This is a genomic window from Bacteroidota bacterium (genome assembly GCA_020161395.1).
GTDB lineage: Bacteria > Bacteroidota > Ignavibacteria > Ignavibacteriales > Ignavibacteriaceae > UTCHB3.
In genome coordinates this window covers 288,358-346,028 of sequence record JAIUOE010000003.1, presented here as the reverse complement: position 1 = coordinate 346,028, position 57,671 = coordinate 288,358, and the positions used below count along the sequence as shown (strand labels likewise).

At 42.1% G+C, this 57,671-nt stretch carries 44 protein-coding genes, 1 tRNA gene and 1 riboswitch (2 of these 46 only partly in view); of the genes, 31 read left to right on the top strand and 14 right to left on the bottom strand.

The annotated features are described in order from the left end of the window. Together LCH52_06765 and LCH52_06760 are read left to right on the top strand one after the other, a co-directional pair. Positions 1 to 2,803: the 3' portion of a choice-of-anchor D domain-containing protein gene (locus tag LCH52_06765; GenBank protein MCA0388180.1), read on the top strand. The gene continues 146 nt to the left of window position 1, outside the view; only the last 2,803 of its 2,949 coding nucleotides appear in the window; its start codon lies off the left edge, out of view; the stop codon is at positions 2,801 to 2,803. A gap of 51 nt (positions 2,804 to 2,854) precedes the next feature. Then, the gene (locus tag LCH52_06760; GenBank protein ID MCA0388179.1) at positions 2,855 to 4,954 is read left to right on the top strand and encodes a glycoside hydrolase family 97 protein; all 2,100 of its coding nucleotides are present in this window, start codon (positions 2,855 to 2,857) and stop codon (positions 4,952 to 4,954) included. A 73-nt stretch (positions 4,955 to 5,027) separates the two neighbouring features. Here LCH52_06760 and LCH52_06755 read toward each other — a convergent pair whose 3' ends face one another. Then, positions 5,028 to 5,729 (bottom strand): prolyl oligopeptidase family serine peptidase, encoded by a 702-nt coding sequence (locus LCH52_06755; protein MCA0388178.1) that lies wholly within the window; start codon positions 5,727 to 5,729, stop codon positions 5,028 to 5,030. Between the two features lie 162 nt (positions 5,730 to 5,891). After that, the gene (locus LCH52_06750) at positions 5,892 to 6,407 is read right to left on the bottom strand and encodes a Spy/CpxP family protein refolding chaperone (protein ID MCA0388177.1); all 516 of its coding nucleotides are present in this window, start codon (positions 6,405 to 6,407) and stop codon (positions 5,892 to 5,894) included. A 196-nt stretch (positions 6,408 to 6,603) separates the two neighbouring features. On the opposite strand from LCH52_06750, the gene LCH52_06745 reads away from it, so the two are divergent. From LCH52_06745 to LCH52_06695, 11 genes are all read left to right on the top strand, one after another. Continuing rightward, positions 6,604 to 7,188 (top strand): RNA polymerase sigma factor, encoded by a 585-nt coding sequence (locus LCH52_06745; protein MCA0388176.1) that lies wholly within the window; start codon positions 6,604 to 6,606, stop codon positions 7,186 to 7,188. Next, positions 7,139 to 7,852 (top strand): hypothetical protein, encoded by a 714-nt coding sequence (locus LCH52_06740; GenBank protein ID MCA0388175.1) that lies wholly within the window; start codon positions 7,139 to 7,141, stop codon positions 7,850 to 7,852. The genes LCH52_06745 and LCH52_06740 overlap by 50 nt, the downstream gene beginning before the upstream one ends. Before the next feature lie 9 nt (positions 7,853 to 7,861). After that, complete coding sequence (locus LCH52_06735) at positions 7,862 to 8,338, top strand: hypothetical protein (protein MCA0388174.1); 477 nt, start codon at positions 7,862 to 7,864, stop codon at positions 8,336 to 8,338. A gap of 61 nt (positions 8,339 to 8,399) precedes the next feature. Further along, positions 8,400 to 8,484 (top strand) — tRNA-Leu (locus tag LCH52_06730). Positions 8,485 to 8,559: 75 nt separating this feature from the next. Beyond that, positions 8,560 to 10,035: a DUF92 domain-containing protein gene (locus LCH52_06725; protein MCA0388173.1), complete on the top strand. Its 1,476-nt coding sequence runs from the start codon at positions 8,560 to 8,562 to the stop codon at positions 10,033 to 10,035. Beyond that, on the top strand, positions 10,032 to 13,010 hold the full coding sequence (locus tag LCH52_06720) for a tetratricopeptide repeat protein (GenBank protein MCA0388172.1): 2,979 nt from the start codon (positions 10,032 to 10,034) through the stop codon (positions 13,008 to 13,010). Before LCH52_06725 ends, LCH52_06720 begins: the two co-directional genes overlap by 4 nt. Further along, on the top strand, positions 13,007 to 14,602 hold the full coding sequence (locus tag LCH52_06715) for a hypothetical protein (protein ID MCA0388171.1): 1,596 nt from the start codon (positions 13,007 to 13,009) through the stop codon (positions 14,600 to 14,602). The genes LCH52_06720 and LCH52_06715 overlap by 4 nt, the downstream gene beginning before the upstream one ends. A gap of 98 nt (positions 14,603 to 14,700) precedes the next feature. Next, entirely contained in the window at positions 14,701 to 17,859 is a 3,159-nt protein-coding gene (locus LCH52_06710) for an SPOR domain-containing protein (protein ID MCA0388170.1), read from the top strand. A gap of 16 nt (positions 17,860 to 17,875) precedes the next feature. Next, on the top strand, positions 17,876 to 18,532 hold the full coding sequence (locus tag LCH52_06705; GenBank protein ID MCA0388169.1) for a MotA/TolQ/ExbB proton channel family protein: 657 nt from the start codon (positions 17,876 to 17,878) through the stop codon (positions 18,530 to 18,532). Positions 18,533 to 18,539: 7 nt separating this feature from the next. Next, on the top strand, positions 18,540 to 18,956 hold the full coding sequence (locus tag LCH52_06700; protein ID MCA0388168.1) for a biopolymer transporter ExbD: 417 nt from the start codon (positions 18,540 to 18,542) through the stop codon (positions 18,954 to 18,956). After that, positions 18,953 to 19,627, top strand: coding sequence for a TonB family protein (locus LCH52_06695; protein ID MCA0388167.1), 675 nt, complete (start codon positions 18,953 to 18,955; stop codon positions 19,625 to 19,627). The genes LCH52_06700 and LCH52_06695 overlap by 4 nt, the downstream gene beginning before the upstream one ends. 7 nt (positions 19,628 to 19,634) lie before the next feature. Here the strand turns inward: LCH52_06695 and LCH52_06690 are convergent, their stop codons facing one another. Genes LCH52_06690 through LCH52_06680 form a run of 3 tightly spaced genes read right to left on the bottom strand, consistent with a single transcriptional unit; the run spans position 19,635 to position 21,423 of the window. Next, on the bottom strand, positions 19,635 to 20,153 hold the full coding sequence (locus LCH52_06690) for a DUF4199 family protein (GenBank protein MCA0388166.1): 519 nt from the start codon (positions 20,151 to 20,153) through the stop codon (positions 19,635 to 19,637). Beyond that, positions 20,146 to 20,544, bottom strand: coding sequence for a DUF2085 domain-containing protein (locus tag LCH52_06685; protein ID MCA0388165.1), 399 nt, complete (start codon positions 20,542 to 20,544; stop codon positions 20,146 to 20,148). Before LCH52_06685 ends, LCH52_06690 begins: the two co-directional genes overlap by 8 nt. A gap of 60 nt (positions 20,545 to 20,604) precedes the next feature. Further along, a complete protein-coding gene (locus tag LCH52_06680) occupies positions 20,605 to 21,423 on the bottom strand; it encodes a hypothetical protein (GenBank protein MCA0388164.1) in 819 nt (272 codons plus the stop codon). A gap of 144 nt (positions 21,424 to 21,567) precedes the next feature. On the opposite strand from LCH52_06680, the gene LCH52_06675 reads away from it, so the two are divergent. From LCH52_06675 to LCH52_06650, 6 genes are all read left to right on the top strand, one after another. Further along, positions 21,568 to 23,112, top strand: coding sequence for an acyl-CoA carboxylase subunit beta (locus tag LCH52_06675; protein MCA0388163.1), 1,545 nt, complete (start codon positions 21,568 to 21,570; stop codon positions 23,110 to 23,112). Positions 23,113 to 23,174: 62 nt separating this feature from the next. Continuing rightward, on the top strand, positions 23,175 to 25,322 hold the full coding sequence (locus LCH52_06670; GenBank protein ID MCA0388162.1) for a LysM peptidoglycan-binding domain-containing protein: 2,148 nt from the start codon (positions 23,175 to 23,177) through the stop codon (positions 25,320 to 25,322). A 34-nt stretch (positions 25,323 to 25,356) separates the two neighbouring features. After that, positions 25,357 to 25,448, top strand: a riboswitch (TPP riboswitch). A gap of 53 nt (positions 25,449 to 25,501) precedes the next feature. Beyond that, entirely contained in the window at positions 25,502 to 27,895 is a 2,394-nt protein-coding gene (locus LCH52_06665) for a TonB-dependent receptor (protein MCA0388161.1), read from the top strand. Further along, entirely contained in the window at positions 27,895 to 28,563 is a 669-nt protein-coding gene (locus LCH52_06660) for a thiamine diphosphokinase (protein ID MCA0388160.1), read from the top strand. Before LCH52_06665 ends, LCH52_06660 begins: the two co-directional genes overlap by 1 nt. Further along, positions 28,556 to 29,935: a hypothetical protein gene (locus LCH52_06655; protein ID MCA0388159.1), complete on the top strand. Its 1,380-nt coding sequence runs from the start codon at positions 28,556 to 28,558 to the stop codon at positions 29,933 to 29,935. Before LCH52_06660 ends, LCH52_06655 begins: the two co-directional genes overlap by 8 nt. A gap of 45 nt (positions 29,936 to 29,980) precedes the next feature. Further along, positions 29,981 to 31,576 carry a PQQ-like beta-propeller repeat protein gene (locus LCH52_06650; protein ID MCA0388158.1) on the top strand — a complete coding sequence of 532 codons (1,596 nt, stop codon included), beginning with the start codon at positions 29,981 to 29,983 and terminating at the stop codon, positions 31,574 to 31,576. Positions 31,577 to 31,743: 167 nt separating this feature from the next. On the opposite strand, the gene LCH52_06645 is transcribed toward LCH52_06650, so the two are convergent. Both LCH52_06645 and LCH52_06640 read right to left on the bottom strand, forming a co-directional pair. After that, complete coding sequence (locus tag LCH52_06645) at positions 31,744 to 32,985, bottom strand: hypothetical protein (protein MCA0388157.1); 1,242 nt, start codon at positions 32,983 to 32,985, stop codon at positions 31,744 to 31,746. Positions 32,986 to 33,000: 15 nt separating this feature from the next. Further along, entirely contained in the window at positions 33,001 to 34,338 is a 1,338-nt protein-coding gene (locus LCH52_06640; protein ID MCA0388156.1) for an amino acid permease, read from the bottom strand. A 382-nt stretch (positions 34,339 to 34,720) separates the two neighbouring features. Here LCH52_06640 and LCH52_06635 point away from each other — a divergent pair, with 382 nt between their 5' ends. The 3 genes from LCH52_06635 (at position 34,721) to LCH52_06625 (ending at position 37,216) form a co-directional block, all read left to right on the top strand. After that, entirely contained in the window at positions 34,721 to 35,038 is a 318-nt protein-coding gene (locus LCH52_06635; protein ID MCA0388155.1) for an isoamylase early set domain-containing protein, read from the top strand. A gap of 101 nt (positions 35,039 to 35,139) precedes the next feature. Then, on the top strand, positions 35,140 to 36,102 hold the full coding sequence (locus LCH52_06630) for a GNAT family N-acetyltransferase (GenBank protein MCA0388154.1): 963 nt from the start codon (positions 35,140 to 35,142) through the stop codon (positions 36,100 to 36,102). After that, entirely contained in the window at positions 36,092 to 37,216 is a 1,125-nt protein-coding gene (locus LCH52_06625) for a glycosyltransferase (GenBank protein MCA0388153.1), read from the top strand. The genes LCH52_06630 and LCH52_06625 overlap by 11 nt, the downstream gene beginning before the upstream one ends. A gap of 1 nt (position 37,217) precedes the next feature. Here LCH52_06625 and LCH52_06620 read toward each other — a convergent pair whose 3' ends face one another. Then, positions 37,218 to 37,943 carry a class I SAM-dependent methyltransferase gene (locus LCH52_06620; GenBank protein ID MCA0388152.1) on the bottom strand — a complete coding sequence of 242 codons (726 nt, stop codon included), beginning with the start codon at positions 37,941 to 37,943 and terminating at the stop codon, positions 37,218 to 37,220. A gap of 62 nt (positions 37,944 to 38,005) precedes the next feature. Between LCH52_06620 and LCH52_06615 the strand changes: the two genes are divergently transcribed. The 8 genes from LCH52_06615 to LCH52_06580 all read left to right on the top strand — a co-directional run bounded on the left by LCH52_06615 (position 38,006) and on the right by LCH52_06580 (position 47,881). Next, a complete protein-coding gene (locus tag LCH52_06615) occupies positions 38,006 to 39,013 on the top strand; it encodes a lipopolysaccharide heptosyltransferase family protein (GenBank protein MCA0388151.1) in 1,008 nt (335 codons plus the stop codon). A 216-nt stretch (positions 39,014 to 39,229) separates the two neighbouring features. Further along, complete coding sequence (gene cmk, locus LCH52_06610) at positions 39,230 to 39,907, top strand: (d)CMP kinase (GenBank protein MCA0388150.1); 678 nt, start codon at positions 39,230 to 39,232, stop codon at positions 39,905 to 39,907. A gap of 32 nt (positions 39,908 to 39,939) precedes the next feature. Beyond that, positions 39,940 to 40,842, top strand: a complete 903-nt coding sequence (locus LCH52_06605; GenBank protein ID MCA0388149.1) for a 4-hydroxy-3-methylbut-2-enyl diphosphate reductase — start codon at positions 39,940 to 39,942, stop codon at positions 40,840 to 40,842. Positions 40,843 to 40,950: 108 nt separating this feature from the next. Continuing rightward, a complete protein-coding gene (gene rpsA, locus LCH52_06600) occupies positions 40,951 to 42,765 on the top strand; it encodes a 30S ribosomal protein S1 (protein MCA0388148.1) in 1,815 nt (604 codons plus the stop codon). 143 nt (positions 42,766 to 42,908) lie between these two features. After that, positions 42,909 to 44,225 (top strand): tRNA (N(6)-L-threonylcarbamoyladenosine(37)-C(2))-methylthiotransferase MtaB, encoded by a 1,317-nt coding sequence (mtaB, locus tag LCH52_06595; GenBank protein ID MCA0388147.1) that lies wholly within the window; start codon positions 42,909 to 42,911, stop codon positions 44,223 to 44,225. A 9-nt stretch (positions 44,226 to 44,234) separates the two neighbouring features. Further along, the gene (locus tag LCH52_06590) at positions 44,235 to 44,966 is read left to right on the top strand and encodes a hypothetical protein (GenBank protein MCA0388146.1); all 732 of its coding nucleotides are present in this window, start codon (positions 44,235 to 44,237) and stop codon (positions 44,964 to 44,966) included. Between the two features lie 146 nt (positions 44,967 to 45,112). Then, the gene (locus tag LCH52_06585; GenBank protein ID MCA0388145.1) at positions 45,113 to 47,227 is read left to right on the top strand and encodes a TonB-dependent receptor; all 2,115 of its coding nucleotides are present in this window, start codon (positions 45,113 to 45,115) and stop codon (positions 47,225 to 47,227) included. Positions 47,228 to 47,242: 15 nt separating this feature from the next. Beyond that, positions 47,243 to 47,881 (top strand): hypothetical protein, encoded by a 639-nt coding sequence (locus LCH52_06580; protein ID MCA0388144.1) that lies wholly within the window; start codon positions 47,243 to 47,245, stop codon positions 47,879 to 47,881. A 5-nt stretch (positions 47,882 to 47,886) separates the two neighbouring features. Here the strand turns inward: LCH52_06580 and LCH52_06575 are convergent, their stop codons facing one another. From LCH52_06575 to LCH52_06555, 5 genes are all read right to left on the bottom strand, one after another. After that, a complete protein-coding gene (locus tag LCH52_06575) occupies positions 47,887 to 48,960 on the bottom strand; it encodes a transglutaminase-like domain-containing protein (protein ID MCA0388143.1) in 1,074 nt (357 codons plus the stop codon). Between the two features lie 60 nt (positions 48,961 to 49,020). Beyond that, a complete protein-coding gene (locus LCH52_06570) occupies positions 49,021 to 50,772 on the bottom strand; it encodes an FG-GAP-like repeat-containing protein (protein MCA0388142.1) in 1,752 nt (583 codons plus the stop codon). Positions 50,773 to 50,892: 120 nt separating this feature from the next. Then, entirely contained in the window at positions 50,893 to 51,609 is a 717-nt protein-coding gene (locus LCH52_06565; protein MCA0388141.1) for a LytTR family DNA-binding domain-containing protein, read from the bottom strand. Continuing rightward, complete coding sequence (locus LCH52_06560; protein ID MCA0388140.1) at positions 51,606 to 52,745, bottom strand: histidine kinase; 1,140 nt, start codon at positions 52,743 to 52,745, stop codon at positions 51,606 to 51,608. The genes LCH52_06565 and LCH52_06560 overlap by 4 nt, the downstream gene beginning before the upstream one ends. A 60-nt stretch (positions 52,746 to 52,805) precedes the next feature. Beyond that, positions 52,806 to 54,863: a sialate O-acetylesterase gene (locus LCH52_06555; GenBank protein ID MCA0388139.1), complete on the bottom strand. Its 2,058-nt coding sequence runs from the start codon at positions 54,861 to 54,863 to the stop codon at positions 52,806 to 52,808. Positions 54,864 to 55,125: 262 nt separating this feature from the next. On the opposite strand from LCH52_06555, the gene LCH52_06550 reads away from it, so the two are divergent. Further along, positions 55,126 to 56,838, top strand: a complete 1,713-nt coding sequence (locus LCH52_06550) for an ATP-binding protein (GenBank protein MCA0388138.1) — start codon at positions 55,126 to 55,128, stop codon at positions 56,836 to 56,838. 100 nt (positions 56,839 to 56,938) lie between these two features. Here the strand turns inward: LCH52_06550 and LCH52_06545 are convergent, their stop codons facing one another. Continuing rightward, on the bottom strand, positions 56,939 to 57,671 hold the 3' portion of the coding sequence (locus tag LCH52_06545) for a sodium:alanine symporter family protein (protein ID MCA0388137.1). It continues 602 nt past the right edge of the window; only the last 733 of its 1,335 coding nucleotides appear in the window; the start codon falls outside the window, past its right edge; its stop codon occupies positions 56,939 to 56,941.

Sequence of the window (57,671 nt, the reverse complement as noted above, 5' to 3'; positions counted from 1 at the left end):
ATCAAGTTCCACAACCGGTTTGAAAAACAAACTTATAGCCATGGATACACTTGGGAATGTTGTGGACAGCATCATGATTAACTACCCGACAATAAGGGAATCGCAGGGCTTGGGCTGGGATGGAACAAATTTCTGGTATAATGAAAGACTTACCTCGCGCCACAACTTCAGGAAGGTAACCACGACCGGTGCCGTTCTGGATTCGATAATCATGCAGACATATTTTATGGGTGGCACTGCCTGGGGTGATGGTGGCTTATGGTTTTCCGTTTACTATCCCAACGCTCAGGCGGGAGTTTACAAAATTGATGTAGCCACAAAGCAACTTGTGGATACACTTCCAGTTTTTGGATTGCAGCCCCAGGGAGTTACAGTCAAAGGCGACACTCTGTTTTATGTCATGGAAAATTTTGAGGGTGATGCTGAAAGAATTTATGCAGTAAATATTGCAACCGAGGATACCCTTTTCTCATTCCCCGTACCAAAAGGGACGGGAGCAAGCATTTCACCTCGCGGTCTCGCATGGGACGGGAAATATCTTTGGCTTCTTGCCCGGATGCTGAGCGGAACACAACGGGCACTGTATAAGTTTGATCTTGGTGGAAACGGAACACCGCAGATTCAGGTTGTCACTTCCTCCATTGAGTACGGTAATGTGCAGATAGGTTCTTCTTCATCTTCACAATTGTTCCTGAACAATGTCGGAACAGCTCCTTTGATAATTGATTCGCTGAAATTTTCATCACCTGCATTTTCGTCCTCCACTGTTTTCCCTGTTACAATTCAGCCTAACCAAATTACGCCTTTGGAGGTTAAATTTACACCAACAGACCCTGAATACTATAAAGACAGTGTGCTGATCTATCATAACGACATCAATTTTGCATTTTCGAAAACAAAACTGAACGGGCGTGGAATTTATGTTGGACCTGTAATCTCCGCTTCTTCTACATCCCTCGACTATGGAAACAAACGGGTAAGGAGTTCGGGTTATCAGGAGATAACTTTCAGCAACACAGGTTCAGCAAAGATAAATGTTGATTCCATCAGGTTCGATACTGAGACATATTTTATTCCCAAGACTCCATCGAATTTTTCAATTGATTCAGTCGGGTCGGTCTCCTTCAGAGTTTGGACAAATCCCAAGACATACGGATTGCACCAGGATACACTCAGAGTGTTTTCAAATGCTTCGAATGCGATACAGTTAAAAATTCCGCTTGTTACCAATGTGACGGCAGTCGATTCCTCATTGGGAGCAAAATACTGGGAGGGTATAATTCCCGACAATCCAAAGACGAGTGCAGATGATTTATCCGCCAAATATATTAAAAAAGCGGGCGATCTAAATGGGGATGGCATCGCAGATATGATAGTTGCTACGGACAACTATTTTACCATCGCTTACAACGGCAATTCCTCTGTGAGTGCAGATATCCTCTGGATGTTCAATTCCTACAGAAACAACAATGATGCGGGTTCGGTTTCCCGCGTCGGATCGCTTCAACCCGTCGCAGATGTAAACAATGACGGTATAGGAGATGTCTGTATCGGTACAGCAGGCGGAAGCGAATATGTCTATATGATTGATGGTGCCACAGGTGAAAAACTGTGGGAATTTGGTGATTCGGTCAATTATGATCTGGGAGATGTAAATGGCATAGATGGCAGGCGTGACTGGAACAATGACGGTACAATTGATATTTTGGCGACTGCAAGCGGAAATGAATTCAATGGAAGTGGACGCTTTTCGACCTATCTGCTTGACGGGAAGACCGGGGCACAAATCTGGAGAATTGACGATTCACCTAGCAAAAAGATGAAGGATGCGGTTGTCTCTTTCCCCGGTGGTGGTGCGTTCACAACCCGTGTATCAAACGCAACTGCTGCGGAGATATATGCTTTTAATGACCTTGCTCAACGGTTATGGACTTACAATACAGATGCATCCTGTTGGGCTCTCGATGTGCTTTTTGATACCATAGCGAACAAACGCTCTGTGATAGCCGGGGATATTGCGGGGAAAGTCTATTCTGTTGATGTATCAACCGGCACACTGAACTGGACAGGTCAGGTCGGAGGTGGATTTATCGAAGACCTTATCATGATCAGCGATATTGATAATGATGGTGTATCAGATGTTCTGGTACAGGCACTTACTCCTTACATTTATGTGCTGAGTGGGAAAAGTGGAGTTGCAATCACTGCCATTCCGACAGGAGGTAACAACCTGGGTGCAGGAATTCTCGGAGATTTGACTGCTGACGGATATCCTGAGATCGGGGTCGCTTCCCTGGACAATAAAATCTATGTTTTTGGAGGCAAGAACAGCGACACCCTCTTCACTTACGCTTTTGGCGGTGGCTCCAACTCATACGCTGCAGAGGCGATTTGGAGAATGCCTGACATCGACCTTAACGGGACACTCGAGTTTATGGCGGGTTCCAGAGATGGAAAAGTTGTCGCTTTTTCGGGTGGTTTCGACATACCTGTCGGGATAAAGGGTGATTACACCCAAATTCCTCAGGAGTATGAACTTAAACAAAATTATCCGAATCCGTTCAATCCATCGACAATAATCGAATTCCGGACTGCATCCGCAGGGCAAGTGAGTCTAAAAATTTATGATATTCTTGGCGAAGAAGTTGCGACTTTGGTGAACGAAGTGAAACCTGCGGGTACCCATTTTGTTCAGTGGACGGGTAAGAACAGTGCCGGAATTAATGTTCATTCGGGAATTTATTTTTACACCATAAAGGCGGGAGATTTTTATTCCACCCGTAAAATGGTGATGCTTAAATAATCCAATAATGCAATAATCCAATAATGCAGTAATGTTGATTGGTCTGAAAATATGATTAAGAGAATTCTTTTATTTATTCTGGTTACGGTTAGTGTAACCTTTTCGCAGAATCTTAAATCTCCGAACGGGAGACTCGAACTTGACTTTATGATGAGCAAGGGAGGGATTCCGTTTTACACATTGAAGTTCGATGGTAAATATGTCGTTAAAGAGTCGGCGCTGGGAGTCGAGATAAAAGATGATCCCGGTTTTGTGAATGAACTTAGCGAGCTAACGGTTGAGAATTCCTCGTTTGACGAGACCTGGAACCCTGTTCTTGGTGAGGTTAAAGAGATTCGAAACAACTATAATCAGCTAAAAGTGACTTTAAAGCACTTTACTACAAATAAACAAATGGCGATAGTCTTTCGACTCTTTAATGATGGACTCGGTTTCCGGTACGAATTTCCCGAGATGGAAAATCAGAGGTATTTCACCATAATGGGTGAGAAAACTCAATTTGTGATGGCGGGTGATCATAAAACTTTCTGGATCCCCGGTGATTTCGACAGCAACGAATATCCATATATGACGAGCAAGCTGAGTGAAGTTGATGCAGAAAAAGGACAGGGCTTTTTTGAGATAAGTACCCGCGCGATTATAGCTCCGAACGCTGTTCAAACCCCACTTATGATGAAATCGGCAGACGGCCTTTACATTAACATATTTGAAGCTGCCGTAACAAATTATCCTGTTATGCATCTTCTTGTCGATAAGAAGGAATTCGCCCTCTCAGCAGTTTTGGCGCCCGATGCTGTTGGCAACCCTGCATATATGCAGGCACCGTGCTCTACTCCATGGAGAACAGTTATTGTTTCAACCAAAGCGGAAGATATTCTTTCCTCGAAAATGATCCTCAATCTGAATGAACCATCAAAAATTGCAGATGTAAGCTGGATTAAAGGAAACAAGTATGTCGGTATCTGGTGGGAACTGCATGTCGGAAAATCGAGCTGGAACTACTCTGACATTAACAATGTAAAGATTGGAGAAACCTTCTGGGCGAACTTGAAGCCGAACGGCAGACACGGAGCCACAACGGAAAGAACCAAATATTATATCGATTTTGCAGCCAGAAACGGTTTCGACGGAGTTCTGGTTGAAGGATGGAATGTTGGCTGGGAGGACTGGTTCGGTCAGTGGAAAGAGAATGTTTTTGATTTTGTAACTCCATATCCCGATTTCGATGTAAAAGAGTTGCAGAACTATGCCAGATCGAAGGGCGTGAAACTGATAATGCACCATGAGACGAGTGCCTCTGCAACAAATTATGAGAGAAGACTTGACGATGCCTTCCGTTTTATGAAAGAACACGGATACGATGCTGTAAAAACGGGATATGTTGGCCGGATTATCCCAAGAGGTGAGCGGCATGACGGACAATGGATGGTTGCTCATTACTTCAGAGTGGCAGAGAAAGCCGCCAAATACAAGATAATGGTTAATTCACATGAGTCGCACAGACCCACCGGACAGTCACGAACCTGGCCAAACTGGTTCGCAGCGGAAGCAGCGAGAGGGAATGAGTTTAATGCCTGGAGCAGGGGAAATCCGCCTGAGCACGAGACCATTTTACCATTCACAAGACTTATGGGCGGTGCGATGGACTACACCCCCGGAATTTTCCAGATAAAAATGGATTATTATACCCCGGGAAGCAAGTTCCAGGTACATACCACACTCGTAAAGCAAATGGCACTTTATGTTACGATGTACAGCCCGTTGCAAATGGCAGCAGACATCCCCGAAAACTATGAAAAACACATGGATGCGTTTCAATTTATTAAAGATGTTGCAGTTGACTGGGATGACACGAAGATACTTTCTGCCGAGCCAGGAGATTACCTCCTGATAGCAAGGAAAGCCAAAGGGAAAAACGAGTGGTATATCGGAGGAATCACTGATGAAAACGCACGGGAGATGGAAATATCGTTCGATTTTCTCCCTGCAGGAAAATCATTTACCGCTGACTTCTACATGGATGGAGACGATGCAAGCTGGGATAAAAACCCCATGAAATACAAAATCGAAAAGAAAACCGTAACCTCCACTTCCAAAGTAAAAGTTAAACTTGCCCCTTCGGGAGGGGTGGCAGTAGCTGTTAAGTTATGACTTATGAGTTATTAGTTATTAATTGAATGAGTTCTCAAGGTTAAATCATAATTCATAAGTCATAACTAATAATTCAAGGAAGTTTATGCTTCAAAAGCCATTGATAGATTTCCGGATTTGAATAGGTGGCATCCCATGCATTGTGGTTGCCACCTTCGTAGATAGTGAGTATGGCTTCAACGCCGCATTTCTTTGTGGCATTTATCATCTTTTCAGATTCGGAAAGCGGTACCACATCATCTTTGTCCCCATGAAATGCCCAGGTTGGTACACCACCAACTTCACAAATCCGATGGGGGAGTCCACCGCCGCAAACGGGGATTATTGCTGCTATTCTTTTTGGTGCCTCCAGAGCCATTGCCCAGGTTCCATATCCACCCATGCTTAAGCCGGTAACATAAATCCTCGATTTGTCAATCCTGTATTTTGATTCAAGAAGATCGAGCAAGGCTACAAGGTCCGGTCCTCTCCACCACTCGTCAGGTTTGCATTGAGGAGCTATGACAATGAAAGGAAATTTCTCACCTTTTTCAATATGTTTCGGCACACCATGTTTTTTTACCAGTTCAAGATTGTTTCCTCTTTCGCCTGAGCCGTGTAAAAAAATCAGGAGAGGAAATACCTTGTCACTTTCAGCATAACCGTCCGGCAGGTATTCAAGATAGTCGAACGAAACTTTTATTTCAACTTTACCGGAGATTTGCTGTGGTTTCATAATCTGAGGGAAAATGGAACCGGATAGAAATAATATCGCAAGGAGAGTAAATTTTTTCATTTTTTTTCGTCTTTTCAATTTATTTTAACACACTATACAAACTTAAAAAAAAACCAACTGTTGAATAGCAAATCAACTCAGCACTTTAGTTAGATTTAAAATAAAAAAGCTGCCGGGGAGCACCGGCAGCCTTTAAGCTACTACTTTTCACGATTCACACATTTATCTGTTCAAACATCTTCCGTCTCTAAAGCCTCTTCCGCCACCGCGATGAAATCCTTTCCCTTTTCCGTCACAGTTTCCACAGTCACCTCTGAATCCCATTCCACCTTTTCCGGGTCTGTCCGCTCTGAATTCATTCCACTTGGCTTTTTGTTCTTTTGTGAGAAGGTCATAGACATCCATTTGATGGTTGGCTCTTGAATTCTGCAATGACTCGTGAATTTTTGAGATTTTGGCAGTCATGTTAAGGTATTCAGTTCTGGTGTATTCACCTTTGGATAAAAGCTGTTTCATCTCTATTCTGGCTTTTTCGAGCTCAGCTCTGAGATCAATCATCTTTTTCAGGTGATCATTTCTCAATGCCTCAATTTTTGTTTCCTGATCTTTGGTGAGGTCAAGTTTTTCCATCATTCTGCCGCGTCCGGGACCATCGAATCCGGGTTGGGCAAATGTCGTTGCAGGTAAGACAAGTAATATTGCAAGGACGATAACCATAGATGAGATTAGGTGTCTCATAATTTATTCTCCATTTGTTTTGAATTTATTAACTTTCTGATCATGTGACATGATGAAGAGAGGGGAGGGTTTAAATGTGCATTTTATTTCTGTTGCTTTTTCTTTGAGTGAATTTGCATCGGAAAAATTGTTATATTTTGGTTAAACCAATTACGATGTTTGAATGTCAAACGAATAAATTCACTAAAAGTTATTGATGACCGACGAAGAATTAGTAAAGAGATTTCTTAACGGCGAGGAATCAGCATTCAATTTGCTTGTTAGAAAATATCAACAGAAGATATACTGGCATGCCCGGCGACTTACTGGCAACCATTTTGATGCTGATGATATTCTGCAGGAAGTTTTGTTGGTGATTTACAGCAAGTTGAAGGACTACAAGTTTGAGTCGTCATTATACACATGGATATTTAAAATAACTTACACAAGGTCCTTAAATCTTATTAACAAAAACAAGATTAAAAGATTTTTTTCAATCGGGGATGAGGATACACCTGAAATAAGTGGTGATGTGGATGTGGTTAGAGATGTTGAAAACAGGGAAAAACTCCTGTTACTTGATAAAATATTGAAACAACTGCCTGTGAAACAGCGCGAGGTGTTTGTGATGAGACACTTCGATGAATTGAGCTATGAAGAAATAGCCGAGATTACCGGGAAAAGCACAGGTGGACTGAAAGCAAACTATTTTCACGCTTTAAACAAAGTCACTTCTCTGATGGAGAAAGAGTATGGAAAAAAAGAAACGGATCTTCGAATATTTGGACAACAAGCCGGGTAAAGCCGGTACTTCAAATTTCGAAGCTGACATAAAAGAAGACGATGAACTCTACAGCGAGTATGTCAAGGTGAAAGACTCGCTTTTGAAACTTGACAATCTTGCTCAGGTTGAGTCTGACACTCTCTATTTTGAGAATGTTTTGCCGAGATTCAGAGAAAATCTTGAACTGAAAAGGCAAAAACGATTCTCACCGGTTTTTGCAAAACTGGCTGCCGGGCTCGCGATTCCCGTTTTGGCAACGGTGCTGTTTATAGCCCGACCTTGGGATACGCAGATTCAAGTGCCTGCAACGGTTGAAAAGGAAAACACAGTGGCAACATCTCCCGGAATCAAAACAGAGACACCTGTTGAAGAGGAACAAAAAGAGTCTGTTGCCGTAAAACCGCAATACCGATATACTGCATCGCAATCGAATAATTCACCTGTATTGGAAAAAAGTGACAAAAATGAGATTTTGCTGGGTTCCACTACTCTGGTAGATGATGCAACACTTGCTGCGCATGCAAAATTTCATGAGGCATACAATTCGCTTCTTGAAATGAACACCACAAGTTTACTCGAAATTGCCGACAAATATGGAATTTCGCTGGATGAAGTGGTTCAAAACTTAAGTGACGAGGAAATCGAAAAACTTTCAGGACAAATAGACCCAATTGTTAATTGAGGAAAAATCATGAGATATATTTTATTATTTATTTGCATTCTTTTTTTGTTGGATGGAGCTGCGAACGCACAACCCGGACCCGGAAAGGGAAAATTCAGGAACCGGGGAGGTGACCCGCTCAAGAAGCTCGAACAGCTTGAAAAAGTAAAGTTAATAGAGGTGCTCGATCTCGATGAGCCTAAGATGCTAAAGCTTTTCTCGAGGCGCGGAGATCACAAAAAGATGATGGAAGAAAGGAATGAATTTGCTGACAAGTTACTCGACCAGATGGAAGACCTGATAGCAGCGAATAAAAACAGCTCGAAAGATGAGGAATTGAAAGCAAAGATCAGTGAGTTCAACAGCTACATTGATGAGTCGCACAAACTTCAACGGCAGTTTGTTATGTCTCTGTCTGATCTTCTTTCACCTGAAAAACTTGCCAAATACATTGTGTTTGAGAGGAATTTCCGCAGAGAAATCAGAGATATTCTAAAAAAAGATTAAAATATTGGAAAAGCTATTTGCATAAAACCGCAGAAAACCTTAAATTTACAGTCTAAATTCTGCGGAAGTGGCGAAATTGGTAGACGCGCACGTTTGAGGGGCGTGTGGGGAGACCTGTACGGGTTCAAGTCCCGTCTTCCGCACCAGATTTACAAAAGCAGTCCTTAATCGGACTGCTTTTTGTATTTTAAAAGATGAGTTTTACTTAATTAGGAGAATGGTTGGGAGAAATCACCTGGTCATTAATTTTTCTGTTAATAATAGCTGTATCCGCCAGTACAACTGAGATACTATCCCGGAATGGCAACCTGGAGAAGAATACCGGCAGGAAAGTTCTTCATATTGTAGCCGGAACGCTTGTTTCCTTCCTTCCTTTTTTTATAAAATTGCCAGCGACTCTCCTTGTTATTGGATTCACCGTACTGATTCTCCTTTATTATCTCGTCTCAAAGAATAAACTCACCGGTATCGACGATTTGGAGAGAAAAAGCTGGGGGATTGTTTATTTCCCGGTCTCATTTATTATACTTATTCTGTTTTTCATACCTGACAAACCTGAAATATTTACCCTCGGTTTTCTAATAATGACATTTTCAGATTCTCTCGCTTCGATTTTCGGTAAAAAGGTGAAAAGCAGGGAATATCACCTGACCAAAGACAAAAAATCGGTCGCCGGAAGCATCACATTCTTCCTTGTTTCAGTCGTTATTCTAACACTTTTCATTCTATACGGAGACCGGACTCCTGATCACAAGTACAGTCTGTTGTTTGTTTTTTCTTTTATCCTGATAATTGCCTTCACAGCAACTCTCCTCGAAGGACTGTCTTCAGCAGGTCTGGACAACCTGACAGTCCCGGTTGGAGCCGCATTTCTGGCAAATATCTTTTTAAGTTCTCCTTTGTCTGGTATTGAAGTGTCGTTATTGACCGGATTTTGTGCATCGCTTCTCGTGGGTTGGCTGTCATTGAAATACAGATTCCTTACAAGGGATGGTGTGGCGGGTGCCATCATTCTTGGTACTTTCGTTTTTGGTTTCGGTGGACTGCAGTGGACAATCCCGGTACTCTCTTTTTTCATCCTGTCAAGCATTTTATCCAAAATCCGACTGAAGCGAAATGGGGAAGTTGAGGAGAGATTTGAGAAGTCGGGGACCAGGAACATAGGACAGGTGCTCGCAAATGGTGGGATCGGCGGGTTAATCCTTCTTTTGGAAAGCTATTTTCAGTCGGGCTGGCTCTATTATCTGTTTGTTTTGAATTTCGCAGCAGTCTGTTCGGATACCTGGGGGACTGAATTCGGAACAATGTGGAAAACGAAGACAGTTTCACTTCGAAATTTCAGAGAAGTCCCGCAAGGATTATCAGGTGGTGTGTCTCTGCCCGGTACAGTTGGTGCACTCGGAGGTGCCCTGATGGTAGTAATAAGTTCATATTATTGGACAGGCGATTTATTTATATTCGTAGTTCTGATTACACTTGGTTTTGCCGGCAGCATCATAGACTCACTGTTGGGAGAGTACCTGCAAATTCAATACCGGTGTGTCAAATGTGGTATTGTAACTGAAAGAAAATCACACTGTGATCTCTCAACTTCCCGGCACAAAGGTTTTCAAATTATTACCAACGACATAGTAAATTTTGGATCAGCAATATTATCAATTTTAGTTTTTATAATTATATATAAAGCCCGGCTATGAAATTTAAAAAGCTTCTGTTATTGTTAGTTATACCGGTTTTATTCGTTAAAGCCCAATCTTCAGAGGAATATTACAACGCTGTAAAATATTTCCAGGATGGAAGGTATTATGAGTCATACCTTCTTTTTGAGAAATTTTTAAAGATAAAAATCCCGGAGGATGAACTCTACGCATCCGCTAAATTCTACTCATCGGAAGCCCTCTTCAATCTGGGCCAGTATGGCGGGGCGATGAGCGGCTTTGAGTATCTTGTAAATAAATTCGAATACACTTCCTTTAGAGCTGTTGCTTTATACAAGCTTTCTTTAATCTACATTTATAACGGACAAATAGATAAAGCCCGTGTAAGATTGATGACATTTGCCCGAAATTATCCGGGGAACAACAACTATGGATCGGTACTTTTTTACATCGGTGAAACCTACAGATATGAAAAAAACTATACCGATGCGCTTTACTATTACGAGCAGGCAAAATCGAACCGGAACAGCAATAAATACAAGATTGAAACTCTGTTTTACATAGGTGAGTGTTACGAGTATACCGGTAATTTCGCAGAGGCTGCAAATACTTATGAAGAGATTTTGAACAATTATCCCGACAATCCTTTCTCTCTAAGCGCACAAATCAAACTCGGAGTCAGTTATTTCAAGGCAGGTGAATATGAAAAAGCCATTTTGGAATTGATGGGACCAGATTTTCAGAATTTGCCACCCGAGAAGAAAAAGGAATCGACCCTTATACTCGCATCATCCCTCTTTCACACACAGGAATATGGCAGGGCGGAAGAAGAATTTCTGAAGCTGTACAAGCAGGAGAAGGATTCCGAGACAGGAAGGGAAGCTCTTTACGGGCTGGCATGGTGCAAATTTCAGACCGCAAAATTTGATTCGGCTCAGATTCTCTTCAGCCTTGTCGCAAACGGAAAAGATTCAATTGCCGAAGCGGCTTCTTTTTGGAGAGCAGAAACTCAGAGGTATAAAGGTGATTTCAAGAATTCCATTAGTCTCTTTGAGGGGTTTCTGTCGAAATATCCGAAAAGCAGCTATTTCGGAGTGGCGAAAACCGGATTGGGAATAGCACTTATCGAGTTAAAGGAATATAAAAAGGCTTTTGATCTTTTTTCTGAACTGAAAAATTCAAAGGATGATGGAATTAAGGCAAAAGCAAACATCTTTCTTGGTGAACTTAATTCAAATAAAAAGAACTATGTGGAAGCCATTACTAATTTTGAGGTTGCAACACAAGTGGCACCGAAAAGCAGTGATTTGCACACCAGAGGTCAACTTGGTCTTGGTGTCTGCTATTTCCTGATGGGTAGTCTGGATAAGGCTTACGATATCCTGAGAGATATTCAAGGGAAGAGAAGCAATTTTGAACCTGATGTCTACAATTTTTATCTCGGAGAGATTTTCTTCCAGAGACTTAAATTTCGTGAAGCCCTCGAGAATTACTCCCGTGTGAACATCGAGAATGGTACTTTCGGGAAACTTTCCCTGTACGGTAAAGCATACTCATACTTTAATATCAAAGATTACCAGAACGCAAAGTTTACTTTCATCGATTTTATTGCCAGATTTCCAAAAGACGAACGAATCATCGACTCGAAGGTCAGACTTGCAGAAAGCTATTACGCCACTCGCGATTTTGAAAATTCCGCTAAGATTTATGATAATCTGCTGAAAGGAAACGACCAGACAGATAAAAATCTGCTTCGTTATCAGTATGCCCTCACTCTTTATAACATGGGTAAAAAAGAGGACGCGATAAAGGAATTAAAGAAAGTAATTAAAGATGCACAGGGAACCCAACTCGAAGAAAATTCACGGTTTATGATTGGATGGATCTATTTCAAAGGTCAGGATTACGACAAAGCCATCGCAAGTTATAACGATTTTCTCGAGAACTCCGACGACTCTACCATCGTACCGATTGTTTACTACAATCTTGGCGACAGCTATTATAATCTTGAACAGTTTGGAACCGCTGCCACATATTATGAAAAAGTATTAAACAATTATCCAAACTCACCGCAGGTTTATGACGCATTTAATGGTCTGTTCTTCAGCTATTTCGCACAGGGACTGCAGGATACTGCTTTTTCTCTGATCGACCAGTTTCTTTCGAGTAATCCCAGACTTAAGGATGCTGACAGACTTTATTTGAAACGGGCTGAATTATTCTTCAATGCGGGTGATTTCAGCCGGGCGAAGGAAAATTATCTCAGTTTTATAGAATTTTATCCTGCCTCACCACATCTCGCAGAGGCATATTACTGGTTGGGCAAAACTCATCAGGCAAGCGGTGAAAGCGGTCAGGCGATGAATTCCTTCCGTTGGGTGATCGAGAAGTATGATACCACCTCGTTTGCACCTCTGGCATCTGTAGAACTTGCCCATGTTTTGATGGATGATAATCAACTTGATGATGCAGGAACCGTAATCGATGCAGCGATAAAGAAGTATCCAAAAGATCAGACAATCCCGGAGATAAAATACCTTAAGGGATTGTGGTTTTTGATGAAGGGGGATACTCTTTCAGGGTTTGATCAGTTCGATGATGTGATAAACAATTTTGTCGGAAACCAGTTTGCAGACAAGTCGTACATTGAGAAGGGGCGAATAGAACTCCGGAGCAGACGATACGACAATGCAATAAAGGCATTTATGAATGTTGCCATGCGGAGGGAGGATATTATAGGAGCGGAAGCCCAGTATATGCTCGGAGTTGCATACTATGAAAAAGGTGAGTACAAGGATGCGATAACCGCCTTCGTGCGAGTGGAATCGGTATTTTCCGAGTTTAACGACTGGCTTGCCAAGGCATATTTGAATCTTTCGGATTCGTATGTGAAATTGAAAGACAACAAAAAAGCCATCTCGATACTTGAAAAACTTATCGAAAAACATCCTGATGACGATTATGGTACACAGGCAAAGAAGAAACTAAGAGATTTAAGGAACAAGAAAAAATGAAAAAACTCAGATTTGCCATACTTCTTTTTCTCTTGCTCGCCACATTTTCAGTTGAGGCGCAGACCCAACCTGAAGTGGAGCTGCCCAGTTTTGTTATCACAGGGTTAAGATCGTATGATTTCCCCGCGAGAGAGAAGATAAATCCCGATTTCTACTCGATACTTTCAGATGGTTTCAAAACTCCGAAACTTGCAGATTCCGTCTTCAGACTGACAAAGAACTTCGATCCTAAAGTTACAAGGGAGATTCTGAGAGACACTTCCGAATATACAACAGGGTATGCGTCAGGTTCATTCGGAAACATGTTTCAGCCTTCGGTAAAGGGCTTTATTTCGGCACCGATGAAGGATGTCGTCCTCTTTGCCGGCGGAGAATTTAACCGCAGACAGGCGTTTGTGGAAAATGCAGATGAGACAAATTTCAAGGTAAATGCCGGTTTCAAATATTACGCCTACAACGACAGTCTTTTGGATCCGGGTACCGAGTATTTCGCAAACTTCAGGATGAGTAAATCGCTTTACCAGTTCTACGGCAGTGATGATCCTTCGAGAAAAGGGGATAACAGTTTCTTTAATCCCGAGCTCGGTTTCAGGAATCTCTCTTCCCAGTACCTTCAATACGGAGGTAAGATTAAAGGTGATATCTTTGCACCAAATTCCGGAGATTATTCAGAGAATATTATTTCTGCCGAAGGATTTTTTAACACCAGATATGAATTTGTAGAGATTTTCTCGAATCTTGCAATTCGCCAACAGAATTTGACCGATTCGTCAGGTAACAAGTTTAACAATAATTTTGTTAATCTCAGTGGACTTGGTGGAATTGTGATCGGCAGGACGATGAAACTGCTGGGAGGAATCGAATTAACAACAACCCCTGATAAAACCTACATCTCTCCGGTTGTGAAATACTCTGCCCGGTTTGCCAACGGATTGTTTCTTATTGCATCCTACAATCCAAGCACGACGGTAATGTACAACCAGGACCGGGTGGCTGAAAACCAGTATTTTCACCTCTCGGACAGTGTTTCGTACTCGGTTCTGAGAAAAACACACGATATAAATGCAGTCCTGAAATTTGAGTATGAGAAATTAATTGAATTTGAGGCAGGGGCATCGTGGTTTATGTCTGATACATATCCATTTTACACCGAGACATCGAAAAAGGGCTTTTTTACTTTGGGAAGTGCTGATGTAAAAGGAATCACCGGATTTGTGTCGGCAGCATTTCATCCCGGAATATTTGGAAGATTTGTCGGTGAAATAAAATTCAATTCCGTAAAGGACGACTCTTCAAAATATGTACCTTTCATTCCGCAACTCGAGTTTTATGCCTCCTACGGTAACAATTACAACAAGATTATAAGCTACGATGTCCGTCTCGGATACATTTCAAAAGTCTATTCTGACATTCAGAACAAAGTTGAAGTGGAGGGAGGTCTTGACCTGTCTGTTAATCTGGAATATAATTTGACTAATAACATTAAGTTGTTTGGGAGGGGCACTGATCTGCTGAACACAAAGCTGATGAAGTGGGGGAGATATCAGTCTCCCGGTTTGAGCATCTCGGGAGGAGTTGTTTTTTCATGGTAACTGATAAAAAATAAAAGAGTTATAAGAAATAGTGAATGAACTACTTGAATTGTTTGGTATAAATTTGTTATTTTGCACATCATTTATCAGGTATTAAGATGAGCCAGTCAGGCATCCTCCAGAAGATTCTCGAAAACTTTTTCGGGAGCAGTATGCAGATGATCGATTTTCTTTCTCAATTTGAGTTTTTGGTGAAAAAACATTTTGAGTTGGACAAAGTTTACGATCTGAACGGGTTTTGTTTGGTCAAAAGGAAACTCTCTGCCAGTGGAGATGAAGAAATATTACAATTTCTCGACAGCAAGTTTGATCTTATCGAGGAACTCACCCTCCGAAACCGCGCATCTGAACAACTGGTACTGAATGAGTTTCTGTCGTTCAACGAAGAGGAAGAGCGAGACCTCCAGGTTGCCGTGTCACCTCTGATGCGGGATTTCTTTGAGAGGACCCTCGCCCTGAATGATCCGGGTTCTCCCGTGAGAAAGAGCAGTTCTCTCCCTAAAATTTTGTTGGAAGAAGAGAGAAATGGTAACCAGTACAACGAGAGACCAGATGTACCGTTGTTTGAGGAGTCAGAGGACGGATACCAAAAGGTTCATCCTGTTTCCAGGGCATTCGCGACAGATGATGAAATTTCGTTTAAAGCTCCGTTTTCAGAAGAACCGGATTTGTTCTCAGAAATCGGATTGCATCCGGAAAAAGAAGAAATTGTTGAAAAAAAGGAAGTGGTACCACTTCAGGAAGAGCCCGAACCTGTTTTTACCCACTCCTCGATTGTCACAGCAGAGCCTGATGATGAAGAGGAGGAGGAGTTTACTGTATTTGAAGTGGGAATGAGGGTGGCACCTGTTGATGCTGAGCCTGAAAAACAGACTGAGTCGAACGGTGATGATGCATTGGATATTTTTATCGAAAGCCTTGTCGAACAGGAAGAAAGAGAGGAAGTTCAACCGGAAGAATTTGATTTGCCATCTGAGCCTGATAATTCCGAGATCGAATCGCCTTTTGAAGTTGAGGCTTCAGAAATCGAAGAGGTGGTTGTAGACAGTGTATTTGAAGGAAGTGACGCAGACCCTGATTTGCCGGACTTTTCAGCAGAGTTCACTGAAACGGACTTGAGTCCAGAGGAACTGCCAATTGAACCGGGCAGTGAAGATTTTATTATCGAAGATTTATCTGAGATTACAGAAACTGATTCAATTGTTGAGGAAACCGGTGTAGAATCGGAAGATGCTATGGTTGAACCCGAAGAAATTAAAGTGACCGGCGATGAAGATTCTATTCATGCGACTGAACCTGTTTTAGACGAAAAATCTGACGACATCACCCCTTTCCCTGTTCGCAAGCAAAGGATAAGCATTTTCGACGATATTGAGGATGAACAGAAGGTTGATGAGACTGTTTTTCAAGATGAACACACTGAATCTGAGCCTCAAGCTGAAGCAACAGCAGAACTCCCACAGGTAGAAGAATCCTTTCCGGAGGTGGAAGCACTCCCTGAACTGGAGGAGGAGCCTGAAGAAAATGAAGAAAAAACTTTTGAGCCCGTTCCTGAAGAATCTGTTCCCGAAGAACCCACGGAAGAAACGATTGAACCCGTAGCTGACGAACATCTTACTGAAGAACTGCCCAATGAGACTGCTGAATCAGTAATTGAAGCTGGCGAGCCTTTAAACGAAGAACTGCCCGATGAGACTGTTGAATCAGTAATTGAAGCTGGCGAGCCTTTAAACGAAGAACTGCCCGATGAGACTGTTGAATCAGTAATTGAAGCTGGCGAGCCTCTTATCGAAGAACCCACGGAAGAAACGATTGAACCCGTTGCTGACGAACATCTTATTGTAGAAATTTCTGAAGAGACAACCGAAACCGTCACTGAAGAACCGGTCGAACCAGAATACGAAACGCCCGTGGTGGAAGAAATCGTGGAACGAGCCGCAGTTGAACCGGTTGAGTCCTTCGAACCGGATTCTCAGATCGAAGAGGAAGACCCTGAAAAACTGCTCTTTGATGAGTCATTTTTTGATGATGTGATCGAAGACCCGGGTACTGAAAGCAATGTTAGCGAGGAAGAAGTACCCTCTGTTCAGGAAGAACCACCTGCTGTTCAAGAAGAACCATCCCGTGTTCAGGATGAAACACCTGCTGTGGAAGAACCTGTATTTTTCGAGGAATCCGTTTTTGAAATGGAAGAAAGTATCAAAAGCGAAGACGAACCGAAACCGTATTTTGAAGAATCTGCTGAAAATCAGGGACTTGTTTCACAAGAACCGGTCGAAGAAATTACTCATCAGGATGAAACAAGCAGTGAAGTCTTTCATCATCTCGAGCCTGTGGCTGCGAGGGTTGAAAGCAGAGACAATTCATCTGAAAATTTGGAATATGATTCCGATGCAAGGATTGAAAACTTTGATAAATCATCTGAAAATTTGGAATATGATAGAGTTGATATCCCGAACGATCAAACAGAGGAGACGGTTGAGATGAAAAGTGAGAAAAACAGAGATGAGAGTGAACCCGAAGAGAGCAAAGGGACATTTTCAGTTCTTATAAAAATGTTGATTGTTTTAATTGTAATTATTGCAACTTATTTCATTCTTTCAGCATCCGGATTCTTAAAGGGGAAAAGCGCTGTTATCACCGAAGATCATCTGGCAAAGGGAGCGGTTGTTATAGGCGACAGTTCCTCGTTTGCTGATAAAAGAGAGTACCCGTTCAACAGGGACACACAAAATGATTTGAATGTGACAGGAGTAAGTGTCAAATCCGGACAATATTACGAAGTTGCGGAAAACGGTACTTTAAATGCAATACAATATGATACTGCAAAGGTAAAAAATTACAAAGTTACAGTTCCGCCGGACAGCCTTCTAAATAAAAATGAACCGAAAGCGAAAAAAGGGGAGAAGTCGAAGGATAAAAAGGAGAAGGAACCGGGTAAAAAGACGGATCCAGGGAACATAGCACTTCAGGATGCGGTAAAAAACAAGGTTAAAGAGAAAAAGCTTGTTGATTATGTCTTTAAGGCAGGGAAGAAATACTTCGTTCAGGTCTCTGCCCACAGGTCTTTTGATACTGCTGAAAAACTTGCAAAAGAGCTCAATAACAAAGGTTACAAGGCTTTTATTATGAAAATTAAGAAAGATGGTGTCGAGGGGGAAAACGGAATCTGGTATCGGGTCAGAGTGGGTCCTTTCGATAAAGAGGATAAAGCAATGGAAATTAATACCGCGTTGAATACAAAAAAGAAAAAGTAGAAACGGAAAGGCATAAATGAATCTTATAGAAATGTTTTTAAAAGGCGGGGTCGTTATGTGGCCCATACTTCTCCTTTCAATCATCGGACTTGCAGTGATAATCGAGAAGTTGATCGCTTTACGGAAAGCGAAAGTAAATGTTCCAAAGTTTATTTTGACAGTTGAGACACTTCTTCGAAAAAATGATGTGGCGGGGACCATCCAGGTTCTCAAAGGTGAGAGATCACCGATCGCTGCGATAATAAAGAAAGGTTTGAAAAAGCACAAATACGGGTATCAGAGAGTCAGGGAAGCAATCGAAGATTCAGGAAATCAGGAAATTGCCAAACTGGAGAGAGGTTTATGGGTTTTGGCAACTGTTGCTGGTTCAGCTCCTCTTCTCGGATTTCTGGGTACGGTTACAGGTCTTGTTTCTGCATTCATGACCGTAGAGCAGTTGAAAGGAACTGCCAGTCCCTCAGACCTTGCGGGTGGTATTTATGAAGCACTTATAACCACTGTATTCGGGCTCGCAGTGGGTATTCCGGCTCTGATTATTTATAACTATCTTTTGAGTTCAATAAATAAAGTAGTGCTTGACATGGAGGCAATCTCGACAGATGTGATAGATACACTGGAAGATGTAAGTCACGGCAATATCCCGCAAAAATCACAGATAGATATCGATTTTTAGGTGAGAGATGCGATTTAAAAGAAGAAACAAGCCACTGGCAGAGTTCAGTTTTTCATCTTTGACAGATGTTGTGATGCTTCTGCTCATTTTCTTCATGATTACATCACAATTCGTGGTGCAGTCAGGAGTAAAAGTAAAGCTCCCCGGGTCAAAAAACACTGAACAGGTAATTCCATCCGATTATGTTGTTACCATCACAAAAGAAGGTACCTATTATGTTGGAGAGACGGTAGTTGCCGAGCCTGAACTGGAGATCAAACTTAAAGCTCTCCGTGAATCGAATGAAGAGGCAAATCTTATAATTGCATCTGACAAGGATGTAGCGATCGAAAAAGTTGTCAAAGTAATTGATGCCGCTAAGGGATCGGGCTTCGATAAATTTACACTTCAGACCGAAAAAACCACTGAACAAGAGAAAAAGTGATTGTGAACAAGGATCGAAGTATTGCCATTGGTATTTCACTGGTTTTGCATCTGGTCGGATTCGGGCTGATGTTCTTCCTCTATTTTGGAGGAAGTATGCCCAAACAATCAAAAAGTGTAATCGTTATGGAAATCGAAGCTCCTCCTGAGCTGGGAGGTGAAGCCGGAAAAATGGGAAATCAGGGAGTTGAGGCGGAGACCAACGAAGAAAAAGTTGAAAATACATCGAAAGACGCCAAAAAAGAGGATAAAGTCAAGACGCCTGATGCCAAAAATACCGACAAGGATGGTGTAAAAACCAAAAAGAAGGATGATTCGGGCAAAAAAGGAAATGAAGACAAAAAGGGAACCACCACCAATCCCGGAACGGGCGGAGGAACCACTTACGGCACAGGCTACTCCATCGGCTGGGGTGGAAAAGGGAAGAGAGCAATATTAAGCTGGAATGTCCCCAAATATCCTGCTGGTGTGAACATAGAAGGAAATGTTGTTCTCTCTTTCACAATACTCCCAAACGGTACGGTGGGAAGTGTGGTTCCTGTAAAAAAACTTGATCCGAAACTCGACAACCTCTGTATTAATGCCCTTAAAACCTGGCGATTTGAAAAACTGCCCGGAGGTGAGAGCTTTGTTCAGCAGGTAACCATCACTTTCCCGTTCAGGTTGAGATAGCTGCAGATCAAAACGATTTGTTTGATCTGTCAAGTATAGCCTTACCCAACAACCCGCCTAACAATCCAAACAACGGATAGAATATCAAATTATTGATAAACGACATCACTGCATAAAATCCCGAGAATCCGGTATTTACAATATCATCTCTCGTTGCCTCAAGAATATCCATAGCCTCTTTTACAGAAGGGTCGGAACCCTGCAGAAACGGCATTTCGTTCAACATTTGCAGAATTTGAGGATATGAGTCCACAAATTCGTTATGTCTCGTTATGAATGAAATCAGAACATCAAATGTGGTTCCAAAAAATGCTGTGAAAACCCCTGTCAAAAGTCCGAACACTAATGCATACGACATCTGCAGAGAGAACTTGTCGTTATTGATTCGTCTGTCTGCGTAGAGTGCAAAAATAACTGCAGCGGGAACGAGGATGCAACAGGCGGTCGATTTCAGGATTGGTACGGTACTCAGGACACCGGCGGCAAAACCTGAGACAAGAGTGGGGAAATATTTACTGTTAACCATTAACTCTGTATTGATAATTAAATAAAAACCGATTTGAAATATATAAAAAGAGAATGTAACCGCTTAGAAATCCTGAAAATAAAGCACCCCAAAGAGAATACTCGATTATTCCTGTCCACTCGAGCAGTTTGCTTGTTAAAATGGGAATGACAGCGACCAGTAAAAAATATCTGCTCAGGAACCTTTCATATCTGTTTCGGATGAAAAGTGCCGTGATACTGCCTAAAAACAGACCTGAATAGATCCCGAGGCATCTTGCACAAAGGTGTAACGGCAGACCATCGATATGGAAACAGCGGCTGTCGATTCCGTGACAAATTCTCGAAAAAAGTGACTTCGTAAAGGGGTAAATGAATTTTAGACCGCCTGAATAAAACGGTAAAAATGACACAGCGAGAAGCAGAAACAACCATGCGACAGGAAGATATGGTGAGCGAAGCAGACGCAGTTTTCAGTTCCCTCGTTTATAGATGAGAATTGAATTCTCGGTCAGGATATAAAGCATGCCACCCGAAACGATTGAATCGACAAACCAGAGGTGTTCGGAAACATCCAGTTTTGTAAATTCCAGATTATATGCGTCATTGGCGACATATATTTCAGTTTTCGAAGTCAGGGTGACCACTCCATCGGTGGCTTTAACTGAAATAAATTTGCCGTCAAGGGGGATTTTATTAATGTAATTTCCGAAGAGATCGAAAATAACCAGATCTCTTCCATCCAGTACTGCAAGGGTGTTTTTTAGAGCTGTAATTTTTCCTGGTCTGTCAAGTGTGTAAAAACCTGAATTGTAACCGCCAAAATTGCCTTTGTAATCGCCAAAAAAATTGAAATAGACTATCCTTTTATTTTCACCATCCAGAACATACAGATCGCCCATGGTGGAAACCGTTACTGAAAGGGGATATCCGAAAACTTCGTCGTTGAGAAGACTCTCTTTTTTGTAAACGGTTCCTGCCAGATTAAGACTTTTGTCATATTTATTGATCTTATTGTTTTCTTCATCTGCCACCAGAACATAAACCATTTCGGCACACACATCCAGCGGGGTTGTCAGTGACCTTGAATCCCATCCGTACCCTCCTGATGTATTAAAAACAGCGCCATCCATGTCGAGTTTTAATACCTGACTTGCTCCAAGATCCGTTACATAAAAATACCCTTCAGGAGAGAGTGAGAAAGATGATGCCCTGTTGAAATTCCCGATCTCTTTTACAAAATTCCATGGCTGGGAATTCAGATTTCCGGAAAAAAAGGTGACAAGGATCAAAAGCAGCGGTAAAAAGGAAACACTCATATAAATTTTAAATTATTTTCATATCAATCATAAATTAATTAAATTAGTTTTACGGAATTCTGTATTTTTCTAAAATTCCCGATAAACAACTGAAATATAAGCAGTAAGCCGAGAATAATGCATCATAAAATTGCTGAGCTGAAAGAAAAACGCGAATTATCCCGAAAAGGGGGAGGGGAAGCGAAGCTTGCGAAACAGCACGAACAAGGGAAACTTTCAGCCCGTGAGAGGCTTGAAATTCTACTTGATGAAGGAAGTTTCGAAGAGATTGATGTATTCGTAAAGCACCGGTCGAAAGATTTTGGTCTTGAAAAACAGACATATTACGGGGACGGGGTGGTTACCGGATTTGGAACCATTGAGGGAAGGCCTGTTGCTGTTTACAGTCAGGATTTTACGGTTTTTGGCGGATCACTTTCAGAAACGCATGCAGAAAAAATCTGCAAAGTGATGAAAATGGCGATGAAAACGGGGATTCCGGTTATCGGATTAAACGATTCCGGGGGAGCCAGAATTCAGGAAGGCGTGGTAAGTCTTGGCGGGTACGCAGATATTTTTCTGTTAAATACCCTCGCAAGCGGTGTTATTCCACAAATAAGTGTTATTTTGGGTCCTTGTGCCGGAGGTGCTGTTTATTCCCCGGCAATTACAGATTTTGTATTTATGGTCAAGAACTCGAGTTACATGTTTGTTACCGGCCCAAATGTGGTGAAGACTGTAACCCATGAAGATGTAACATTCGAGGATTTGGGAGGGGCTGAGACCCACTCGGTGAAGAGCGGTGTCGCGCATTTTGCATTTGACAACGAGATTGAAACCTTAATGAATGTAAGGCATCTAATGAGTTTCGTTCCTTTGAATTACAAGGACAGACCATTGGAGAAACCGTTCAAAAAGGGAACCATTAAGCGGGACGAGCGTCTAAACTCCGTTATACCGGACAATGCGAACAAGCCTTACGACATAAAAGAGGTGATCTCCCTGCTCGTAGATAACGAGGAGTTTTTTGAAGTTCACGCAAATTATGCTGAAAACATTGTTTGTGGATTCGCGAGAATGGGCGGGATGAGCATTGGAATTGTGGCTAACCAGCCATCGGTTTTAGCGGGAGTGCTCGACATAAACGCTTCGGTTAAAGGGGCAAGATTCGTAAGATTCTGCGATGCTTTCAACATTCCTCTCCTCGTTTTGGAGGATGTGCCGGGATTTTTACCAGGGACAGATCAGGAATGGAACGGAATTATAAGACACGGAGCAAAACTTCTGTTTGCTTTCAGTGAAGCTACAGTTCCAAAAATAACTGTCATTACCAGAAAAGCTTACGGTGGTGCTTACGATGTGATGAACTCGAAGCACATAAGAGGCGATTTTAATTTTGCATGGCCCTCTGCAGAGATTGCAGTAATGGGTCCAAAAGGTGCAGTGGAAATAATTTTCAAAAAAGAGATAGCAGCTGCAGATGATCCGGAAGCGGCGCTTGCAGAAAAACTTGACGAATACATCAAAAAGTTTGCGAATCCCTATACTGCTGCCGAACGGGGTTTTATCGATGATGTGATAGAACCGGCAGACACAAGAATAAGATTGATAAATTCTTTTCAGTTGCTAAAAACTAAAAAGGATAAGAATCCGGGTAAAAAACATTCAAATATTCCTTTATAGGAGAATAGAGTATCAGGCAAAATATTATTTATTCAACAATCAAAATCAACCATGGAGGTTTAATGCGTAAAGCAGCACTCCTGATATTTGCAGTTTCAGTTTTGGGGCTAACAGGCTGTATCCCCGGGACTGAAACCGCAAATACACAGGTCACAACACCTGTAACGCAACAGAACATAAGCACACAAGACATTGTACCGCAGGAACTTGACAGAGCATATGCTTATTATCAGCAATCAGTCGAGAAAGCAAGAAAAAACTCAACTCAGGAAGCCATCAACAGCTTAACTTCTGCAGTTGAGATCATGAACGGTCTTGACAATTACCCCGGAATTGACGCAAATCCGCGTTATGCCGAGTTAAAACTTCTCATAATGGACGAAACCAGTGAACTCGTCAACAATATCGATGAGACGATCGAAGATGTATCAGTGGATGCATTTAAAGATCTCTTAAAGAATGGCGACAAAAATCTCACTGCAGGCCATCTTCTGACCTCTGTTTCAGAAATTGAGATTGCAGCTACTAATTCCAGTTCCAACTTTAATTCCGGTGAAATTCCACTTGTTATCAACGATCAGGTTGAAAAGTGGATCACTTTCTACACCGGAAAAGGTAAAAACTTCTTCAAACAGTGGGTTGGAAGAACAGGAAAATATTTCCCTGTAATCATCCCGATTCTTAAGGAAGAAGGAGTTCCACTTGAGCTCGCCTACCTTACACTGATCGAAAGCGGTTTGAACCCTAATGCCCGCTCAATCGCCGGTGCGATGGGGCTCTGGCAGTTCATGAAGGGAACCGGACAGATGTACAACCTCAAAGTCGACTACAATATCGACGAGAGAAAAGACCCTGTAAAGGCAACCAGAGCTGCTGCAAGACATCTTCGCGACCTTAAAAATTCACTTGGTGACTGGCATCTCGCGCTCGCAGCCTACAATGCAGGCGAAGGCAGAATTTCCAGAGCCATAAAACGCGGTACTGAAAACTCGTTTTGGGCTATCCAGCAATTGCTTCCTCAGGAAACCCGTAACTATGTGCCGGCATACATCGCCGCAACACTTGTTGCAATGAATCCTGAAAAGTTCGGTTTGACCGATATCAGTTATCAGACGACTTTTGAGTATGAGTCGATTAATGTAGCAAAGGCAACTCCGCTTATCAATGTTGCGAATCTCTCCGGTGTATCACTTACGGATATTAAAGATCTTAATCCTGAATTGTTGCAGAACAATACGCCGGGTACCGGTGATTATGTACTTCGCGTGCCTAAAGGCAGCAGCAGTACGGTTCTCGCAGGTCTTCAGAACAACAATTCGAACCTTCAGCTCGCTGGTGGTGATGGAACAACAGCAACAATTCGTTACGCAATAAAGAGTGATGAAAGCCTCGTTCAGGTCGCTTCCAAATTCAATGTGACAGTTACCGAATTGCGGAAATGGAATAACATCTCTGCTTTCGAGAATGCCAAAACCGGTCAGGAACTCGTAATTAATGTACCTGCATCCAAATATGAAACATACTCAGCACTCGCCGGCAACACCTCAAAAAAGAAATCCACCACTACTGTAACAGCAAACAACAACGACTCCAAAACATACTATCACACAGTGAAGTATGGCGAAACTCTCGCTGAAATTGCTGAAAAGTACAAGGTTTCGATAAATGATTTAAAAAGCTGGAATGGTACCAAAATTAAAAACGGTCTCGTGTATGCAAATACATCCCTGACCATCTACACCGGTACAGTACCCGTTTCCTACGGTGATAATGCATCAAAGAATACTGCCACTCTGAATACTTACAAGGTTCAGAATAACGACAATATTACTGCGATAGCTGCAAAATATGGTGTGTCGGTTGATGACATCAAAACATGGAACAATCTTTCTTCTGACAAGGTACTTGCCGGGCAGAATCTGAAAATCTATTCCAATAAAACGGTTACGGATGTAAAGACTACCGTAAAAGCCAACACGAACACCAATTACAATTACAACAAGAAGAACATTACCAGCACCACAAAGTCAAAAACGGGTGTCAGTTATGGTAATAACTACAACAAAAAGTCGAAAACAACTGTAACTCCAAAAACAGGTACAAATACCAATAAAAAAGCTACAGTAAAAACCGGTTCGAACAACAAGACCACTAAAAAGGCAACTACTACTCCAAAAACCGGAAATACGACAAAAACAAAGAAAAAATAGTTCTATTGTTCTGAATATATTGTTTGTCAACGCAAGTTGAATGTAGGGGTGCCCTGAACGGGCTGAGATCAAACCCTTGAACCTGATCCGGGTAATTCCGGCGTAGGGAACAAATTAAAAGCCGCTTTTCAGTTACCCCTCTGAAAAACGGCTTTTTCATTTTAAATACAGGTAAACAGATGTACAGATTGTTTTTTAGTTTTTTCTTTTTTTCACTCGTTGCATTTTCGCAGGTTGCCTCGGTTTTGGAAGTGGATGTGGTGGATGAGGAAACCGGACAGAAACTGCAGGGAGCTGTGATTAAGTTTGAAGAGTTGCCGCTCGCTGGTGTGACAAATGAGGAGGGGAAATTTATTCTCAAATCGATCCCTCCGGGTGAATGGAGACTTATTTGTTCTTTTGTCGGTTTTAAGACCGAGCGTAGAGTGGTATTAATCTCCGGCGACAGGCTCAATCTCCAAATTGCAATGAAAAAAGACCTGGTGGAGATTCCCGAAGTAATCGTGAGCGGTACCCGTGCAGGCGACAAGGGGAGCAGCATTTCCTTTTCAAATCTCACAAAACTCGATATTGAACGACTTTCGATAACGAGAGACATCCCTTCCATCCTTAATACACTTCCTTCAACTTCATACTACTCAGAGTCCGGAACGGGTATAGGGTACGGCTATGTAAGAATAAGGGGTTTTGACCAGAGACGGATTTCGGTATTAATTAACGGAGTTCCACAGAATGATCCCGAAGATCACTCTGTTTACTGGATCAATTTTTACGATCTTGCAAACTCGCTGGAGGATGTGCAGGTACAAAGAGGTTCAAGTATCTCATTCTATGGTCCACCGGCGATCGGAGCATCGATAAACCTTGTAACCAACAAACCACTTGTGAATCCGGGTGTATCATTTGAAGTTGGCAAGGGAAGTTTTAACACAACGAAATACGCCTTCAGTGCCAACAGTGGAATTCTCGCAGACAGGTTCATGATAAGGGTGAGAGGGAGCCGAGTTACAAGTGACGGGTACAGAGACTGGTCTTGGTCTGAATTCTGGCGGTATTTTGTCAGTGCATCCTATTTTGACGATGTTCAGACACTTTCAGTAAATGCCTACGGCGGACCTCAGGAGGACGGTCTGGCGTTCTACGGAATCAGTAAATCTGCAAATGGTGACGAAGTCTCCAGAAAATATAATTACGGTGCCACTTCACGCGACAGGGAGGTGCTTAACCAGCCGCAAGTCTCACTGGTACATGATATTAATCTGGGTAAAGACCTTTGGCTCAAGAACACCCTCTTTTTCCTGTCAGGTGACGGATTTTTTGATTTTAGCGCGAACTACGGTACAAATGACTATTTCAGACTCGATCCGTCAATTACAATTCCGGGCGATGTTATGATGAGGGCATTTGTGGACAATGACCAGTTTGGGTGGTTGCCATCGGTCGAATACAGGTTTAAGGGTGGAAAACTGATGGCTGGTGGTGAGATAAGACTACACCGTTCCTTGCACTGGGGAAGAATCGAATCGGGTACCGGTTTGCCGGCTGATGTGGTCGGAGAGAAAGGGAACAGGAAGTTCTATGAGTATAAAGGTGCAAAGAATATCTATTCTGCCTTTGTTGGTGTTCAGAGCAGGCTGACAGAGAAGATTGACCTTATTGCACGGGTTCAATCAATCTACCAGCAGTACAGGCTCTATGAGGAAAAGTATGCTAATAATGATTTTACAACCCCATACTTTTTTCTGAACCCGCAACTCGGAATCAGTTTTTCACTTAACGACAAAATATCTCTCTACACTTCACTATCGCTCACAAGAAGAGAGCCACCCCTTAAGAATTTGTATGAAGCGGAATCGGCTAGTTGGGGAGTGGTTCCTCAGTTTGAGAAGAAACCGGACGGGACTTATGACTACAATAACCCGCTTGTAAAACCGGAATCACTTCTAAATATCGAACTGGGTTCGCGGTTCGCCTTTTCCGGAATAAACGGATCGGTTAATCTCTATTATATGAATTTCGAAAATGAAATAGTTCCTTCAGGGGGTCTCGATGTTTTTGGTCAACCTCGGGTTGGAAATGCAGCAAAAACCCTCCATTACGGTCTTGAATTCGAAGGATTTGCCCGCCTCCCATGGGGATTTGTTTTAAATCTTAACGGTAATTTCAGCCGTAACCGGTTCATTGATTTCACAGAATATGACAGTTTCGGAAATCCTGTTCCCCGGAACGGTAATTTTATCGCTAATGCACCTGAAATTATTCTTAATGGAGGACTGACATATGGCAGCTCGCATTTCCACACCTCGTTAAGTTTCAACTTTACAGGAGCCCAGTACACCGATAATTCAGTGAATCCTGATGGAGCGAAGGTCGGGGAAGTAACTGTCGACCCCTTCTCCGTTGCAAATCTCAGTGCAGGAATCAACTATAACCTGTACGGGGCGAGATTGAAATTTGTCCTTGAAATCAATAATCTGTTCGACAAAAAATATTTGATGAATGGATTTGGATGGGATAACTTCTTTCCTGCAGCGGGCAGAAACTTCATGACAACTTTAAAGATGGAGTTATAATGACCAAAGGGTGTGTTATTCTTGCAAATGGGCGCCCCCCAACAAGGGGTGATCTCAGTTTCTTTCTTGACAACGGATTTCCTGTCCTTATTTGTGCCGATGGCGGCGCAAATGTTGCCTATGATATTGGTGGTGTACCCGACTATATTATCGGTGATCTTGATTCGGTAGATGGATCAATTCTTGATCATTACAAAAACAGAGTTCCGGTGATTAAAATTGAGAGACAAGACGATACAGATGTCGAAAAATGTCTGAAGTTCGCCATAGAAAACGGGTTCACTCAGTGTACTCTGCTCGGGGTGACGGGTGACCGGCTGGATCATTCGCTTAATAACATTGGACTCGCTCTTAAATATGGCGATAAAATCAGGATTTTTATCTACAGTGAAAAGTCACTCCTCGAAGTCTTTACAGGTACGCTGAAAATTGAAGGATTCCGGAGAGAAACGGTATCAATCTATGGTTTCGATTCAAATACCCGAATAACTACAAAAGGATTGAAATATCCATTGGACGGAGAGGTGTTACCTTTTGGTGTAAGGGACGGAACGAGTAATGAAGTTCTGGAGGAAAAATTTGAGGTAACAGCCGAGGGAGGCACTGCAATTCTGATCAGGAATGCAAGAAAGGCGATAATGGCAGGCTATTTTTACGGATATGCTTGATCTAATCATAATATCGTTTGTCCTTCTGGTGACGATCGGTACAGGTTTCCTTGCTTCAAGAAAGTCGACCGGTGAGGCTGACTCATATATTGTCAGTGACCGTAACATGGGTCTCTTTACATTTGTAGCTGTAAATGTAAGCACATGGTACGGCGGAATTCTTGGTATAGGCGAGTATTCATACCGATACGGCATTTCCTCATGGTTTACGCAGGGACTGCCGTATTATATTTTTGCTTTCATTTTCGCATTTTTATTTGCGGGGAAAGTGAGGGCGACCGGACTGCTCTCGATTCCTGCCAAACTTCGAATCGAATACAATAAAAAAGTTGCGATTGTCGCTTCAATCCTGATTTTCACCATAACTTCCCCCGCACCTTACCTGCTCACTGCGGCACAAATAATCGCAACAATTTTTGATGTGCCCGTTGATCTGATGCTCTTCGTCATACCAGTACCATTAATCATCTATCTCTCGATTGGAGGATTTAGATCGAACATCAAGGTAGATGTCTTTCTTTTTTTCTTCATGTTTGCCGGCTTCATTGCTGCCGGTACATGGCTTTTCATTACGCATGGCGGAATGCCGTTTCTGGAACAGAAACTGCCTGTGGAACACCTGTCAATTACGGGCGGAAGCAGCTTCTTTTATCTGCTGGTGTGGTATCTTGTAGCAGCATGGACCATTGCCGATCCCGGTTTTCATCAGAGGGTTTATGCCGCTAAAACAGCTCAAGTTGCGAAAAAGGGGATCCTGATCTCGATTGCGCTCTGGGCACTGTTCGATCTTTTCACAAATGCCACGGGACTTTTTGCACGGGCATTACTGCCTGATCTGCAGAATCCGGTATCTGCCTTTCCTGAACTTGCTGCCAATTATTTACCGGTCGGGATCAAAGGACTATTTCTGGCTTCCCTCTTTGCAACAGTATATACCACTCTCAACAGCTTCATATTTCTGAGCGGGGTAACATTCTCGAATGATATCGTCAGGGAGCTAATACCGAATGAAAAATTCCATCTCAAACGATATAGTGCCATTGGAATGATCCTGTCCACTTTGATTGCAATTATACTTTCACTCACTCTGCGTTCCATCGTTGATATCTGGTATTATATTGGTTCGTTGTTTGTTCCCGCGCTGATTTTTCTGATCACAGGTGCATATTTCAAAAAATTCAAACAGGGGGAAGGACTTGCCATTTTTCAGTTGATTTTTATTCCGGTTTCCGGTTTGATCTGGATTATAATCAGAAGCGAATTACCGGCAGATTCATTTTTGGCACAGATTGAACCTATGATAATTGGTCTGTTAACCGGAGGTGCAATTTATTTGATTGGCTGGCTTCAAAACCACTTTTTAACTCGCTGATCTTTCGTAAATTTCATTTTTAATTTCAATAAATAAATTTGTAAAATGACAACACGAAGAGATTTCTTAAGAGCACTCGGAATAATCACCGCTGTAACGGCTACCGGAGCAGGCAGCATATCAATTCTTGGTTGCAGCAAGGGGAACGGACAGATTCCCAAAGCAGAAGACGACAAACCAAAACTTCCGCCCAATCCGTGGGTTGACGGTGATACAGAAGTGTTGATGTCAACTTTCCTCGGTAATGAGTGCAGACGGTTTTATGGCAAGGGTGATGTCAGCAGGCTTAAGATGAAATCAAAGTTCAGGCTCGGATGCTCTGAATCAACAGTCGGGAGCAGACGAAAATCATTCTGCGGAGCCGGCTGGACAGGCACACCTACAGTTTACCTGGAGGCGGGAAAAGTTATGCTTGTTCTCGGCGGTTATGATCAGTATTTAAGGAAGTTCGAAGCCGATGGCTTAAAGGAAGTCTGGAAATACAAGAATGATGATATTATGAAGGGAGCGGGTTCTGTTTATATCGATACCACTGCAGCCGAACCAAATCGTATTGTCCTCCTTCAGGGAAGCCGTTTGGGGAATGGTAACAGTGTTCAGGGGAGCAAGGTCATCCCAAGTTTCAGGGCAATATCCTACCGGACAGGGAAGGAAATTTGGAAATTTAATGTCCCGAAAAGTGTCTGTTACAGCCGTGACAACGACAGTTCTCCCCTGTATCTTGGTGACGGTATGTTGTTTAATGCCGTTGAGAGCGGATTCGGATTCTTCCTCAGCAGCAAAATAAGTGATGCAGCCATGCTGGATGGAATAAATCAGCCCAAAGTTCTTGGTAAAGTAAAACTTTTTGAAGATTCTGATGCAGCCAAGCACGGCAATAATATCGTGGTTGAAGCGAGTCCCGCAAGAATGGGAGACAGACTATTTATAGCTTCCGGTGCGGGTCATATCTATGGAATCGATATAAAGAAAATGGCAATTGATTACGATTACTATACGGGTTCTGATATTGATGGCTCAACGGTTGTAACGAAGGATAATAAAGTTATTGCCACGATCGAGAAACAGTATATTCCGGGAAAAGGCGGGGTTCTTAAACTTGATCCTTCCAAACCTGCTGAAGATTCTGTAGAATGGTTTTTCCCGACCAAAAACACAACCGTAGCTGAATGGCAGGGTGGAATTATTGGAACTGCCGCAATAAACGATGAATACAATCCCAACAACGAATATCCAGCAATCTGGGTAACACTGGCAATTGACGGCAATCTGTATGTCGGAAGTCAGCACGAACTTTCAGGGGAGACCACTCTCGATACCCTCAACAAAAAGAAATGTGCTGTCCCAAAACTTCTCGCAAAAATTTATGTCGGTCCTTCGATTGGTACACCGATCATTACCAGCGGAAACAAGATAGTTGCCCCAACCTACAACGGACTTCATCTCGTTCAGATGGAATTTGTGAAAGGGAAAAAAGGGGATGGTGAGACTGCAAAGAATGCTGCCGGTGTTGAATATGGTGTCAAGTTGAAAAAACTCGAAACATTTCATTCAGATACTTCTTTTGAGGCTACACCCGTTGTTTGGAACGATACTGTCTATTGCTCAAGCAGAGATGGATATCTTTACGCATTAGGATAGATTCTACAATCGAATACCGGTTATCGAGAATCATTTTGCCTGATCCTGCTGAATTACCGGTATAACATATCACCGACCCGCAAAAAAAATCCACAAGAAGTAATGGCTGTTGTCAGTCCGTACTTCTTGTGGAATAGTAATATGATTAAGGGATTATCTCCCCGAGCCTACTTTTTGATACCTTTCATGATATTCGACTCGCTTTTTTTCCAGCGGTAGCAAATACCAAAAGGCATGTGTTTAATTTTGTCTGTTTCGCTGTAGATCTTTTTCATTCCTGCCTGATAAGCCCACGGGAAGTCGCCAATTGGTCTGATGTATGTGCCGTAGTAGGTCATGTCCCACTGTCCGTTCTCGAGGAATTTAACGGGAATACCTGTATCAGTTTGTACGAGATATTTTGCATTTTCGAGAATAAATGAACGAAGTGAAGCGAAATCCTCTCCGTGGAGAAGGTATGATGCAGCTTTTGTGAAAAAGATAACAGGTGAATTATCGGTCACGAGTTTCTGAAGGTTCTTTCTGTTCGCCCATGATTTATTCTGGGTGTCTGTGCTGAAGTAGTAAAGTTTCTTAACTTCTTTTTGATCTTTATCGGTGAAGTAGATGACGCAACCCTTAGCCTCACCTTTAAGCTGTTCACCTGAAACAAGCTGACTTTCGTCGAGATTAAAGTCACCGTTCTTTTCACTCGTTATATATTTAACATCAAGGACTGTAAGTTCTGATCTTGCCATGAAGAGGAAAAAGACAGGGATAACGCCTCTGAACACGCCTTTTCTGAGATCGCTGCTCATCTGCTTTGTAATGAAGTATCCGCGGGTTGTAAGAATTCTTAATGAACCCTGAAGGTCATCGAGATAGGTTGCAAGGCTGGGATCATTTGCCTTAATGGATTCAGGGAGTTTGTTGACGGGTTCGAGCCCCTGCAATATGTAGGTGTTTGCGTTCGGGAAAAACTCGTGTGCGAAAAGGAAATCGGGTCCGCCAAAAGGATAGAAAACTGTTTTTGCTTTTGGATCGAAATCGGCCAGTTCCGTCTTTGCCCAGTATTCAACTGAATCAAGAATTTCCTTTTGAAGATTAGCCCACTTGGAAGTGAAGAATTTCTGATGGTTCTTCCATGCTTTTTCTTCTGTCAGTTTGAAGAATTTTGAAGAAGCCGAAACTTCGAAACCGCCAAGAATTTTAGCCATGTCATTGTATTGCATGTCATATTTTGAGAGGTCAACGCCTGCTTTTGGTTCCTCTTTAGCAGGTGTTTCGGTTTTCGCTTTGGTCGAATCCTCTTTTACGGGGGTGGTTGATGCTGTTTTGTTGCAGCCCGAGAATAGAAATATGATAAGGGTAAGTGTCACCAGATTAAGGGAAACTATCCTTTTTACTATCGATGAAATATTTGAGTTCATCCTTTTTTTACCTGTTTATTGATTTTCGAATTTTGTGTTAAAATGTTTTGCAATATAGTATACTGCGATACCCGAGAGAACTGTTGCCAATCCTGCAAGAGATTCTTCGGGTTTATCCATCAGAATGTGAGTAAGCATCCAGATTTCAAAAAGAATAAAAAGTATTGGAGTAAAAGGGTATCCGAATGTCTTGTATGTCCTCGGTATATGTTTCAACTTTGTGCGGAGAATAAAAATTCCGAACACTGTTGCCGTGGTCGAGAGGCTAAGTGTAAAACCGATATATACGAGAACCTGTTCAAAAGTGTAGGTAACTATCATAAAAACAGCTACGAGACTTTGAAAGATGATGGGGACAACCGGCACTTCCTTGCTGAGGAATTTAAATCTGTTGTAAATATTCGGGATTACATCCTTCATCATTGTCTGGGTGACTCTGGGCCCAATAAATGTCATACCCGAAACTGCCGAGAGAAGGCAGACGGAAATGAGGAGACCCACTATTACAGCACCGTAATCACCAAAAATGTGTTTTGCTGCAAGGAGACCTACATCAATCTGTCCCTGTAACTGATCAACCGGTACCATGTAGAGGAACGAGAAATTGAGGAGTACATACAATCCCATAACAATCATTGTGCCGATAAAAAGAGCGAGAGGTACATTACGGGTTGGATTCTCGACCTCTTCGGTTATGTAAGCTGCACCGTTCCAGCCAGAATATGAATAAGATACATATATAAGTGAAACAGCAAAAGGTGCGCTAAGCAGGGCGTTGAAGTCATAATCGAAACCGAGAAAGGGGAGCTGAGTCGGGTTTCCGAAAATAAACGCTGTCATAATCAATGCAACTATAAGCAGAACCACAAGAGAGGTGATATATTTTTGGAAATTTCCGCTGATGCTCACTTTTATAATATGTATCATAGTCATGAGGAGAACCGCCCCGAGAGCAATCATCAATTTCACCGATTCGAAGTCAGGTGCATTTTTATCAGAGATAACACCGCCGAAATAAGTACCAAGTGCCATACCTGCGAGGGCGATTGGAGCTGCGAACGCAACAGTGGCAGAGACATATCCCGAAAGGAAACCCACTATTGGATGATACAATCTTGACAGAAAATTGTATTCACCTCCCGATCTTGGGAAAGCCGAGGTCAACTCACCGTATGTGAGGGCTCCTGCAGTTGCAATTATACCGCCGATAATCCATAATGCAAGAAGCGGGGGAACCGATTTAATATCAAAAACTTGAAAGCCAAGGCTTGTAAAAACACCCGTTCCAATCATGGTCGAGATGGTTACGGTGATGGCAGTTACAAGACTGTGTTTCTTTGGAGCAGAAGCCATTAATTTTCCGGAAAATATTATTAAATACAAACCAAAATTTACTGAAAAAGAGTCAATTAATTTAGTTGAATTTTCACAGAATCAAATCCGGTTTCCGTTGTGTAAAGTGGCATCATTACCGGAGTAATTAAGTCGCGAATATACTGAATATCTCGGTCGGACGCCCGAACGGGATCGAGAAACACCCGGTATTTCCCGGTCGAAGGCATCAAAACAGCTCGGTCGGGTGCCCGAACGAGCGAAAAAGAGGGTAAAATTATCTAAAAAACGCTCGGTCGGACGCCCGAACGGTCTTTTTTTCTTGCATGAAGGTGTTTGAGCCCCTATATTTGAATCAAAGATTTTGATAATTAATATTACTCAACAAGTTTTCGAGGTATGAATGTCTGTTAAAAAACAGTTTTTGAAGAGTGAACCGGTTTGCAAGGTTACATTTAGAATAGCTAAAGAAATCGGCAAACCATTTGAGTCAGCCAGTGTGGTAGGTGATTTCAACGGATGGAATCAGGAAGCACATCAGATGAGCAAACTCAAAAAAGACGGTTCATTTTCTTTAGTAGCTGAAATTCCGACAGGTTCAGTTTATCAGTTCAGATATGTACTCGATGGTAAAGAGTGGGTTAACGACAGCGAAGCCGATGGCTTTGTAAATTCGCCTTACGGTGATTCCCAAAACGGTTTGCTCGACCTTACCAAATAAGAAATTGATCTCCCGTATGTATCCGGCCCTGGTTTATCCGGGGCTTTTTTATTTTAAAAATTCATATTTTTAAAAGTTCGATAATTTATACTTGTGGAAAAATGGAAATAATAGAATACAGTCCCGAATGGAAAGAGCGCTGGGACAGATTTGTTGACACTTCAAATAACGGAACGGTATTTCATAAACAGATATTTTTTGATTACCACACCCCCGGAAAATTCTCATACAATCATTTGATAATCCTTGAAAGAGGGAACATTAAAGCCGTTCTCCCGGGAAGAATAATGCCCGACGGTTATTTTGAATCACCAATCGGGGCCAGTTACGGTTCTCTGGTTACGGGTGATATCCGGTTTGCAGAGGCACTCGACATGATCGATCTTTTGATCGCATACGGTAAAGAAAAGGGATTCAAAGGTTACATCCTGACCTCGGCACCTGATATCTATGAAAGAACCAGGAACCAGAGTCTCGATTTTGCAATGTTGTGGCGGGGATTTAAATACGATTTGCATTATATTTCAAGCTGCATAAAACTCGATCCCTCCGAGGATTTTTTGGAGAAATTTGCACCCACTACAAGAAGAAACATCAGAAAAACCTTTAAGGAAGGGTGGCTTGATGTGGAGGTCAACGAAAAGTTTGATGAATTCTATCCCATCTTGATCGAAAACAAAGCACGACACAATGTTAAACCTACTCATTCCCTTGAAGATATTTACCGAATAAATGAACTGATGCCGGGGATGATGAAACTTTTCATGGTCTACCACAAGAGCAATCCCATTGGCGGGAGTCTGATGTTCAACACCAACAAGCAGGTGACTCTTTGTTTCTACAATATGCTCAAATACGAATATGATCACATGAAGCCGATTCAACGGGTTATGTATGAAGTGGTGAAGTGGGCAACAGAAAGCGGCTATAAATATGTGGATATCGGCGTTTCGCAGGATACCAAAGCTGCAAATCCAATGACTCCGAGCATGAATCTTATAGAATTCAAGGAGAAGTTTGACGCAAGAACAGTAATGAGAAACACACTGAAAATTGATCTCTGATTCAGGAAATAACCGCCGGATTTTAATCTCCTTTCTTGGAAACATCAATTACGATACGAGGGCGAGGAATCTTTGTACCTCACTGATTGAAAGGGGTTTTGATGTGGATACTGTCAGTTTTGACTGGTTCGACCGTCCACAGGGGGGTGATATCCCCGTCGTGAAACTGACAAAAGGGAAATCATCCGCAGGATTCTATCTCAAATTTGCCTTTACTGTCATCCTTAAGCTGCTCTTTAACAAATACGATTTGTACATTGCCGCCGATATCTACAATCTGCCTTTCCTCTCCTTTTTTGCAAAATTCCGCTGTAAACCGCTTTTTTATGATTCCAGAGAACTTTTCCGCTATCTTGCGGGACTGACAGGAAAGAAAAATGTTCAGGCGCTTCTTTCATTTATTGAAGAATCATATATAAAGGATTGCGATAAAATAATCGTGACGGGTATGATGGATGCCGGTGTCCTGATTGAGGATTACGGTTTGTCCCCTTATAAATTCATACTCCTGAGAAATTTACCCCGAAAATCAGTCAAACCAGAAGCGAAAGATCTGCGCAAGGAATTCAATCTCTCTCACGATGCAGTAATCCTGATATACCAGGGAGTTGTTGTTAAAGGAAGGGGATTGAGGAAAATAATTGAACTGCTGCCGGAGAATCAATCACTGCATTTAATAATTCTCGGAGAGGGTGAGCTCAGAGTTGAACTCGAAAAATACGCCGGGGAGTTGGGTGTAGCCTCCAGGGTTATATTTGCGGGAACCGTAACACAGGATGAACTTCTTTCATATACTGCAGGGGCTGATATCGGTTGTACCCTTATTGAGAACATAAGCAAAAGCTACTATTACGCCCTGCCTAACAAACTTTTCGAATATGTAGCTGCCGGAATTCCAGTCCTTGCCAGCGACCTTCCACAAATGAAACAGATTATTGATATTTACGGTGTCGGAAAATATGTAAATCCCGAAAACAGAAATGAAATTATTGAGGCACTGAACCATCTTTGTGATCCTGAAATTCGCAGAGAGATAAAGCTCAAATCATTGAAGGCGGCGGAAGAATTAAACTGGGAGAGAGAATTTTCTAACGAGAGCCATAATTTTAGTTAAATCAGCGGGTGCATTTCACGATGATGTGTGCGGGCAGATTATAGAGAAAATTGGCGACTTTATCCTTGAATTTCCAGAGCGGGAATGGAAAAAATTTCATTATAACATAAGTTCTTGCAAAAATGAGAATTTTATTGCCAAATGTTTCCCATTCAAGTTTGTCATGCTCCACTTCCTTGAATAAAGAAGCGAGGATCTTCTCATCAAAAGAATGAATATGTGCGTGCAAAGGGGTGGGTTTATTACAATGAATGCAGAGTGAATACTGAAGTTTTTCTTTGTAGGGAGTGGTTATGATTAATTGTCCACCCTTCTTTACAACCCGGGAAAGTTCCTTTACAAAACCTTCGGGATCGTGCACATGCTCGATCACCTCACTAGCAACAACAAGATCGAATGTGGAATCTTTGTACGGGAGAGAAAAAGCGTCGCTGCTGACACAGGAATGGAGCGGATGTGGTACCTTATCCTTCGCCTTTTTCAGGTTGACGAGGGAAATATCCATCGAAACCACTTCAAACCCTTTTTTGATGTAATGCTCCGCAATCCATGCATTTCCGGCACCAACATCGAGAATTTTCCCCTGTTTCACATCAACTTCCGACATAATATATTCATGAACCCGTCTTTCATCATGAGCAGTTGCCCCCGTTCTCTCTACAAAATAGTCGAATTCACGGGCGTCGGTTTTATAGTGATCGACGTAATTAAAGTCGGCTTTTCTCATTATTAGCTGATTTTTTCATAAATTTCAGAATTCAAAACGAAAGATAACGCAATTCCAGGAAAATGAGCGACAAACGAAAATTTCTTATCGCAAGAATCGACAGGATCGGTGATACCGTTCTGGCAACTCCACTTCCGCGCGAACTGAAAAAAAGTTTCCCCGGCTGTGAAGTGTCGGTACTTGTCAGAAGCTACACAAAGGATATTTTCCTTCACAATCCTTTTGTCGATCATATCCTCGTTTGGGACGATTTTTCAAGGGGGATTTCAAAAATCCGGAGTCTTGCGAAATTTCTTAAACCTCACGGTTTCACCGATGGTTTTATGCTTCTTCCGAATGAAACTCTGGCTTATTCATTTTTTCTGGCAGGGATAAAAAGAAGATATGGAACAAGCAGAAAACTTTACCATCTTCTGACCAATACCATCTCTTTGGATCGTAAAAAATATGCCGAAGAGAGAAGTGAAGCCGATTATTGTCTCGATTTTGTCAGGTCAGCCGGCGGGGAAGTCACGGAATTCTCAACAAAAATTTATTTAAGCGAAGAAGAACGGTTCACTGCAGAGAAATTCAAAAAGGAAACAGCACCAAACGGTGAGAAGATAACCGGAGTGCATATAACCAGTGGCGGTTCTGCTCCAAACATGCCGGCGGGTGAATATCTCAGGCTGATAAATCTTCTTGCATCAAATCCACAAATTAAAGTGGTCGTAACGGATAACCGGCTACCTCCCGAATTAACACTTCCCGAAGGCATTCTGCTGATAAATGAGGGTAAATTGTTAAGAGAATCGATAGTCAATTTTTCCATATTCGATCTTTTAATTTCCTCCTCAACAGGCACCATGCACATAGCTGCGGCATTGGGGGTTGATACCCTTTCCCTTTTTTGTCCTCTTCCTGCCTGTAAACCATCTCTTTGGGGACCCGTCGGAAACAAAGCCGAATTTGTTCTCCCTTCAGAAAACTACTGTGCCACCCGCTGTCCCGGCGATCCTAAAAAGTGCGATTTCTCCGGTGAAGGGGGAATCGATGCCGGGATAATTTATTCCAAAATGATGAATTACTGAAGATTGAAGGCTGAATTTCTGAAGTTTGAAGTCAGAAGTTTGAAGTTTGAATTTCTGAAGATTGAATTCAAGCAGTCCTGAGAAAAACAGCTTTTTTTGTTAAATAAACTGATGCCTCCTCCTGCTCAAAGACATCAAAATATTTATCAGTCATAACTGACTCTCAAGCAGTCTCAAAATTGCATAAAAGCTAAAAATTCCGTATATTTCCAAGCTATGAAAAAAATGTTTACAGTGGCAATAGACGGACCCGCCGGATCGGGTAAGAGCAGTACTGCAAAGCTTGTTGCAAAGAGGCTTGGATATCTGTTTATAGATACCGGAGCGATGTACAGGGCGGTTACACTTCTTGCTATAAGGACGGGTAATCTTGATAATAAAGAGGCTCTTCTTTCGCTGCTTCCGGAGTATAAAATAACGCTGAAACCGGGCGAAGACGGCAACATTGTCTTCCTGAATGATGAGGATGTTTCTGCAGCTATAAGAACGGAAGAGATTAATCAAAATGTATCGAAAATAAGCAGCATTTCTGAAATAAGGACAGAACTTGTCAGAATGCAGCAGGAAATGGGGAAAGAGGGCGGAGTTGTAATGGAGGGAAGGGATATCGGGTCAGTCGTGTTTCCTGATGCCGATTTCAAGTTCTTTTTCACAGCAACCGTTGATGAAAGGGCGAAAAGACGCCTCTCCGAACTTCAGGCTCAGGGAGCCAAAATGTCATTCGACGAAGTCCGGGCAAGCATCATCAGACGGGATAAATACGATTCCGGGAGAGAAGTATCACCGTTGAGCAAAACTGATGACGCAATAGAGATTGACACCACTTCCATGACACTTGAACAGCAGTGCGATCATATTGTAAAACTTGTGCGTGAAAAGGAACAGTTGGGCTGAGATTTCGGTTTGATTAAGAAAAAGGTGAACAGATGAAAGTTACGATCGATAAAAATGCCGGATTTTGCTGGGGAGTGGTTAGAACAATTGATATTGCCGAAGATTCGCTGAAAGATAAACCAAAGGTCTTTTGCCTAGGGGATGTAATTCACAATACCGTCGAAGTGCAAAGATTGAATAATCTTGGACTTGAAACCATCACCGTGGAAGATTTTCCAAAACTCCCAAAAGGAAGCCGGGTACTGATTCGTGCACACGGTGAACCGCCTGCAACATACAAGCTTGCACTTGAGTTTGGGCTCGAACTTGTGGATGCCACATGTCCCATAGTGATTAAGGTGCAGGAGCGGGTAAGAAAATTTGTTGACAAAGGTTTTCAGGTTGTGATATTTGGTAAAAAAAATCATGCCGAAGTTGTCGGGATTAACGGAGTAACGGGGAACACTTCCATTGTCGTTTTGAACAAGGAAGAAGCACTCGAATCGGTTGATTTTACAAAACCGACGGTTCTTTTTTCGCAGACGACCATGGACAAGCAGGAATTCAAAGAAGTGGCGGACGCTCTTAGGCAGAAACTGGATACTCTGGTTATCGGTTCGATAGAGGAGACAGCGGTAGAATACCACGCCAAAGACACAATTTGCGGGCAGGTTTCGGGGAGAGAAAAGAAACTTCAGTTGTTTGCCGCAGAGAATGATATTATAATTTTTACAGCGGGAAGAAAATCGAGCAACGGAAAGGTGCTCTATCACATCTGTCACGATGTGAATGAGAGGACATACTTTGCCGAAACAAAAGAAGAGATTGACTGGAGCTGGTTTGAAGGTGCAAATTCCGTGGGAATTACAGGCGCCACTTCCACACCCCACTGGGTGATGAGGGATTTCAAACGGCTGATTGAAGAAAAATTTGGAATAGAAGAAGAAGTTTTATAGCACAATAAACTGCAGTTAGTCAGATATATGTTACACTAACCAATCAATAATGCTGCGCGCCCTTTGGCAGTTTTGAGCAGACAGCAATAACCGTACATTGGAGGATTAATGTCCGAAGAAAAGAAGACCCCAACATTGGATCTTGAGGTCTTGTTTAACAAATCAAAGAAATATTTCTTTGATGACGAATATTCACAGGAAGAATTTTCAGAACTCGCATCCCTCTTTGGCGAATCGTTTAGAAATGTCAAAGAGAAAGAGATGGTCAAGGGTAAAATTGTTCGTATTCAGCCCGACTATGTCATAGTAGATGTTGGTTTCAAATCAGAAGGTCAGATACCCATTTCAGAATTTGAAGGTATGACCGACATTAAGCTTGGAACCGAAGTCGAAGTGGTTCTCGAATCCGTTGAAGATCAGGAAGGTAACCTGGTACTCAGCAAGAAGAGAGCAGATTTCTTGAGAGTTTGGGAAAGAGTTCTTGCAGCACACGACAGTGGTGATGTTATTCAGGGAAGAATCACCCGCAGAATTAAAGGCGGCATGGTTGTGGATCTTATGGGTATGGATGCGTTCCTTCCCGGTTCACAGATCGATGTGCGTCCTATCAGAGACTTTGACGCATTTGTCGGCAGAGAGATGGACTTTAAAGTTGTTAAAGTTAATATCCCTACCGAGAATGTTGTTGTATCACACAAAGTACTCGTTGAAGAAGAACTCGCTGATCAGAGACACGCAATTTTACACAGCCTCGACAAGGGTCAAATCCTCGAAGGTACTGTTAAAGCAATCACAGATTTTGGTGTGTTTGTGGATCTTGGTGGTGTAGATGGTCTTATCCATATCACCGACCTTAGCTGGGGCAGAATTAATCACCCCAACGAAGTGGTTAAACTTGATGAGAAGATCAAAGTTGTTGTTACCGACTTCGACGAAGAGAAGAGAAGAATTTCTCTCAGTCTGAAAAAACTTCTCCCGCACCCATGGGAAAACATTGCCGAGAAATATGAAATTGGCAAAAAAGTTTCAGGCAGAGTTGTTTCTCTTACCGAGTATGGTGCATTTATCGAAATCGAAAAAGGCATCGAAGGTCTTATCCACAACAGTGAAATGAGCTGGACTCAGCATATCAAACATCCATCACAGATGGTTTCAATGGGACAGGTAATCGAGGCAGTAATCCTTAGCCTTGATGCTGAAGAGAAGAAAATTTCTCTCGGTATGAAACAGCTTGAACCGGATCCATGGCATGAATTGATGGCTAAATATCCTGTCGGCAGCAAACACACAGGTATCGTAAGAAATCTTACCACATTTGGTGTATTTGTTGAACTGGAACCTGGTATCGACGGACTCATCCACATCAGTGACCTTTCATGGACAAAGAAAATTCGCCATCCCGGGGAAGTTGTCAAAAAAGGTGAAAGAATTGATGTTGTAGTTCTTACTGTCGATACCGAACAGAGAAAAATCTCATTGGGTCACAAACAGATTCAGGATAACCCCTGGGACAGATTTGAAACCCTTTACGGTACAGGAACTGAAACAAAAGGAAAAATTTCAAGATTGATCGAAAAAGGTGTAATTGTTGAACTGGAAGAAGGCGTCGACGCATTTGTTCCTACTTCACAGCTTTCACCCGGCAAGGTTAAGAATGTTGGAAACCATTTCCTCATCGATCAGGAAGTAAGCCTTAAAGTAATTGATTTCGACAAAGAGAACAAGAAAATCGTTCTTAGCTCCGTTGCTTATCTTAAAGACAAGGACGAAGAGGAAATAAAAGAATACATGGCTACTCATAAACTTGAGAAAGTTAATGTTTCTGATTTCCAGAACGCTGAAACCTCCAAAGTTGAAAATCTCGATTTCCCTACATTTGAAGTTTCACCGGCTGCCGGAAAACCTAAAAAAGAAGGAAATTAATGATCATTAATTGATCATGTAATTAGAGGCTGCATTTATCGTGCAGCCTCTTTTTTATTATCGCGGTACGATTTCATATAAAGAACTGCCTTTTTTGGAATACCGCTGTGAGTTAAATTTATGATTCAGATTTAAGATAGTTAATGAAGAAAGTCGCTTTACACACATTAGGTTGTAAACTTAATTTTTCCGAAACCTCCTCGATCGGTAAGCAATTCCTGAAAAACGGATTTGAAGTGGTTGATTTCAACCACGAAGCTGATATATATGTAATAAACACATGCACAGTTACCGAGAATGCCGAAAAAGACTGCCGTCAGATAGTCAGAAAAGCACTCAGGTCGAATCCTGATGCCTATGTGCTCGTCACGGGGTGTTATGCTCAGTTGCGTCCGGAAGAGATTGCGGCGATTGACGGAGTTGACATGGTTCTCGGGAGCAAGGAAAAATTCGATGTTTTTTCATTCATAGAGAATTTTGAGAAAAAAGATCTCGCCTGCATTTTTGTTTCGCCAACAGAAGACCTTTCGAGTGAATTTGGTTTTGCCTCTTCAGGTGAATCCGACAACCGCACCAGAGCCTATTTTAAGATTCAGGATGGTTGCGACTACAAATGTACCTTCTGCACAATTCCTTTGGCGAGGGGAAGCAGCAGAAGCATGGATCCCGGTAAAGCGGTTGAAAAATTTGCAGAACTCCTTGATGCGGGCTACAAAGAAATTATATTGACGGGAGTGAATGTCGGGGATTACGGCAAGAATGTTGATATGTCGTTCTACAAACTTTTAAGAAAACTTCTTGAAGTTCCGGGTGATTACAGAATCAGAATTTCCTCAATCGAGCCAAATTTGTTGACGGACAGGATTTTGGAACTGACAGCTGGTTCGGAGAAAATGGCTAAACATTTTCACATACCGCTTCAGAGCGGAAGTCCCTCCATTTTGCGTTTAATGCAGAGGAGATATAACACTGCCGATTATGACAAGCTGATTTACAAAGCAAACAGGATTATCCCCGGATTGGGAATTGGTGTGGATGTAATAACGGGCTTCCCCGGAGAAGGTGAGAAGGAATTTACCGAGACTCATAATTTTCTGCTGAATCTTCCTGTGTCATATTTCCATGTGTTTACCTATTCCGAGCGCCCCAGAACAAAAGCAATCAACATGCCGGGTATGGTTGATGTTGCTGAAAGAAGGCGCCGTACAAATGTTTTAAGGATTTTGAGCCAGAAGAAAAAGGCTGATTTTTACACTTCCGTGCTCGGCAAAGAAGTGGATGTTTTATTTGAAAACACAAATAATTCGGGTGAAATGAAAGGCTTTTCTTCAGAGTATGTGAGAATAAGTCACCCTTTTATGACTGAATTTACAAACAAATTTTCCAAATTCAGAATTCTCTCAAGCGATGCAGAGCATTGCCATGGTGAGATACTTGAAACCGAATCGATTACCGTTTAAGGTCTGTCAATGAAACGATTAGTTGTCATTTTTTTGTTATCATCATTTATTCTGTCTGCCCAGGAAACGGGGTCACTGGCGGAGTTAAAATCTTCCATGAAGTTGAAGGAAATGCCCGATAACGGCAGTATCCCGATGAAACCTTCATTCCAGGCTCCCGGCAAAAAAAATGTTGGTCTTGCAATTCTATATTCGGTTATACTTCCCGGAATGGGTGAGTTATACGCAGAAGGGTATGCAAGCGGAAAATATTTTACGATAGCAGAAGCGGGATTGTGGCTTGCATACGGGGGAATGAGATACTATTCCGACAGGCAAAAGGACAACTATTTCTCTTATGCTGAATCGTATGGCGGAGTGAAAAACATGTCTGCAAAAAACGGTGATTACTACGCTGACATCGGTAACTATCTGAACATAAATGATTTTAACGACGACATGGCAAAACAGGGAAGATTCAACAAAATGTACAATACTGCCACTCATTCGTGGAACTGGGCTACCAATACCGAACGAAAAAGCTATCGCGAACTCTGGTCGTCATCCGAAGGCTGGAACAACAATATCAGGTTTGTAGTCGGCGGTATGATCCTTAACAGGATTGCCAGCGCAATTAATGCGGTTCGTCTTGTATCTTCCTATAACAAGAGCATCGAAACGACCTGGAATTTTTATTTTGACTACAACATCTCCCAGGCTGCACCCGCAAATATATCCCTTAATTTTATAAAGAACTTTTAATTTGAGTTAAAGAGAAGAAATCTGACGGTTTTCTTCTCTTTTCTTTCCTCACCCGCAACTTTTTCCGCTTATCATATAAATAATAACCTTTTTGAAACTTTTAACTAAATTTCAATGGTTTTATTTTAAACAATCACAAGAGTGCTATGAAGTTTTTATTACTGCTTTTAATATTACCAATCACAATTTTCTCCCAAACCAAAATTTCCGGTACGATTCGTTCCACACAGGGAGAACTGCTGGCGGGCGCCAATTTTTTTATAAAGGGAAGTTACGATGGTGCCTCCAGTGATGTGAAGGGGAATTTCGAGTTTACAACCACAGAAACAGGTGAACAGATACTAGTTTCGAGCTATATAGGTTACAAGACCAAAGAGACAAAGATTGTACTTGATGGAAAACCGCTCACATTCGACTTGAAGCTCGATCCCGATTCAAAGATATTGAAGCAGGTGACAATTTCAGCAGGTTCATTTGAAGCTTCAGATGAACGGAAATCTGTGGTTCTGAAACCACTCGATATTCTGACTACGGCGGGAGCCACAGGTGATCTTTCAAGTGCATTAAATACACTTCCCGGCACCTCCCAGGTTGGGGAAACCGAAGGTCTTTTTGTCAGAGGAGGCTCATCAGCAGAGACAAAAACAATTATTGACGAAATGATTGTGCAAAATCCCTACTTCTCCAATGTTCCTGATGTGCCACAGAGAGGCAGGTTTTCAGCAATATTGTTTAAGGGTACGATCTTCAGCACAGGAGGATACTCAGCCCAGTATGGTCAGGCACTTTCATCCACATTAATCCTGAAGAGCATTGACCTTCCGCCCGATACGAGGAGCTCATTTGGTCTTCTGGCAGCAGGATTTAATGCGGTACACACCCAACGATGGGAAAACACTGCAGTTAGTGTCTCCGCTGACTATTTTAATCTGGCACCCTATAACAATATAATTCCACAAAGAGTTGAGTGGGATGAAGCACCTGTCGGCAAAGCCGGGACTTTTCTGTTTCGCCAAAAGACAGGCAAGTCGGGTATGTACAAGTTTTATGGTACTTTCTCAAACAGTCAATTGTCCCTTTACCAGCAGAGTCTGGATGATCCAACATTCAAACCCCGCTTTCAGCTCAACAATACAAATTTTTATCTAAACACGAGTTATTCTGATATTGTATTAAATGATGTTGCCTTTTTTGCCGGCTATTCATACAGCAACAATAATGATGACCTTCAGTTAAATACTTTCCCGGCAAACCGGGACGACCAACTGCATCAGTTTAAGGTTAAGGGTACCAAAAATATAGCTGAAAATGCATTTCTTACTGTGGGAGCCGAAACCTGGTTTTTAAAAGCAGACGATTCATTTTCTTCTTTAAAAGCAAATCTCGAGGATAAATATTATGCAGGTTTCGCTGAAACTGATTTTTTCCTCTCTGATTTTGCAGCTTTTAGAATTGGAACCCGGTATGAATATTCAGACTATCTTAAAAAAGCGAATATAGCTCCAAGAGTTTCATTTGCTTTAAGAGTCAGGGAAGATGATCAGATAAATTTTGCCTACGGGCAGTTTTATCAAACACCTGACAGACAATTTCTTTATCAGGGGAAAAACCTTGACTATGAAAGAGCTGATCATTATATCCTGAACTACCAGAATATTGGTGCAAAAACAACATTCAGGATTGAAGGCTATTACAAGGACTATAAATCACTTATGAAAAGAAATATTACCGGTCCTGTTTTTGGAGTCCCGGAATATAAAAACAACGGTTCGGGTTATGCAAAGGGTATTGATGTCTTTTGGCGTGACAGAGGCGCCACTTTCGAAAATATTGACTATTGGATATCTTATTCATGGCTTGATACTGAAAGAGACTACCGTGATTTTCCGACAATTGCGACTCCAACATTCGCTTCGGAACACACTCTGACACTGGTTTACAAACAGGCATTCAGAGCGCTTAACAGTTTTATCGGGTTCACTTACACCTTTTCTTCAGGCAGACCCTATTATAATCCGAATAATCCGGTTTTTAATGGTGACAGAACTCCCGTACAGCACAGCCTTAGCTTTAACGGGAGCTGGTTAACCACCATTTTTGGTAATTTTGCAATTGTGTATGTTTCAATCACAAACCTGCCTGGTTATGAGAATATTTACGGATACAGATTTTCGACCGATGGAGCCCGGAGGCAGGAAGTTATCGCACCCGCACTCAGAACATATTTTGTCGGAGTGTTTATCTCATTTGATTACAAATAAAAATAAAGTTTAGCCATGAAAAAATTACTTTTGATACTTGTTCTTGGAATGATTTCTCTTTTCTCTCAAAATGAAAAGATGGTAAAAGCCATTGAAAAAAATGTTGCCATTCTTGATACAGCAAGAAGTATCGAGACAGCGAAACTTTTAATTAACAATTTTGAGAGGATAGCTGATGTCGAGACAGGGGAGTGGATAGCACAGTATTATGCCTCTGTGGCAAATTCCGCCTATTCGATGAGGGAGAAGGACAATGTTCTCAAGGAAAAAATAATAGACAAAGCCGAGTTCTATATAAACAGAGCTGATTCACTTAATCCAAACAATTCCGAGATCTATCTGATCAAATCGGTAATTGTGTATGCCAGAATCAGTATCAGTCCGATGGAGAGATACATGACAATGCTACCATTGGCAACAAAATATATGGCGACAGCCACTGAACTTGATCCTGAGAACCCCAGAACTTACCTTCAAAGCGGGCTGATTCTCCTGTTTACACCTGAGATGATGGGTGGGGGAAAAGCAAAAGCAAAACCACTGTTACTTACAGCGAAGGAAAAATTTGAAAAGTTTGTCCCGGCATCCTCGATCCATCCAAATTGGGGTAGACCTCATCTGGCGGAACTTTTAGAATATGTGGACAAACCGTAGCAGGTTCACTTTTCATATTTGTGAAGAATTCGCCGGGAGGAGATCTCGGCTTTCACTCCACTGATAACCGTTGTCATCATTTGCATGAAGTCGGTTTTCCCGTTTTGGGCTTCGCTGTTTTTCCAGGTCGCCCATTCCGGTACATTTGGCAGAGGGATGTTAGTTCCCCTGGAAGTGACAAGCCGTCTGTTGTCGAGGGATAGAAATCCGTTTTTATCGGTGCAGTCAACCGGCAGCCAGCCGAGACCGGGCAGTTGAATCTCCGACCATACATGATAGCTTAGAGTATCGGGAGCCAGCATAAAACCGGAGACAAGTCTTGCGGGAATGTTTGAAGCACGACAAAAGGCAATATAGAGGTAGGAGTACTGGCCACAGTCACCTTTGCAGGTTTTAAGTGCCTCACCGGCACCTCTTGCGAGGACTGGCCATTCATATTTCATGTTACCCCTCATCCAGTCATAAAAAAGCCTTGCCTTTTTTAGCGGATCATTTTCGCCCCCGGCGATAGATGCAGACATTGCCTTAATGCTGTCTGTCAACTCAAGAAACTCCTCGGAAACAAGATACCTTTCTGCGTCGTCAAGCATGCCATCGGGTGCGTTTGTTGTTTGGATATCCTGCGGAACAGTAAAATTAAATAAATCGTATCTGAATCGCCGTGTAATTACGAGTGAATCACCATCTTTCATTCTTTTTGCAATATCCCAGTAGAAAATTACATTTCCATTCTCTGCATCAGTCCATCTCTCATCGGGTTCGGGAGAAACCCCAAGAAATTTAACATTCCTTTGGTTGATGTACTCGAACGGTTGTGAACTCCATATTCTGAACGATGGAGGAGTGTTGTCGGGTATTTTCATCTCCCTGTTTGCTTTTACCAGCTCCTCTCCACGCAACACCTTATAGTTTTTAATGGTGATTCTCAGTTCGGTTTCGACATATCTGGGTTCACTCAACCAGCTTGCAAGCAATTTGTCATGGGCACGACCGGGCGATGCCTCATACAGTGCACAGGAGTTTATGCAGATGGCAATCAGAGCAATGACAGGCAGAAGAATTATTTTGTATATTTTCATAAGTGGCAATTTACGAAAAATCTGCCACTTATGAATATAATTGAAGCTTCTCCGGATTCATTATTTCAGCACTGAGAGCTTCTTTACGCTTCTGTTGCCATTGGATGTCAGTTCATAAAGATATATTCCCGAACTCAACCCCTCCGCATTCAGAGTTACACTGTGCTGACCCGCGTGTCTGTATTCGTTGATCAGCTCTTTTACTATGTTTCCGAGGATATCGTACACTTTAAGTGTTACTGTACCTGCATTTGAAGTTGTAAATGAAATCCTTGTCTCCGGATTAAATGGATTGGGGTAGTTCTGCATCAGGTTAAAACCATGAATGTTGGAATAATCTGTCTCGGGATTTATACCGGTCAGTGTTGTGTCCTCGACAATCCTGTTGAATGAGCCGGGCAGAAGACCATTTACGAACTGAACAATCCCCGAACTCCACATGATGACAACTGAATCGATAGTGGTGGCTGTCCCGAGCCCAAAATGCAATTGCATGTTTTGACTGCAATGTCCCGATTGTGCAGATACCCGTCGTGTCATCCAGCGGGGAGTCCCGTGTTCAGTCACTTTGAGCTTTACGACCGCTCCAATTCCACTTCGGTTGCTCCTAATACCCTCCAGATCAATCATTATCCAATTATTTGAACCACCTGAATTTCGATAGAGGGAATTATTCTGATTTGCTCCGAAACAGTTTGCGGTAAAGAGATCGAGCCAGCCGTCCTTGTTATAGTCGGCAAATGCTGCACCGTAAGTCCATCCTTTTTGTTCCGACAGAGTCACTGTATCACGAACGAAAATTGCGTTTCCATGATTGATGTAGAGATAATTTGTCATTGGCGTGTTGTCTGCATTAAAAGCATTCGAAACAAACAGATCGAGGTCGCCGTCATTATCGATGTCCCCAAAAACGCTTGAAAAAGAATTTGCAACATCAGTATTGAAAGGTTCTGCAACTTTGGTAAAATTGTTGTTTCCGTCATTCAGGAGAAGCCAGTTTCTTCCGCCTTCGGCATTGGAAATGAAAATGTCCATGTCACCATCGTTGTCCACATCTTCATAATTTGAACTGATGGAGCTTCCCCCGTTATTCAGAAGGGGGGCATTGCCAGTTCTGCTGAATGAACCGTTTCCGAGATTTGTATAGAGATTCTCGTTCTGACTCCCTTCATTCACGACAAAGAGATCAGGAAGGAAATCCCCATTGTATTCAATGAAATCGGCATTTCTTGAAAAAAACTGGTCGGTCAGGAAACCCGTTTGAGGCTGTTTTGTAAATGAGCCATTTCCATTGTTTTTGTAGAGCAGGTTTCGTGTGTTGCCTGCACTGTTAGTTACATAGAGGTCGAGAAAGCCGTCTTTGTTGTAGTCTCCCCATGTTCCTGTTTCGGAGTATGTCAGATCAGTCATCACGGCAGATGATGAAAGTTGGGTGTAAGTGCCGTCTCCGTTGTTTTTGTAAAGGTAATTAATTTTGTTGTACCATGTGGAGACAAACAGATCGGGGTAACCGTCATTATCGAAGTCTCCCCACGATGCACCAACTGAGGGGGAATTGTCTTTTGTGATCACTATGGAATCAATTTTGGTGAAGGTACCGTCGCCGTTGTTTTGGTAGAAAAAATTGTTTTGTCCACCGTTCTTTCCGTTACTCACAAAAAGATCGAGGTCTCCGTCCCTGTCGTGATCAATCCAGTTGACAGAACGGGAATCGCCTCCGTCGTTCACGATGGCACCTTCGGTAATTTTAATAAATCTTTGCGCATTTAACGCAAAAGAGAGGAAGATCAGGAAAATAATCGCATATCTCATTTGGCTGCTCCTTTTGATAAAGTTTCAAATTCGAACGCAATTAAATAATGAAGATGAGGTTATTTTACGACGGGATGACGAACAGTTATATTGAAGTGGTGAACTGTTATGTCGTGATGACTAAATTTTTAGGAGTGTCTGAATTGCAGCGGCATATTTTCTCCCTGTCCAGATTTTCTTTCCGTTTTTCAGTTTCAGTTGATATTCGTTATTCGAGAGATTTTCTATTTCGACGATTTTTTCCCTGTTCACGATTGCAGTGCGATGAACTCTCATGAATTGTTTATCGCCGAGGAGTTTTTCCATTGAATCGAGTGTGGATTGCATGGTAAAGAGGGAAGTATCGGTATGAATCAGTATTGTATTACCGTTTGACTGGATATTATTAATCTCATTCGTGTCGAGAAGTATAAATTTTCCTTTGTCACCCTCTTTTTTTACGGGAATTTTGCCGGCAGGAGAAGGTGAGGAGGGAGTCCCCCCGAGTTTTTCAAGAGCCTTCAGCATCGTGGTTCTGAATCTTTGCCTGTCAAACGGTTTCAGCAGATACCCGAGAGTGCGGAAATCGAATGCCTCAATTGCATAATTGTCGAATGCAGTTGTGAAAATAACTCCGGGCGAATTTTTGGTAATCGAGCGGATCAATTCCATCCCTGAAATGCCGGGGAGCTGGATGTCAAGAAAAATCAAATCGGGTTTGTGTTTTTTTATCGCTTCAAGAGCCGAAACTGCATCACCGCACTCATCCACGACTGAAATATTGGGGAAGTCTTCAAGAAAAAACCTGAGTTTTTCGCGTGCGAGCACTTCATCTTCCACAATTATTGCTTTAATCATTGCTTTGAAACAGGCACATTTATTTCGACGATATATTCGGAATCAGTCTCTTTTATATTGAATTTGAAATTTTCCCCGTAAAGAATTTCCAGTCGTGCTTTTATCTGTTTTAATCCTTCACCCGAGGGGAGGGGATCTTTTACTTTCCTGACAGGTCTGCTGTTTCTTACCACAATCGAAATATCATTCTCTGAAACCGCCACTTTTAAACCAATTTCAACAGATTCCGGGGTGATATCGACATTATGTTTGATACAGTTTTCCAGAAGAGGCAGAAGAATAAATTTTGGTACCATCACATCTCCACCCATTCCCGGGAGTTCAACGGTCTCAACTATCCTGGCGCCAAATCTAAGCTTTTGAATGGAAAGATAATTTCTTCCGATCTCGATCTCTTTTTTCAGGGTGATAAACTGATCCTCGGAGTTCTGGAATGTGCTTCTTAGCAAATCACTTAGGGATGAGATCATTTTATCGGCGAGCATGGGGTCTTTGTAAATCATCATCGAGATGCCGTGAAGGGCATTAAAGAGGAAATGGGGATGAAGATTCCCCGTCAGATTCTGCAGTTGTGACTCGACGAGTCTTCTTTTTATCTCTTCCTGTTTCACATTTTCCTGCTTGATAAACCGGGAGTATTCGATCACACCGGCGGTCAGACCAATGATCACGGTAAGCATGAAACTGTCGGCAGAAAGGGAAATCAGAGGTAAAATTATCTCTTTTGGATTTGAAAAAAGGGTGGAAAGAATCTCGCCAAGATTTTCCATTATCAGACCAATTGAAATGAACGCCAGGAGACGGTGCATAACCGAAATCAGAATTATCCACCCCGTAAGTTTGATTACCTTCTCCGTAACCGAACCGGGATGACTGAACTGTTTTGCAACCTTCGAGTGGATCAACGGGACGAACAGAGCCCACATGAAATAGCTCGGCAATCTTTGTGGCAGATACACATCCCAATGGAATTCCTGATTGTTTCCTATGTAATAAAGGAAAGAGGAAACCGTTGATGAGAGTCCAAAAAAGAGGGCTACACCAAAAAGGATGAGCCAGATTTTATATTTGTTGTCAAACAGACTTGTTTTTTGAAATAGAATAATCTCTCCGTGAAACTGATTTTGTAAAACCAAAAATATTAATAACTGATTGTTTTGTTGATGTAAAATTTAATCACATCACCACCTGCTGAGTCACTTCCAGTTGTCCGTTCTGAAAGAGGATGCCGGAAGACCGGCTCCGTTGAAGAGTGTTGCTTCGGAAGTGTCGCTCCAGCAATACCGCACGGCAACAGGTGCCTTAACCCTGGGTGATGAAACAACAACCGTTGATCCGGTCACTTTCGCATCCGCTTCATGGAAAATCTTGTCGGTTCCCGCTATTTGAAAGTTCAGATTCCCGTTTTTTGGGACAAGTTTTATCCCTTCCGCATGGTCAAATGTCAGGATTATTTTTTCCTGTTCGGTGACAAAATTTTTGTAGACGGGTCCAGAGTAGACGATATTTCTTCCGTAATCTTTTGCGAGTGCCCAGAGTGCAAGCCGTTCGCCAACATCCTTTTTATTTCCGGGGTGGATATTTATGATATTTCCGATATCGAGTGTTACTGCCATCCCTGTTTTTGGTACTGACATCGACCGAAATTGTGCTTCTCTCAGGAGCTGGGAGTTTGTACCCTCTCCGTATCTGTAAGGGGCAAGCTGCGTAAAATAGAATGAAAAATCGTCACTCCAAAGGGTTCGCCAGTTTTCCACCATGGCAGAAAAAAGTTCGTTGTATCGACCGGCATTGTAAGTGTTCGACTCCCCCTGATACCAGATGGCTCCCCGGATTTTAAAGGGCGCCAGTGGAGTGATCATACCATTGTGGAGAACAGTCGGGGAGTGAAAGTTAATCTCTGATGTCACTTCAGGTCTCGAAGTGTAATTAAAATTAATGCCCGAATAGAGATAAAATTTCGGATTCCGGAATTCAGCCACAGGAAGATATCTCCATGTCCCTGCGATTGAGAGGGATTCTTTGGTATTTACTAGCGACAAACGGAAATTGTCAGCCCGTCCGTACATTCCACCTCCTTGCATATTGTCAAGGACCCGGACAGCAATAACGAGCGTCTTCGAGTTGACCAATTTTGCAGGAATTGTGTAATTTCTTTCGGTCTGCCAGTGACCTTCGGTTTCATATCCTCCAACCTTAACTCCATTTACGAATGTTACATCCATGTCATCGATTGGACCGAGGGAGAGAGTAAGCTCCTTATTCAACCAGTTTGCAGGAATATCAATTTTGGTTCTGAACCATATCACCCCGTCAAAATTACCAAAGCCAAATTTCATCCAGTCTGCGGGCATCTCTGCAATGGACCATTTTGAGTCATCGAAGCCGGCTGCGGAAAAGGCAGCATCCTGAAAGTGGAGATTTTCCCATCTCCCGGCACCTGTTCTCTCTCTCATGTCGATTTGGGGGAGTTTTTCTAACCACGATTCCAGTTTTTCCGATTCTTCCTTGCTTTTTGCCATGCCTGCCAGAAATTCTTTATATTCGGGAAATTTATCGAGCGATTTTGCCCCCATCCATGCTTCAATCGGGGATCCACCCCAACTCGAGTGAATCAATCCAATTGGGACATTAAGTTCATTCAATAATTTTTTACCAAAGAAAAATGCCGTCGCACTGAAAGCAGAAGCATTTTCAGGAGAGCAGACGCTCCACGAGCCTTTACAATCATTTTCAGGAGTGATGGAAGTGGTTCTCTCGACAGTAAAAAACCTGAGATTGGGGTAGTTAGCCTTTGGAATTTCAACTGCGGCGGTAAAAATGGTATCGAGGGGTTGCCAGCCACCCAGAGGCATCTCCATATTTGACTGACCTGAGCAAAGCCACACTTCGCCGATTAATACATTTTTGTAAGAAACTGAATCATAACCGCTGACAATTGTCAAATCGTGCGGACCCCCCGCATCCGGGGTTTTCAGTTTCAGGCTCCACTTTCCCTCTTTGGTAACAACACTGTTCGCAGTTTGTCCCCAGTCCGCTTTTACATCGACAGTTTTCCCGGCGGCGCCATTTCCCCAAATCGTGATCTCACTGTTTCTCTGCAACACCATATTGTTGGAGAATATTGCCGGGAGGGACAGTTTGCCCGATTGAATCTGTGCATTCGAGCATGAGGAGAGGAGTAAAGCCACCAGCATAAATGCAAGTGGCTTCAGGATATTTAATTTGTTACGGTTTTTAATTGACTGGTGCATGGTAAAATTTGTTTTTGGGGGAAATTTTAATTCACTTATCCAATATACTTCTAAGTTTCAGATTTCAAAATTTTTGTGTGCATTATAAGAGAAAAATCCTCGAGATTACCATAAGTCCATTCGTTTGATAAGCAAAATTCCGGACGAGATCGGACGATTTAACGAAAACCTGTATTATCGACGCATTCTCCAACTATCCACTCAACTGATTGACTCATAACTATTCGTTATATTTGCAAATCCGAATAAACAAAATTAAAAGATGAAGAAGCGAATATATTTAACCTCAGACTACGAAACTCTGATAAAAAATAACGGATACTATGTTGACAAAACAAGATTTATACCGTTGCTTGAGAATTACTCGAATCCGAATGTCTTTTTTTTAAGACCGAGAAGATTTGGTAAATCCTTGTTACTTTCTGTTTTGGAGCATTATTATGGAATTCAATACCGGGAGGATTTTAATGAGTTGTTTGGTGAATATTATGTTGGTCAGCCAAATCAATCCACTGCATTAAAAAACACTTACCATATTTTCAGATTTGATTTTTCCGGAATTGACACTGAAAATGTTGATAATCTCTTACCTGCATTCAATAATAAAGTGATCGGGAGCATTAAGATCTTTGCTGCCAATTATGGATTTTTTTCAGAATCGGAACTGGACTCCTTTTTTAATCAAAGAACTCCAGCTGATATTTTATCGAACTTTTTCCCTTCCTTGATTTATAAAGGATTTTCTGGTAAGATATTTATTCTAATAGATGAATACGACCATTTTACGAACGAACTGTTATCTTTTAATATCGATCATTTCAGAGAGATTGTAAGTCAAAACGGTTGGGTCCGGAAATTTTACGAAGTAATCAAACAATTTATAGGAGAAGGTCTGATCGGCCGGTTTTTTGCAACAGGCGTTACTCCTGTTACATTAGACAGCATGACAAGTGGATTCAATATTGCCAAAAACATCACGACCGACCCCTTATATCATAAAATGGCTGGCTTTACCGAAGATGAGGTTAGACGATTGATCGAAGCTGTTTCGAGTAAAGAACTACAATTTGAGCCGGAAAAAATCTCTGATGATATCCGCAAATGGTACAACGGAAGTAAATTCTCCATTGATGCCAGGGAAAGACTTTATAATCCACAGATGTTGTTAAATTTCCTGAATTATTTATTCAATCATGGTAAATATCCGCCTGATATGTACGATCCTTCCGTTTCCTCTGATTATTCTAAAATCAAGAAACAACTTGGGATTCTAAAGCCGCAAGAATCCTATAATGTAATCACTGAAATTATCGAAAACGAAACAATTTGCGACGAACTCACGCAACAATACGATTTTGAAACCGGTTTGGAGCGCAAGGATCTCATCTCTTTACTGTTTTACAACGGTTTATTGACTATGGAATCGGGAGAAGGGAAATTAGTAACATTCGTCATTCCAAATTATGTTTCCAAAATTATGTACTGGGAATTCATCAGGAAACTAATGGTGGAAGAAAATGTGGCGGGGTTGGGATTTGTAGAACTTATGCCTGTTCTAGATGAAATGCGTTTTGAAGGCAGAGTTTCTAAACTAATTGACTACACTTCGGCAATCATAAATACTCTTTCGAACCGTGACCTTAGCGGTTTTCGTGAATTGAACCTCAAATCCATACTTGTAACCATTCTCTCATTTTCACAAATTTACAGGATTAATAGTGAATTTGAGATCAACAGGAAATATGTCGATTTGCTACTTGAACTTCAACCTGATTACAAAGGAAAATACTCGTTCATTCTTGAACTTAAATATTTAAAACTGAATGAGTCTGATAAATATGAGGAGATCAAAAGAAACGGGATTGAGCAACTGCAAAATTATCTTAGACTTGAAAATCTCAAAAAGAAAGAAAACATGAAAGCGTGGCTTATCTTGTTTCTAAATGACAAGGGTGAGGCTATCGAAATAAAATAACCGATTTTCTCACCATTCTCAAAATGCATTTCTGAACACTTTTAACTGAAAAAGAATTCAGACCCAATTTCCGTTTGAAAACCCCGCTGTCCAGGAAATCCTACTCCACCTCATTTATATATTTCTCCGTCTCCGATTTCAGAATCTTCGTCAGCATGATAAGGGAAATGATGTTCGGAATTGCCATCAGTCCGTTGGCAAGATCGGCGAAATCCCAGACGAGATCGAGGGTCTGAACGGAACCGACATAAACGAAGATTACCCACAGGATTCGATAGGGGAGGAGTATTTTTTCACCGAAGAGGTATTCGGCGGCCTTTTCACCGTAATATGACCAGCCGAGAATGGTTGAAAAAACAAAGGTCAAAAGTGAAAATGTTAGAAAAATCGGACCGATAATCCCGACATGACCAAAGGCTTCGCTTGTGAGTGCCGAGCCGTTGAGTCCCTTTTCTGTCCAGAACCCGCTGTTTACGACAACCAGTCCTGTAAGAGCACAAACTACAACAGTATCCCAGAATGTACCTGTGGAGGAGACCAAAGCCTGTCGAACCGGGTTCCTTGTCTGGGCTGCGGCAGCTACAATTGGCGCACTTCCAAGTCCGGATTCGTTGCTGAAAAGTCCTCTTGAAATACCGGCTTTTACCACCTCTTTCATGGCTGCGCCTGCAAAACCACCAATGGCGGCATTTCCTGTAAATGCTGATTCAAAAATATTGATGAAGGTATCACCAAGTGTGGAAAAATTGACGATGAGTAAGGTGACACATCCGATGATGTAGATAATCGCCATGAAAGGAACAAGTGCTTCGCAAACTTTCGCAATCGATTTG

Coding starts and splice junctions, on each gene's coding strand:
- LCH52_06760 (MCA0388179.1), top strand. CDS start 2,855: ATGATTAAGAGAATTCTTTTATTTATTCTGGTTACGGTTAGTGTAACC.
- LCH52_06755 (MCA0388178.1), bottom strand. CDS start 5,729: ATGAAAAAATTTACTCTCCTTGCGATATTATTTCTATCCGGTTCCATT.
- LCH52_06750 (MCA0388177.1), bottom strand. CDS start 6,407: ATGAGACACCTAATCTCATCTATGGTTATCGTCCTTGCAATATTACTT.
- LCH52_06745 (MCA0388176.1), top strand. CDS start 6,604: ATGACCGACGAAGAATTAGTAAAGAGATTTCTTAACGGCGAGGAATCA.
- LCH52_06740 (MCA0388175.1), top strand. CDS start 7,139: ATGGAAAAAAAGAAACGGATCTTCGAATATTTGGACAACAAGCCGGGT.
- LCH52_06735 (MCA0388174.1), top strand. CDS start 7,862: ATGAGATATATTTTATTATTTATTTGCATTCTTTTTTTGTTGGATGGA.
- LCH52_06720 (MCA0388172.1), top strand. CDS start 10,032: ATGAAATTTAAAAAGCTTCTGTTATTGTTAGTTATACCGGTTTTATTC.
- LCH52_06715 (MCA0388171.1), top strand. CDS start 13,007: ATGAAAAAACTCAGATTTGCCATACTTCTTTTTCTCTTGCTCGCCACA.
- LCH52_06710 (MCA0388170.1), top strand. CDS start 14,701: ATGAGCCAGTCAGGCATCCTCCAGAAGATTCTCGAAAACTTTTTCGGG.
- LCH52_06705 (MCA0388169.1), top strand. CDS start 17,876: ATGAATCTTATAGAAATGTTTTTAAAAGGCGGGGTCGTTATGTGGCCC.
- LCH52_06700 (MCA0388168.1), top strand. CDS start 18,540: ATGCGATTTAAAAGAAGAAACAAGCCACTGGCAGAGTTCAGTTTTTCA.
- LCH52_06690 (MCA0388166.1), bottom strand. CDS start 20,153: ATGGTTAACAGTAAATATTTCCCCACTCTTGTCTCAGGTTTTGCCGCC.
- LCH52_06675 (MCA0388163.1), top strand. CDS start 21,568: ATGCATCATAAAATTGCTGAGCTGAAAGAAAAACGCGAATTATCCCGA.
- LCH52_06670 (MCA0388162.1), top strand. CDS start 23,175: ATGCGTAAAGCAGCACTCCTGATATTTGCAGTTTCAGTTTTGGGGCTA.
- LCH52_06665 (MCA0388161.1), top strand. CDS start 25,502: ATGTACAGATTGTTTTTTAGTTTTTTCTTTTTTTCACTCGTTGCATTT.
- LCH52_06660 (MCA0388160.1), top strand. CDS start 27,895: ATGACCAAAGGGTGTGTTATTCTTGCAAATGGGCGCCCCCCAACAAGG.
- LCH52_06655 (MCA0388159.1), top strand. CDS start 28,556: ATGCTTGATCTAATCATAATATCGTTTGTCCTTCTGGTGACGATCGGT.
- LCH52_06650 (MCA0388158.1), top strand. CDS start 29,981: ATGACAACACGAAGAGATTTCTTAAGAGCACTCGGAATAATCACCGCT.
- LCH52_06645 (MCA0388157.1), bottom strand. CDS start 32,985: ATGAACTCAAATATTTCATCGATAGTAAAAAGGATAGTTTCCCTTAAT.
- LCH52_06640 (MCA0388156.1), bottom strand. CDS start 34,338: ATGGCTTCTGCTCCAAAGAAACACAGTCTTGTAACTGCCATCACCGTA.
- LCH52_06635 (MCA0388155.1), top strand. CDS start 34,721: ATGTCTGTTAAAAAACAGTTTTTGAAGAGTGAACCGGTTTGCAAGGTT.
- LCH52_06630 (MCA0388154.1), top strand. CDS start 35,140: ATGGAAATAATAGAATACAGTCCCGAATGGAAAGAGCGCTGGGACAGA.
- LCH52_06620 (MCA0388152.1), bottom strand. CDS start 37,943: ATGAGAAAAGCCGACTTTAATTACGTCGATCACTATAAAACCGACGCC.
- LCH52_06615 (MCA0388151.1), top strand. CDS start 38,006: ATGAGCGACAAACGAAAATTTCTTATCGCAAGAATCGACAGGATCGGT.
- cmk (MCA0388150.1), top strand. CDS start 39,230: ATGAAAAAAATGTTTACAGTGGCAATAGACGGACCCGCCGGATCGGGT.
- LCH52_06605 (MCA0388149.1), top strand. CDS start 39,940: ATGAAAGTTACGATCGATAAAAATGCCGGATTTTGCTGGGGAGTGGTT.
- rpsA (MCA0388148.1), top strand. CDS start 40,951: ATGTCCGAAGAAAAGAAGACCCCAACATTGGATCTTGAGGTCTTGTTT.
- mtaB (MCA0388147.1), top strand. CDS start 42,909: ATGAAGAAAGTCGCTTTACACACATTAGGTTGTAAACTTAATTTTTCC.
- LCH52_06590 (MCA0388146.1), top strand. CDS start 44,235: ATGAAACGATTAGTTGTCATTTTTTTGTTATCATCATTTATTCTGTCT.
- LCH52_06585 (MCA0388145.1), top strand. CDS start 45,113: ATGAAGTTTTTATTACTGCTTTTAATATTACCAATCACAATTTTCTCC.
- LCH52_06580 (MCA0388144.1), top strand. CDS start 47,243: ATGAAAAAATTACTTTTGATACTTGTTCTTGGAATGATTTCTCTTTTC.
- LCH52_06575 (MCA0388143.1), bottom strand. CDS start 48,960: ATGAAAATATACAAAATAATTCTTCTGCCTGTCATTGCTCTGATTGCC.
- LCH52_06570 (MCA0388142.1), bottom strand. CDS start 50,772: ATGAGATATGCGATTATTTTCCTGATCTTCCTCTCTTTTGCGTTAAAT.
- LCH52_06565 (MCA0388141.1), bottom strand. CDS start 51,609: ATGATTAAAGCAATAATTGTGGAAGATGAAGTGCTCGCACGCGAAAAA.
- LCH52_06555 (MCA0388139.1), bottom strand. CDS start 54,863: ATGCACCAGTCAATTAAAAACCGTAACAAATTAAATATCCTGAAGCCA.
- LCH52_06550 (MCA0388138.1), top strand. CDS start 55,126: ATGAAGAAGCGAATATATTTAACCTCAGACTACGAAACTCTGATAAAA.